This window comes from Flavobacterium artemisiae (assembly GCF_042678225.1).
Classification (GTDB): Bacteria; Bacteroidota; Bacteroidia; order Flavobacteriales; family Flavobacteriaceae; genus Flavobacterium; species Flavobacterium artemisiae.
Window position 1 is genome coordinate 403700 of record NZ_JBHUDZ010000016.1, and the last position, 57671, is coordinate 461370.

43 protein-coding genes (2 of these 43 running past the window's edge) are annotated in these 57671 nt (G+C 33.7%); 14 read left to right on the plus strand and 29 right to left on the minus strand.

Annotation, left to right across the window (positions count from 1 at the left end):
- The 4 genes from ACFSC2_RS18065 to ACFSC2_RS18080 form a co-directional block, all read right to left on the minus strand.
- Positions 1 to 768, minus strand: partial view of a rhamnogalacturonidase gene (locus ACFSC2_RS18065; RefSeq protein WP_379815738.1) — the 5' portion only. The gene continues 555 nt to the left of window position 1, outside the view; the window shows 768 of its 1323 coding nt (coding positions 1-768); the start codon lies at positions 766 to 768; the stop codon falls past the left edge of the window.
- Between the two features lie 7 nt (positions 769 to 775).
- Positions 776 to 2065 carry a DUF4861 domain-containing protein gene (locus ACFSC2_RS18070; protein WP_379815739.1) on the minus strand — a complete coding sequence of 430 codons (1290 nt, stop codon included), beginning with the start codon at positions 2063 to 2065 and terminating at the stop codon, positions 776 to 778.
- Positions 2066 to 2237: 172 nt separating this feature from the next.
- Positions 2238 to 2636, minus strand: coding sequence for a hypothetical protein (locus tag ACFSC2_RS18075; RefSeq protein ID WP_379818682.1), 399 nt, complete (start codon positions 2634 to 2636; stop codon positions 2238 to 2240).
- A gap of 224 nt (positions 2637 to 2860) precedes the next feature.
- Complete coding sequence (locus ACFSC2_RS18080) at positions 2861 to 3403, minus strand: YcxB family protein (RefSeq protein ID WP_379815741.1); 543 nt, start codon at positions 3401 to 3403, stop codon at positions 2861 to 2863.
- A gap of 425 nt (positions 3404 to 3828) precedes the next feature.
- Here ACFSC2_RS18080 and ACFSC2_RS18085 point away from each other — a divergent pair, with 425 nt between their 5' ends.
- The 4 genes from ACFSC2_RS18085 (at position 3829) to ACFSC2_RS18100 (ending at position 8990) form a co-directional block, all read left to right on the plus strand.
- Complete coding sequence (locus tag ACFSC2_RS18085; RefSeq protein ID WP_379815742.1) at positions 3829 to 4920, plus strand: sensor histidine kinase; 1092 nt, start codon at positions 3829 to 3831, stop codon at positions 4918 to 4920.
- 6 nt (positions 4921 to 4926) lie between these two features.
- Positions 4927 to 6258, plus strand: a complete 1332-nt coding sequence (locus ACFSC2_RS18090; protein ID WP_379815743.1) for a sigma-54-dependent transcriptional regulator — start codon at positions 4927 to 4929, stop codon at positions 6256 to 6258.
- 638 nt (positions 6259 to 6896) lie between these two features.
- The gene (locus tag ACFSC2_RS18095; RefSeq protein WP_379815744.1) at positions 6897 to 7877 is read left to right on the plus strand and encodes a helix-turn-helix transcriptional regulator; all 981 of its coding nucleotides are present in this window, start codon (positions 6897 to 6899) and stop codon (positions 7875 to 7877) included.
- Between the two features lie 36 nt (positions 7878 to 7913).
- Positions 7914 to 8990 carry a helix-turn-helix transcriptional regulator gene (locus ACFSC2_RS18100; protein WP_379815745.1) on the plus strand — a complete coding sequence of 359 codons (1077 nt, stop codon included), beginning with the start codon at positions 7914 to 7916 and terminating at the stop codon, positions 8988 to 8990.
- 74 nt (positions 8991 to 9064) lie between these two features.
- Here the strand turns inward: ACFSC2_RS18100 and ACFSC2_RS18105 are convergent, their stop codons facing one another.
- The 14 genes from ACFSC2_RS18105 to ACFSC2_RS18170 form a co-directional block, all read right to left on the minus strand.
- Positions 9065 to 11035, minus strand: coding sequence for an OmpA family protein (locus ACFSC2_RS18105; RefSeq protein ID WP_379815746.1), 1971 nt, complete (start codon positions 11033 to 11035; stop codon positions 9065 to 9067).
- 23 nt (positions 11036 to 11058) lie between these two features.
- A complete protein-coding gene (locus ACFSC2_RS18110; RefSeq protein ID WP_379815747.1) occupies positions 11059 to 11979 on the minus strand; it encodes a PorP/SprF family type IX secretion system membrane protein in 921 nt (306 codons plus the stop codon).
- Between the two features lie 660 nt (positions 11980 to 12639).
- Positions 12640 to 13383, minus strand: a complete 744-nt coding sequence (locus tag ACFSC2_RS18115) for a rhamnogalacturonan acetylesterase (RefSeq protein WP_379815748.1) — start codon at positions 13381 to 13383, stop codon at positions 12640 to 12642.
- Positions 13384 to 14374: 991 nt separating this feature from the next.
- On the minus strand, positions 14375 to 15730 hold the full coding sequence (locus tag ACFSC2_RS18120) for a glycoside hydrolase family 28 protein (RefSeq protein ID WP_379815749.1): 1356 nt from the start codon (positions 15728 to 15730) through the stop codon (positions 14375 to 14377).
- A gap of 58 nt (positions 15731 to 15788) precedes the next feature.
- On the minus strand, positions 15789 to 17789 hold the full coding sequence (pelA, locus tag ACFSC2_RS18125; RefSeq protein WP_379815750.1) for a pectate lyase: 2001 nt from the start codon (positions 17787 to 17789) through the stop codon (positions 15789 to 15791).
- A gap of 6 nt (positions 17790 to 17795) precedes the next feature.
- Complete coding sequence (locus ACFSC2_RS18130; protein WP_379815751.1) at positions 17796 to 19385, minus strand: glycoside hydrolase family 43 protein; 1590 nt, start codon at positions 19383 to 19385, stop codon at positions 17796 to 17798.
- 59 nt (positions 19386 to 19444) lie between these two features.
- A complete protein-coding gene (locus ACFSC2_RS18135) occupies positions 19445 to 20665 on the minus strand; it encodes a glycoside hydrolase family 88/105 protein (RefSeq protein ID WP_379815752.1) in 1221 nt (406 codons plus the stop codon).
- A gap of 95 nt (positions 20666 to 20760) precedes the next feature.
- The gene (locus tag ACFSC2_RS18140; RefSeq protein ID WP_379815753.1) at positions 20761 to 21975 is read right to left on the minus strand and encodes a glycoside hydrolase family 88/105 protein; all 1215 of its coding nucleotides are present in this window, start codon (positions 21973 to 21975) and stop codon (positions 20761 to 20763) included.
- A gap of 10 nt (positions 21976 to 21985) precedes the next feature.
- A complete protein-coding gene (locus ACFSC2_RS18145; protein ID WP_379815754.1) occupies positions 21986 to 23179 on the minus strand; it encodes a glycoside hydrolase family 88/105 protein in 1194 nt (397 codons plus the stop codon).
- A 111-nt stretch (positions 23180 to 23290) separates the two neighbouring features.
- Entirely contained in the window at positions 23291 to 24256 is a 966-nt protein-coding gene (locus ACFSC2_RS18150; RefSeq protein WP_379815755.1) for a DUF4861 family protein, read from the minus strand.
- 10 nt (positions 24257 to 24266) lie between these two features.
- Positions 24267 to 25205: an alpha/beta hydrolase fold domain-containing protein gene (locus ACFSC2_RS18155; protein WP_379815756.1), complete on the minus strand. Its 939-nt coding sequence runs from the start codon at positions 25203 to 25205 to the stop codon at positions 24267 to 24269.
- Between the two features lie 99 nt (positions 25206 to 25304).
- Positions 25305 to 26978, minus strand: a complete 1674-nt coding sequence (locus tag ACFSC2_RS18160) for a RagB/SusD family nutrient uptake outer membrane protein (RefSeq protein ID WP_379815757.1) — start codon at positions 26976 to 26978, stop codon at positions 25305 to 25307.
- A 12-nt stretch (positions 26979 to 26990) separates the two neighbouring features.
- Positions 26991 to 30122 carry a SusC/RagA family TonB-linked outer membrane protein gene (locus tag ACFSC2_RS18165; protein WP_379815758.1) on the minus strand — a complete coding sequence of 1044 codons (3132 nt, stop codon included), beginning with the start codon at positions 30120 to 30122 and terminating at the stop codon, positions 26991 to 26993.
- Positions 30123 to 30160: 38 nt separating this feature from the next.
- Positions 30161 to 31597, minus strand: coding sequence for a glycoside hydrolase family 28 protein (locus tag ACFSC2_RS18170; protein ID WP_379815759.1), 1437 nt, complete (start codon positions 31595 to 31597; stop codon positions 30161 to 30163).
- A gap of 283 nt (positions 31598 to 31880) precedes the next feature.
- On the opposite strand from ACFSC2_RS18170, the gene ACFSC2_RS18175 reads away from it, so the two are divergent.
- A complete protein-coding gene (locus tag ACFSC2_RS18175; protein WP_379815760.1) occupies positions 31881 to 32909 on the plus strand; it encodes a LacI family DNA-binding transcriptional regulator in 1029 nt (342 codons plus the stop codon).
- A 328-nt stretch (positions 32910 to 33237) separates the two neighbouring features.
- On the opposite strand, the gene ACFSC2_RS18180 is transcribed toward ACFSC2_RS18175, so the two are convergent.
- The 8 genes from ACFSC2_RS18180 to ACFSC2_RS18215 all read right to left on the minus strand — a co-directional run bounded on the left by ACFSC2_RS18180 (position 33238) and on the right by ACFSC2_RS18215 (position 43304).
- Positions 33238 to 34860 carry a UxaA family hydrolase gene (locus ACFSC2_RS18180; protein WP_379815761.1) on the minus strand — a complete coding sequence of 541 codons (1623 nt, stop codon included), beginning with the start codon at positions 34858 to 34860 and terminating at the stop codon, positions 33238 to 33240.
- Positions 34861 to 35084: 224 nt separating this feature from the next.
- Complete coding sequence (locus tag ACFSC2_RS18185) at positions 35085 to 36530, minus strand: tagaturonate reductase (protein WP_379815762.1); 1446 nt, start codon at positions 36528 to 36530, stop codon at positions 35085 to 35087.
- A 216-nt stretch (positions 36531 to 36746) separates the two neighbouring features.
- A complete protein-coding gene (locus ACFSC2_RS18190; protein ID WP_379815763.1) occupies positions 36747 to 37415 on the minus strand; it encodes a bifunctional 4-hydroxy-2-oxoglutarate aldolase/2-dehydro-3-deoxy-phosphogluconate aldolase in 669 nt (222 codons plus the stop codon).
- 13 nt (positions 37416 to 37428) lie between these two features.
- Positions 37429 to 38451, minus strand: a complete 1023-nt coding sequence (locus ACFSC2_RS18195; protein WP_379815764.1) for a PfkB family carbohydrate kinase — start codon at positions 38449 to 38451, stop codon at positions 37429 to 37431.
- Between the two features lie 97 nt (positions 38452 to 38548).
- Positions 38549 to 39949: a glucuronate isomerase gene (gene uxaC / locus ACFSC2_RS18200; RefSeq protein WP_379815765.1), complete on the minus strand. Its 1401-nt coding sequence runs from the start codon at positions 39947 to 39949 to the stop codon at positions 38549 to 38551.
- 24 nt (positions 39950 to 39973) lie between these two features.
- Positions 39974 to 40765, minus strand: a complete 792-nt coding sequence (locus tag ACFSC2_RS18205) for a gluconate 5-dehydrogenase (protein ID WP_379815766.1) — start codon at positions 40763 to 40765, stop codon at positions 39974 to 39976.
- A 4-nt stretch (positions 40766 to 40769) separates the two neighbouring features.
- Positions 40770 to 41609, minus strand: coding sequence for a 5-dehydro-4-deoxy-D-glucuronate isomerase (kduI, locus tag ACFSC2_RS18210; protein WP_379815767.1), 840 nt, complete (start codon positions 41607 to 41609; stop codon positions 40770 to 40772).
- Positions 41610 to 41708: 99 nt separating this feature from the next.
- Positions 41709 to 43304, minus strand: coding sequence for an MFS transporter (locus tag ACFSC2_RS18215; RefSeq protein WP_379815769.1), 1596 nt, complete (start codon positions 43302 to 43304; stop codon positions 41709 to 41711).
- Positions 43305 to 43710: 406 nt separating this feature from the next.
- On the opposite strand from ACFSC2_RS18215, the gene ACFSC2_RS18220 reads away from it, so the two are divergent.
- From ACFSC2_RS18220 to ACFSC2_RS18245, 6 genes are all read left to right on the plus strand, one after another.
- Complete coding sequence (locus tag ACFSC2_RS18220) at positions 43711 to 44649, plus strand: alpha/beta hydrolase (RefSeq protein ID WP_379815770.1); 939 nt, start codon at positions 43711 to 43713, stop codon at positions 44647 to 44649.
- 631 nt (positions 44650 to 45280) lie between these two features.
- Positions 45281 to 45595 (plus strand): hypothetical protein, encoded by a 315-nt coding sequence (locus tag ACFSC2_RS18225; RefSeq protein WP_379815772.1) that lies wholly within the window; start codon positions 45281 to 45283, stop codon positions 45593 to 45595.
- Between the two features lie 86 nt (positions 45596 to 45681).
- A complete protein-coding gene (locus ACFSC2_RS18230) occupies positions 45682 to 46179 on the plus strand; it encodes a 2'-5' RNA ligase family protein (protein WP_379815773.1) in 498 nt (165 codons plus the stop codon).
- Between the two features lie 247 nt (positions 46180 to 46426).
- The gene (locus tag ACFSC2_RS18235) at positions 46427 to 47350 is read left to right on the plus strand and encodes a helix-turn-helix domain-containing protein (RefSeq protein ID WP_379815774.1); all 924 of its coding nucleotides are present in this window, start codon (positions 46427 to 46429) and stop codon (positions 47348 to 47350) included.
- Between the two features lie 322 nt (positions 47351 to 47672).
- Positions 47673 to 48395 (plus strand): SDR family oxidoreductase, encoded by a 723-nt coding sequence (locus tag ACFSC2_RS18240; RefSeq protein WP_379815775.1) that lies wholly within the window; start codon positions 47673 to 47675, stop codon positions 48393 to 48395.
- A gap of 402 nt (positions 48396 to 48797) precedes the next feature.
- A complete protein-coding gene (locus ACFSC2_RS18245) occupies positions 48798 to 49562 on the plus strand; it encodes an SDR family oxidoreductase (RefSeq protein WP_379815776.1) in 765 nt (254 codons plus the stop codon).
- 189 nt (positions 49563 to 49751) lie between these two features.
- Here ACFSC2_RS18245 and ACFSC2_RS18250 read toward each other — a convergent pair whose 3' ends face one another.
- The 3 genes from ACFSC2_RS18250 to ACFSC2_RS18260 all read right to left on the minus strand — a co-directional run bounded on the left by ACFSC2_RS18250 (position 49752) and on the right by ACFSC2_RS18260 (position 52119).
- Positions 49752 to 50225, minus strand: a complete 474-nt coding sequence (locus ACFSC2_RS18250) for a hypothetical protein (protein ID WP_379815777.1) — start codon at positions 50223 to 50225, stop codon at positions 49752 to 49754.
- 162 nt (positions 50226 to 50387) lie between these two features.
- The gene (locus ACFSC2_RS18255) at positions 50388 to 51083 is read right to left on the minus strand and encodes a LytR/AlgR family response regulator transcription factor (RefSeq protein ID WP_379815778.1); all 696 of its coding nucleotides are present in this window, start codon (positions 51081 to 51083) and stop codon (positions 50388 to 50390) included.
- A gap of 1 nt (position 51084) precedes the next feature.
- Positions 51085 to 52119: a sensor histidine kinase gene (locus ACFSC2_RS18260; protein ID WP_379815779.1), complete on the minus strand. Its 1035-nt coding sequence runs from the start codon at positions 52117 to 52119 to the stop codon at positions 51085 to 51087.
- Between the two features lie 175 nt (positions 52120 to 52294).
- Here ACFSC2_RS18260 and ACFSC2_RS18265 point away from each other — a divergent pair, with 175 nt between their 5' ends.
- From ACFSC2_RS18265 to ACFSC2_RS18275, 3 genes are all read left to right on the plus strand, one after another.
- Positions 52295 to 53680, plus strand: a complete 1386-nt coding sequence (locus ACFSC2_RS18265) for a TolC family protein (RefSeq protein ID WP_379815780.1) — start codon at positions 52295 to 52297, stop codon at positions 53678 to 53680.
- A 12-nt stretch (positions 53681 to 53692) separates the two neighbouring features.
- Positions 53693 to 56980, plus strand: a complete 3288-nt coding sequence (locus tag ACFSC2_RS18270; RefSeq protein WP_379815781.1) for an efflux RND transporter permease subunit — start codon at positions 53693 to 53695, stop codon at positions 56978 to 56980.
- A 225-nt stretch (positions 56981 to 57205) separates the two neighbouring features.
- Positions 57206 to 57671, plus strand: partial view of an efflux RND transporter periplasmic adaptor subunit gene (locus tag ACFSC2_RS18275; RefSeq protein ID WP_379815782.1) — the start only. The gene runs 620 nt beyond the window's last position; only the first 466 of its 1086 coding nucleotides appear in the window; its start codon is at positions 57206 to 57208; its stop codon lies beyond the right edge, outside the window.

Below are 57671 nucleotides of genomic sequence, written 5' to 3' on the forward strand. Positions count from 1 at the left end.
ATAACAGTCTTTTATGAGAACATTTTCACAAACATCTAAATCTACGGCATCAGTACTTGGCGCTTTTATACCAATATGCGGCGAAAAAATATAAAGTCCAAGCAGTTTGATATTCTTACACTTATAAAAATGATTCGTCCAAAAACCAGAATTAATTAATTTTACATCCTGAAACTGCACATTGTTTGAATTCTGAACGAAAATCAATCTCGGACGAGAAACTTCCAGATTTGTACATTCTGGGTTTTCACTACGTCTTTTCCAAAAAGCTTCCCAAAACTTTCTTCCGTTTCCATTTATAGTTCCATTGCCAGAAATTGAAAAACCATCAACTCCATACGCATTCACCAGCGCTGGAAAATAATCCAAATTCTGACCTTCGATTCTTGAAGGCATTTTAGGATAATCATCTATATTATCTGATCCTTTTAAAACGCCGTGTTTTTTAATATAAAGACAAGTTTTTGCTCTAAAAAATAATGCACCGCTCAGAAAAATGCCTTTTGGAATTACAATTACTCCTCCTCCACTCTTTGATGCTTTATCAATTACTGACTGAATTTCTTTCGTCTGAACTTTTGTACTATCTAATAATACTCCAAAATCGGTAATTACATATTGTTTTCCCTGATTTTGCAATTCTAACTTTTCAAAATTGCCAAACCATTCTGAAACAGGCGTTCCATCAGGAAAAGTTTCTTTTGCTTTTTGCGAAAAAGAATCATTTATAAAACCTATCAAACATAAAATCAAGAAAAATCGACGCATTTGATTTTTATTTAATGTCTACTTTAATTTTAGCCGAAAGCTGTTTTGCTAAATCTGTAACATATTGTGTAAAAAAAGCACTGTCATTAAAGCCCTTATCTGCACTAAGTTCCCAAGCTGCAACTGCATAATAACTTATTTCTTTGTTATTTTCTATTTTCAGTTTTGCTAAATAAGAGTCTGTTAATTGTCCCGTTTTTGGAGCTTCAATATAACCTTCGTAACTGCTTTTAGGAACCAAAATTGCTGTTCCCAAAATCCATTGACGTTCGTATGTTAAATAATCATGCTGAATAAGACAAACCCAATCTCCAGCCTCGATTACTTTTAGCGGGTTTTTATTGTTCAAATTTGAAATGGCAGCCAAGAAAGTTTCTTTTCCTTTAAGACCTTCAATAGAAACTGTATTTTTATAACCGTACATTCCCGGCCAGATGGAAGTTGTTTCCTGAACTTGATATACATTTCCCGAAGCCTTCCAGTTTTCGTAATGATAGCTTAAAACCGAATTTATCGGCCCTTCAGTTACAATTTTAAAAGTTGTTTTTTCTACATTATTTATAGTATCATTTCCTAAAATTCCAAGTCGGTTTATTTTATTATCAATCAACAAAGCGTAACCACCTAAACCAACGGAATTTCCAACAGGAAAAATATCTCTTCCCCAATCGTACATTACATGGTAATTGTCTTCGACAGCTCCTTTACTATTGATTCCGACATTTTCTGGAGTTATTCCAGGTAGTTTTTTACCAAAAACATCTTTAGAATTTCTACCATCCAAATAATGTCTAAAACCTACTTTATCATTTTCCCAAGTTGGGCCATCAGTTTGATATTTTTGATATCCTAGTTTTTTGTGAACTTGATTTGCCATTAAAACTTCCTGCGTATCAGCATGCACAGGCAAATCTTTCGCTTCTCTTTTCCCAAATCTTACACTGGTTTTTATTGGGAATTTAGGATCTGTATTGGAAGATTTGATCTCGATTCTTTTTTCTTCATTTGGAGAAAAATCAGCTGTAAAAAATAATTCGTCCCATTTTCCGTCACCGTTCAAATCATTAAATTGCGCGGGAATGGTATCGTTTTTAAAAATTAAAATCGGAAAAGCGTTTGTTAAATTTTCGCTGGAAAGCTTATTTCTTGTAATTGAAACTTCTTTCTGAGATAACGTTAATTCACTGGTATTCTTTACAATAATTACCTTATCAGAAGATTGTTGAGCCACTTTACATGATGCAAACAAAATAGGTACAATCAACAGCGGTGTATAAAATTTGGCTTTATTTTTCATTACTTTCTTGACTTTTATTTTTAGAACAATTTAATCATTTATTCTTCAAAATCAGTCAATTTACTTCATTTAGTAAAAAAACAAATTGAAATAAAAAAGTGCATGATAAACTATCCTGCACTTTTTAGTTGCCCTTTTATGGAGCTAGGTAAAAAAACATTTAAAAAAAATACTACATTAAAAAAAACATGGCTTTGTAATTATCCTGAAATTTGCTTTGAAGTAAAGCTGAATCTGAAATAGTCCGGCGTATTAGCTGCGAACTATCATCTGATTTTCTTTTAAAATAAGTTTTTAAATCTTTAATAATTTCCGTTCTCGTTTTTGACGAGTCTACCAGAATTAAGTTTTTAATCTCTTCAAATGAAAGTAAACTGCTGTATAATTGTTTATCGAATAAACAAACCAGAACATTTGCTTTATTTTGTTCTATTTTCAGAAATTCTAATAATTCAAATTTATCATGTAAAACATAAATATAGCGATCAAACTTAGTTGTTTCATATTTGAACTTACTAAAGAGCGGGTTTTCAGAGAAATCGAATTGATCTTTAAATCTTCTTTTAAACATTTTAAGAAAAATACCTTTGTTATCCCTTACCAGCACTTGTTCCTTTTTAATAACCATTTCTTTAGAATTTTTCAATTAATAAAATTTAACCTAATCTAAAATCAACTGTTTTCCAGCATTTTTATATTTCAAATGCTTGACAGAGTACAAATTTCCATTTATCTTATAGTATCAAAAGCTCCTAAAAGACATAAAACAATCAAAATAAGACATTTAAAATATTTCTATGTTTTGATGACATGAGTTACATTATTTTCAATAAACTCCAATAATTTTTCAATATCCCTTCCTTTTGTATTTTTAGTTGAAATCGAAATAATATAGGCATTGCGTTCTTTTATATAGAGAAAGAAAAAATCTTTGGTAAGTATAGCTTTTTCTATTGTATTCCACTTATGTTTAATCTCTCCAAGGGGCGAATGCACACAAATCAGAGAATTTGTAAAATTGAATTTGTACTTACTTATAAACTTATCCGACCTTAAAAGCTTTTGGGATGCTTTAAAAATGATATTACAAATGGTTTCTACAAAAGAATACTGAATCAATAAAAAGCACACAATTATAATCAGGCTTTTTATAACCCATTGAAAAAAATCATTGTTATCATCTATTTCTAAAAAATCAAATAGAATAAGGCTAAATAACATTATTGTAGAAAAAATCAACACACGTTGTTTATATAAATTTTCGAAATACATTTTGTTAAGTTTCCTGATTTCGGAAACATTCAATTCAAATTCCATCGAAAAATTAGTGGTATTCATGATATTGTTTTTAACCTCTTTATTCAGCCCGAATAATCAAATTAGGTTTGGCAAAATTATTTAGATAAAAAAGGAATTACTCGCCCGATAAGCCATTAAAATATCAGAATAAGATTTAATACTTGCGAAAAACTTTTTATAAAAAGAAAATACATTTATAGTAATAAAACCATGATGAAAAATGTAAGATTTTTTAAAAAATATTTATTGAAAATCATTTCATTATTTTCACGCAAAACTATAACCCATTCGGTTTTCAAAAATCGTCTCTAAAAGTCAAAAAAGTACTAAAATAAGACATATTAAACTTCACTATTTATTTTGTTTTCAAATAGTTAAATAAAAATACATCTTTGTATTTTGAATTCAAATATTTATCTATTTTTGAAAATTATCTAAAACGATTATAAATAATTTCCTACGCAATGAAGTTTACTCCTATCGAAGAAAAATTGAAAGAAAAAATCAAGGAATTAACCTGTCTTTACGAAATATCAAAAACTATTTCTCAAGCTAATTGTGTTAACAGCGAAATACTAAATAATATCATTTTTAGCGTAAAAAATGCTTGGCGCTATGAGAGTGATGCTGTTGTCGAAATTCATGTTCTTGATTATAAAATTAATACTGAAAATAACGTAGAAGATACTTACTTTCAAGTAAGTCCAATTTACATCGCAAAAAAAGAGTCAGGATATATTAAAGTGCATTATCCGACAAATAAATATACTCCAGATGATTTTTCTGAAGATGAACAAACATTATTAGAAACTATTGCTCTTGAAATTGGAAATTTTATTGAAAAATATCAAACTCTTGAACGAAAAGCTCTTTTAAGAAGAACTCTCGAAAGAATGGATCGACTAACGCTGCTTGGAGAAATGACGGCAGGAATCGCTCATGAATTAAATACTCCTTTGGGAAATATTCTTGGTTTAGCAGAACTTATAAAAGACCAAAATACAGATCCAGATATAGATTCGGATATTTCTACTATAATTAATTCTGTCATCTACTCACGAGAAATCGTAAAAAAGCTGATGTATTTTTCTTGTGAAATGCCTCAACAATTGCAAATACAAGAACTTAAGCCTATTGTATCCTTTGCATTATCATTTTTAAAAGCCAACTTTCAAAAAAAAGAAATCAAAACTCAAGTTCATTTTGCAGATGATAGACAAACTGCCAAAATAGACTCTGTACAGCTTACGCAGGTTTTGTTTAATTTATTAATTAATGCAATTTACGCGTCTCCAGAAAAAAGCACCATAAAAATAGATGTCAAAAACGATCTTGAACATATCTATCTTTCTATAACAGACGAAGGCACAGGTGTTCCAGAAGAAATTAAACCAAAAATATTTGATCCTTTCTTTACCACGAAACCTACTTCAGACGGATGCGGTCTAGGACTCAGCGTAGTGCACGGTATTGTAAAAAATCATAACGGAGAAATTACCATAAAAGACAATAAGCCTAAGGGAACTATCTTCAAAATAAAGTTACCTATAAGTTAAAACAAAATGAATTTAAAGAAAGAAAATATACTTATCGTAGATGACAACTACGATATGCTTGCCTTGTTACAGCGTCATTTAAAAAAGCTCAAATACCACACCTACAAAGCTTCATCTGTAAACGAAGCGATTGAAGTTTTAAAATACACCACTATAGACTTACTGATTACTGATCTTAATATGCCGAATATAAATGGTATTGAACTGATTCGTTACTCTGAAGAGCATTATCCTGCTATGCTAAAACTTGTTATTACTGGTATGCCTAGTATTGACAACGCAGTAAAAGCAATTAAATCTGGTGCTCTCGATTATCTCACAAAGCCTTTTACTGCTGATGAACTTTATAAAGCGATACAAACCTCGTTTGAAAGAATAAAAAACACTTTAGAAGTGTCTGAAATATCCATTTTTTCTAACAATGAGAATGAAAACGACAGCCTTATTATTGGACGATCAGATTCGTTTAGAGATATTTTAGAAACAATAAATCGTGTTAAGAATAACAAAGTCAATATTTTAATTGAAGGAGAAAGCGGAACTGGAAAAGAACTCATTGCGAGAGCTATTCACGAAAAAGGCCTTTTAGCAAAAATGCCTTTTATAGCGATAAACTGTGGTGGTATTGCAGAAGGATTAATAGAGTCTGAATTATTTGGACATGTTAAAGGTGCTTTTACTGGAGCAAACGAATCAAGGGTCGGGCTGTTTCAGGCAGCTTCGGGAGGTACTATTTTTCTAGACGAAATCGGAAATGCTCCTATGTCTTTTCAAACTAAATTATTACGAGTACTGCAAGAAAAAGAGATTACAAAGATTGGAGCCGTTCATCCTGAAAAATTAAATGTACGCATTATTGCGGCTACAAATAATGATCTGCAGCAAATGGTTGTTGATGGTACTTTTAGAGAAGATCTTTTTTACCGCATTAATGTTGTTAATATAAAAACAACACCCCTTCGAGAACGAAAAGAAGACATTCTGCCTTTAGTCCAAAATTTTCTCGAAAAATATTCTGTTGAGTTTAATAAACCTCAAATTAGAATCGACGAAAAAGTTAACGAAATTTTACTTCGTTACAGCTGGCCTGGCAATATCAGAGAACTTGAAAATATTATGCAGCGCTTGATTATTATGAGTGACGAATTAATCGAGATAAAACATGTTCCAGAACAATTAAAATATCATATTCATGAACAGTATGAAAATTTTAAATCTTTAAAAGAATACGAAAAAGATCAAATTTTAAGAGTATTAGCTGCTGTAGACTACAATAAAACCAAAGCTGCAAAAATTCTTCAGATTGACCGTAAAACATTAAACCTAAAAATTAATTAAGCAAAATGCGGAATTATTCCTCGCTCTGTTCTTTTTTTTACCGTTCAATATTTCTTAAAACAAAACTAATAAAAAATTAAGATACTGTCTGACAACAACTTAATTCTTTTAAGAAACGTTAGGCACATCTTTTGCCTCTAAAAGTCAAATAAGTGTCAAAATAAAGTAAATCTTACAAAAATTACACGAAAAACTTTTAAAGGTAAAAAAATATATAATGAAAAAATACTGCCAATTCGTAAGAGAAAAAAAATCGACCACAAAGGAGATTTTAATTTTTAGACATCTTCAAAAGATCATTCAAAAGAAACCTTGAAATATATTTAAAGACTTCGCTTTAGTCAAAAACAATTTAGAATAAAGCTATTAGCAACCTAACAATATAGCTTTATCAAATTATAACCGCTTAAAATAAACTCCAAATCTTAATTATTTGTATTCTTAAACCCACTTTATAAAAGAATGGCATTTGGAATACGAAAATAAACCTGCAAGCTGATATCGTTAACTTGAGTCGTATTGGTGTACCATAAAGATAAAGAATAGAAATATCTATTTTATTTATCCTCAACAGCAAATGCACTGACAATCAAATAATTAACAAAAAAAATATTAACTTTATAATAAAATTCATCTTAATGAAAATAATCGAACATTATTATAGTGCAGATTTGAAATGGCCAGAGCATTATGCCAAGCAATTTGACGGTAAGATAGACGGCAACTTTATCATTCTTCCTGAAGATGCTCAGAGAGGAGTACGCTATTTTCTTGATTGTGGAGAAGGCATAATTGCTTACTATATAAATGTTGAATATCTGAGGAATTTTCAATTAATACAAAAAAATGAAAATCCAGATTTTGTTGGTTTTTATTACAACTTAACCGATGGTGAGGCTACTGTAAGCAGCGATCAATTTATGTTTAATGTCAGCAGGTGGCATTATAATTTATCCGTTATTGACGGATCTCTGGATTCTGTGTATAATGTCAAGGCTGGCAGTAAGACTTTTGCATTGTGCATTTTTATCAAAAAAAGCATGATAAAAGCTTATACTAAAAAAAATCATATCGAAATCCAAAATATTGATTCTGTTGTCAATTCGAAAAAAAATACCATTGTACGATTTGATCGTATGAGCAGTGAGAGCTTTCATTTACTAAATGATTTACGAAAGTTAGAAGTCGGAGGTGCTGTATTTGATTTAAATCTTAGGGGGACTGTGCAATTATTGATTTCAAATTATCTAAAAAAAATAGCAACAAAAAGGATTATTATTCAGACAGTAAATGAAGTTGATCTTGCTAATATTATAAACACTCAAATGTATTTAATCAGTCATATTAAAGATCATTTCCCTAGTATTGAGTTCATGGCAAAAAGAGCCAATATGTCTGAATCTAAATTTAAAAGTTTATTTAAAAAAATAACAGGTAATACCGCAAATGTTTTTTTTATGGACAACAAACTATTATACGCTAAAGAGCTTTTAGAAAAAAAACAATTAACAATATCTCAAATTTCTGATGAATTAAGCTTTACCAACAACTCTTATTTTGCATCTAAGTTTAAAGAACACTTTGGTCTTTCTCCAAAGGCTTTTAATAAACAACTATAATGATTCATTTTTAAGTATCATGCAACCCTCAAGTATATGAAAAAAGTAACTCATTATTACAGTCTTACTCCTGAATGGCAAAACGATCTAGCGGCGCAATTCAACACTCCGTTAATTGATAATAGGCTAATTAACATACCTAAAGATATAGGAAAGGGTTTTTGCTATTTTACACAAATCATGACCGGTATATCTGCCGTATATATTGATTTGACAGCAACAGAACCTTTAAAAATTACGAGGTTGAAATCTAACAATCAGCTCTACATTTTTCATTTCGATCTCAGCGAACATATTAATTTGATCAAAATAAACAATATTGATTATCAAATTGGATCATTTAATCAATTAGATCTGGCAATAATTGATAATGAACTTGAAAGTACTTTTAAGCCCGCTGTAAATGAGAGAACTGTTGCACTGAGAATATTATTAGATAAAAATTTACTTCGTGATTTTATCCAAAAATTATCTGTAAAGGAAGATCAATTTGAAAAAGAAAAAAACTCTAAAAAAGCAATGTATCATTATGGAAATATCGACAGCAACAGCATTTTACTTATTCAATCTCTTAAAAACAAGTCTATTGATGAGATTACATTTGATTCTTTTCTGAAAGGAGTATGTTTAAAAGTTCTAGGGAACTTTTTTAATAAATTTCACGAATCATCATCTAAAGAATCCAGTCACATAATAGAAATCGAAAGTAAAGCAATTGAAAGAACAAAAGATTATTTGATAAACAATTTACACGGTTCTTTTCCGTCTATTGTATTTTTAGCAGGTATGGCGGGAATGTCTTCTACCAAATACAAAACTCTTTTTAAAGCAAAATATAATGATACTCCTAAAAATTTATTTATAAAAGAAAAAATCTTATTGGCTCAAAAACTTTTAAAAAGCGGTAAATATGAGACCATAACCCAAGTTATTTACGAACTTAATTACAATAAGCTAAGTTTCTTTTCTGTAAAATATCGTCAATACTTAAACAGTTCAATTTCAAATGACTTCGTTAAAACCCCGAACTCAAAAAAAAGTCATCTAGAGACTAATGAAAATGAAATTAAACTTAAATCTGAAAAAAAAATTAGACGAAAAACAAAATCTTAAATATTTTGTTTTGATTCATAAAAAAACTGCTGTCAACTTAAATTGACAGCAGTTTAAAATCTCAACTATATTTATTAAAAATTCACAATAAACTCTGAACGTCTGTTTACTTCGTGTTCTTTTTCAGAACAAGGTACACCATTTGAACAATGGTTCAACAGGCGTGTCTCACCAAAACCTTCACCTTTAATTCGTTCTGGCGCAATACCTGCTTTAATGATGTAATCAACAGTTGCCTGAGCTCTATTTTGAGAAAGTTTCATATTAAAATCATCACGTCCACGGCTATCAGTATACGAATTAACTTTTAAGGTTAAGATTGGGCGGTCTTTCATTACTTGAACAACTTTATCTAATTCTTTTTTAGATGATGTTCTTATATTATACCCATTTAAATCGAAGTAAATTGGATCCAGATTCAATTTTTCATGGAGGTTCTCGCCAGGAGCAATTGTTACTATATTTCCATTTACCACTACTTCCATTTCTTTTACTAATTCAAAAGATATTTCCTTTTTTTCTAAAGCTTTTAGCGGACTAACATCTATGGTTCTATTTGCTAAACCAATCTTATGATAAACCGCTTTATAAGATAAAAACGGATCTAATGGTATACTATATTTTCCGTCGGCATCAGTTTTAGAAGCAGCAACAACTTCATTTTTACTATTAAAAATTTCAATTGTTAAATCAGCTACCGGTTTACCGCTTTCAGAAATTGTACCATAAACTAATGCACGGATATCAAAATCAAATGTAACCGGTTTGTTTTCTACAAACCCATAAATATCATCGTTTCCTGATCTGTCAGAAGAAAAGAAACCTTTCATATCGCTGTTGATTGTATAAGCAAAATCATCAAAAGTGGTGTTTACTCCATCTCCTAAATTAACTACATGGTAATTTCCCGATAAATCTTTTATTGCTGCAAATACATCAAGACCTCCTAATCCTGGATGTCCGTCTGATGCGAAGTATAAAATTCCTTTTTCATCCATAAAAGGATAGGTCTCTCTCCCTGGAGTATTTATTTCATCTGGCAGTTTTGTAACATCATTTCCAATAATACCACCTTTCTTTAAACTTACAACATACAAGTCAGAATTACCAAATTTATTATTTCTGTCTGAAACAAAATATAATTGTGATTCATCTGGACTTAACGCTGGATGGGCAGAAGAGAAGCCATCACTATTGATCGGATAAGGCAGCTCTTTTACGTTTTTCCACTCTCCGTTTACATTCTCAGCAACATAAATTTTCAAGAAATTTGTTCCATTCCTATCAGCTCCTAATTTACCGTCTGAATAGTTATTTCTTGTAAAAAACATATACTTTCCATCTTTGGTAACCGCTGCCGTGCTCTGGTGATATCTCGTATTAACATCTCCTTTTACTTTCACTGGATTTGTTAGTCCTCCATCAGAAGTAATATCAGCTGTATATAACTTTAAAAATGATTTGTCATTCCAGCTGTGTTTTCGTTTTATTATCACACCTGTATCTTTTGCAGAAGTATAAACTACTTTATCTTTACCCAAAAATGAAGTTCCGAAATCAGAAAAAGGACTGTTTATATCTATGTTTTTTAAGCTATAACGCCCCGACTGTTTTTGAATTGCTGCCATTAGCTTTTTTTCATCCCAGTTTTCACCTTCTTTTATTTTCCCGATCTTTTCGTAATATTTTTTTATAACTCCATAAGATTCCTCGTATTTTTGAAGATTGTTTAACGATTGTGCATATCTAAAATAATAAACGGGGTCAACATTATTGTTTAGATCCAAAACTTTAGAATAAGCCATTGCTGCTTCTCCATAGTTAGCATTGAAGTAATAACAATTTCCAAGTTTGGTAAAAACATCTATAGAAGTATTTCCTTTATCAACCAGCTCTTGGTACAATTTACCTGCTTCTAAAAAAGCAAATTTTCCATAAACTTCGTTTGCTTTCTCCAACTTTTTGTTTTGTGCTTCTACTTTTCCTATCTGAGCAAAACAAATAAAAAGCAACATATACAATATACTTAATTTCCTGATCATCATCTTGTTATTTCGTTTTGTTTTAATTAAAAGAATCTTGGCGTTACTAATCGGTATTTAGTTTCTGTAAACAAATCGAATCGTAAGAAAATCTCGTGTGATCCCGAACTATAATTTCTAATTTTCGTAGTTTCGAAATCATACGCATATCCAATGTTCATTCCCGGAGTTATCTGAAAACCAGCCATTGCACTTACAGCAGCATCCCATCTGTAAGCTGCTCCAAGGGTTAGTTTTTCGTAAAATAAAAAATTAGCAGAAAGGTCTACTGCTAATGGAGCACCTTGCACCATTTTAATCATTGCTGCCGGCTTAAATTTTAAGTTATCATTTAAATCAAATACATAACCTCCCATAGCATAAAAGTGCATTCTTTTAGAAGCCATAGAAGTTTGGATATCATCATAAAATTTAGTTTCTAAAATCATCGGTACAGACAAACCTGCATACCATTTTTCACTATGGAAATAAACTCCTGCTCCAAAATTTGGTGATATTTGAGATAGCTGGCCGTTCAAATAGGGATCATTTGGATTAAGTGTTCTCAATTTAGTATAGTCTATATTCATAAAGTTACCTGATGCACTGATCCCTAGTGACATAGTCAAGTCTGCAGAAAGTTGAACTGGATAAGAATAATTAGCAGAAATTGTAGTTTCATTTGACGGTCCAATCTGATCATTTATTGCTGAAAATCCCAAACCTTGTCCATTTTTTGAAACTGGCATTTCAAAAGAAAAGTTGGCTGTTTTTGGAGCTCCTTCAAGCCCTACCCATTGTGTTCTGTATAATCCAAATATACTAGGTACACCTCGTGTTCCAGTATAAGCGGGATTTATTGTCATCGTATTATACATGTATTGCGTATATTGAGAATCTTGCTGTGCCCGCGCATCAAACATTCCTAAAAGCAATATTGCAAATAAACAATAGAAATTCTTTTTCATTAGTTCTACTTAAATTAATTTTTACTTGTTATTTCGTTTATTAACAACATGAATAAAAGTTCACATTAGGTACACTTTTAATGCTACTAATTTTTCGATGCAAATTTCTAATCAAAATACTTTTATGAAGTCCCCTAAAAGTTTTTATACTTACAGAATAAGACAAACTACACTGTAAATAGCTAAAAATGAAACAGTTTAAAATTTATTGATTAGCCAATAACTATAAATGGAAAAATTATGGAGGAAACAAAAGTGTATTTAAAATAGCTAACAAAACTCTTTATATTGAAATACAATACATTGCAAGAATATAGTGTTAGTACATTAATAACTTTCAGATTTTTAGATAAAGAAAAAAGAGTGAATAAATCCGCTCTTTTAATGATAAGTGATGTAAAAAAAAAGTAAATAGTACGAAGTAAAATTTTAACTTATATATATAAATTAAAAAAGAGAAAGTAGTGACTCTTTCTCTCTTTCAAAAAACTAATTTTATAATAATTGCATGTGGAAAATCCAAAATCCATAAATAGTTTCAACTTCTATGTTTAATTGAATTATCTAAAACAAAATTCTCTTATTATCAATTGAAATATTACCCTTAAAAGTTTAAAAAGTAACATTTTAAGACATTTGCGTTGTCCTTTCTTCTTAAATTTATTTTATTGACTTTTTAAGTTTATCTAATGAAGAATCATTTGACATTTTGATTTGATAAACAACGATCTGTGCTATTTCTGTTGCGCCTTTTAAGGATAAATGTGTATCGTCGGCTTTATCTTTATCATAAAAAGCATTCTCCCCTGCTTTAAAATGTAAATGCAGCTGCTTTGATTTTTCTGGTCCGTAAGATTGTTCTAGAAGTTCGGTGTAATATTCTAAATCAATAAACGGAACTTTGTATTCTTGTGCCACCAATCTAGTTTCTAACAGATAATCGCCATGTGTCGGCACTAACACTCCTTTTTCATTAAAATTACGACGGCTGATTGAAGTCAGTAAAATCGGAATGGCTCCTTTTTCTCTGCTTTCTTTTACAAACTTAATTAGGTTGTAACGGTACGCTGTATGCGGATTTGTGTAACGCGCCGAGTCTTCGATTTTTTGATCGTTATGTCCGAATTCAATAAAGACATAATCGCCTTTTTTTAGTTTTTTATAAATGGAATCCCAACGTTTTTCGTTGATAAAACTTCTGGTGCTTCTGCCGTTTACTGCTTTATTTACTACTGCTATATTTTCTGTAAAAAAAGGTTGTAAAACCTGCGCCCAGCCATGCTCTGGATTTTTTTTTGGGTCTTTTTTATTCGCCATTGTAGAGTCGCCAATGCAGTATAATGTTGTTTTTTGAGCGAAACTTGCTGTGGTGATTAAGAGGGCTAGAAGAATGTATTTTTTCATTTTAATTTGTTTTGTTTTTTAACCGTCAAGTGCGCGAAGGATGATAGGTTATTTTTCTTTATTTTTCTTTATTTTCTTTGGCTCTTTTTCTTGTTTCACGCAGATTCCGCAGATTTTAGCTGATTTGCGCAGATTAAATTTATATCTGTATAATCTGCTTTAATCTTTTAAATCTGCGTGAAAAATTACTCTCGCAGATTCCGCAGATTAAGGAGATTTTTTTCTTTGATGCTGAAATTTTCTCGCAAAGACGCAGAGGCGTTAAGTTTTTTTCTTATTTCACACAGATTAAATTTATAATCTGTATAATCTGCTTTAATCTTTTTCAAATCTGCGTGAAAAATTTACTCGCAGATTCCCCAGATTAAGGAGATTTTTTTCTTTGGTGCTGAAATTTTCTCGCAAAGACGCAGAGGCGCTAAGCTTTTTTCTTATTTCAAGCAGATTAAATTTATAATCTGTATAATCAGTTTTAATCTTTTTAAATCTGCATCAGTTTTAATCTTTTTAAATCTGCATGAAAAATTTACTCTCGCAGATTCCCCAGATTAAGGAGATTTTTTTCTTTGGTGCTGAAATTTTCTCGCAAAGACGCAGAGGCGCTAAGTTTTTTTCTTATTTCAAGCAGATTAAATTTATAATCTGTATAATCTGCTTTAATCTTTTTAAATCTGCGTGAAAAATTTACTCTCGCAGATTCCGCAGATTAAGGAGATTTTTTCTTTGATGCCGAAATTTTCTCGCAAAGACGCAAAGGCGCTAAGTTTTTTTCTTATTTCACACAGATTAAATTTATAATCTGTATAATCTGCTTTGATCTTTTTCAAATCTGTGTGAAATAAAATCTCTACGCCTTCGCGTCTTCGCAAGATTAAAAATACATCAAATACTTTGCGATATTCTTTGCGTAGACGCACTGCAGTGCGCCTCTACGTAAAAACCTTTGTCTCTTTGTTACTTTGTTACTTTGTCCCTTTTGTTACTTTAAAAATCACTGCTTAGAAACCGCTGTAGGCACACTTGCTTTTTTTCCTATAAAGACATCTGTCATCAAAACATTTTCTGCGTTTTCGTTAGATAGTGCATTTTTAGTCTCTTTAATCTCTATGTTCGTTAAGGTTATATTTTTAATTTTTTTCTCTGGAAATCCTTGAATGACAATTCCTGATTCTGATGCTTTATTACAAGTTATGTTAGAAAAATGTACGTTGGATATATCAGACTGATAGCCTTTTCCTTCTCCATGATAATTTGCTGTGATATAAAGACAATCTTCAACTTGGTCTAATTGAATATTATGCACAAATATATTTTTAATATACCCGCCACGATCAGCATTGGTTTTTAGATAAATACCTCTTTTCAAATATCCGATCGTTTTACAATTTTCTACAAATACATTTTGAACTCCAGCTGACATTTCACTGCCAATTACTACTCCGTGAAGGCCTTTAAAATTACAGTTTCGTATCACAATGTTCTGGCTTGGTGTTGCCGCATTCATTCTTCCTTCGTGATCTCTGCCGGCTTTTATGGCTACATTATCGTCGCCATTATCAAAGTTTACATTTTCTATTAAAACGTCTTTAGCATATTCTGGATCGATTCCGTCGTTATTGTGATTTAATGATTTATAACTAATGCCTCGAACGGTTATACTTTGCGATTTTAATAAATGCAGACACCAAAATGGTGAGTTTTCAATTCTAACATTTTCAACCAAAATGTTTTTACAATTTAGAAACTGAATCATCTGTGGTCTCAAAAAGTAATTTTCTCCAAATTTTCTGTCTTCTACAGGAACATTGGTATGGTTCATTTCACGGCTTAATTCTTTGCCTTTACCTTCTTTTGCTTTAAAGGTTTTCCAAGTTTTCCCTCCTTCTCCATCTATCGTTCCTTCTCCAGAAATGGCGATATTTGTGCAATTATTAGCATAAATAAGCGGGCTGTAATTGTAGAGCATCGTTCCTTCCCAACTCGTTAAGACCAATGGAAGATAATCTTTTGGATTGTCACTGAATTTAATTTTGGCGCCTTTTTCAATCTTAAGATTAACATTACTTACAAAATGAATCGGTCCGTTTATCTTATAAATTCCTTTTGGGACAATAATGGTTCCGCCATTTTTCTTTTGGCACAATGCCATTGCTTTGTCAAAGATCTTTTTATTATCGGTTATCGAATCGCCTTTTGCTCCTAGTTTTAGAATGTTTATTTGATACGAAGAAAATACAGGAAGCTGAATATTCTTTACAATAGAATCCACTTTTGCAACAGGAAATGTACCATTTTGCGCAAAGGTTATACTCGAAATTAAAACTAAAAAAAGGTATCTAAGATTCATTTTGTTTCTTATTTAATACTGCATTACTAAAACATAATTTATACTTCAAAAATTCAAATTATCTTAAAAACCAATTTGCTGTTTTGTCTTTTAGAATATTTGATGCAGTGAATGATGCTGCTTCTTTTTTTGAAAGTTGATAGGACCACTTTACTCTTTTTGAAAAAGCGGCGCCTTCTCCTGTATTATTATATTCTGCGTAAAACGATTTTTTTTCTGCTTCTGTTTTTGACCAGTTTTCCCATCCTTCAGGTTTAATTTGTTTTCCCAATTCGCAGTTTAAGAAAACTGTTTTAGCATAAATACGCCAAGGTCTGCCTAGATAAACATCTTTTGCTTCTGTGTTTGCAGTAATTTTACAATCTTTAAAAACAAAACCAAAAGCAGTTCCTTCTGGAGTTGAAGCTGCAGTAATGTAAGAGCTTTTGATACTGTGAATAATACAGTTTTCAAACAATGCCGTTGCACTTCCAAATATAAAATCGGTTGTTCCTTCTATATAACAATCTTTAAAATACTGTTTTGTTTCTTTGCCAGACACATACAAAGTATCCTGATTTCCTAGCAGCTTGCAATTCGAAATTTTAACTCTATTCCCTGTAACAGATAAGGCAATTGCCTGTCCGCGGTCTCCTGAAGCATTTTTAATGGTTAAATTAGAAACGACGCAATCATCTCCTTCTATAGAAAGTGTATAGGTATAAAAAGTACTGTTTCTGCCTAAACCGATTTTAGAAAAATTATCATCAAAAGTAATTATCGTATTCTCTTTACTTTCGCCTTTTAAAACGACATTAGTATTCCATTCTGGAAGTCTAACTTTTTCGTTATAAGTTCCATTTTTTACAAATATTGTTACGGTCTCATAGGGAAATGCAGGACAAGCATAAATAGCATCCTGAATTTTTGTAAAATCTCCTGAGCCATCTTGTGCCACAGTAATTAGAGATACATTCTTTTTTTCTGCTGCTCCTACTCTTGTTCCGTTTTTTATTGCCCAGTCGGGAAATTTCTTTAATACTTCTTTCGCAGCATCAGAATACCAAGAATAGCCATTTCGTCTCTCTGAACCAATTTGATCCAAAGATTTTTTTCTGATTCCGTCACGGTCACAGAAAAATGGTTCATTGGTTTCTAAATCCATAAATCTTGCCCAGATTGGTGAAGCATTTTCTACCAGAATCATCTTTTTATCTATGATTTTTCCAGCATCATTTAAAACTCTTTTCTCTTCTAGATTGGTAATTTTTGTTTTTTCAAACCACGCTACAGCACTTTTTACTGCGGTTACAATTTCTGGAGACGGCTTTTCAATAGACATTAAAAGCAATGTTATCTTTACCGACTCGTAACCACTAAGTGAAATTAATTCGAAAGCTCTTGCATTTGCCGGCAATAAAGTAACTTCATCATGTTGTGCGCACCAAGCTGTTAAAATGCCATTTTGTTTGTATTGCGTTTTTAAGATACAATCTATTCCTTTTTCAAAAGATTTTTTACATTTTTCTACTGTAACATTGTCTGGTTTTATGCTGTAATAATCCGTTTGATCTGCTACATTTCTAATGACATTTAAGATGTTAACCATAGAATCATCATTATAGGTAATATGTGTATAATATCCCTTTTTCAATGGATAAAACTGAGGCCAGCCTCCGTTGGCATATTGGGCTTCTAATAGATAATTTAATCCTTTTAGAAATGATTCTTTGTAACGCTCGTCTTTTGTCTGTGCATACATTTTAGACATAAAAAGCATTTCCTGCGTTGTTGCGCCATTGTCAGTAGTGGTTTCAACCGCAGTCTTTTTAAGTGCCAATAAATCTTTCTGCTGTTTTTCTGTCAATTCCTGCTGCATTTGGATATTCTTTGGCCAGCCGCCAATATCTCTTTGGTATAACAAAACGTTATCGGCTGCTTTTTTTGCTTCTTCAGTTCCGAACCAAGCAGGATCGCTTTTGCGAATAATATCCGACCAGTTTTTGTACTTGTTCTGCGCCTGCAAACTCAAACTTAAACTGCAGAAAAGGAATAGAATATATTGTTGAATGCTTTTCATTGTCTTTTATTTTGTAATTCTAAACCAGTCTACAGCCACATTTCCAGAATCGTTAGTTACTTTTTCGCCTAAAGCAAAAAGTCCGACTTTAGCGCCAATCCATTTTCCTTCTTTAGCTGTAAAATCATTTCCGATAGCTTGGTAATTTTTATCGTCTAAGCTGTAAAAAAAGCTGCAGATTCCGTCTTTTTTAATTGTAACTCTCAAATAGATAGTGTTATTTGAAATTGCAATAGGTTTAGATTCTGATTCTGAAACTGATTTATTAAAAGTTCCCGTTTTTTGACTTAGAAATAATTTTCCGTTTTCATTTTTAAAACATAAATAACTATAATCTAATCCCATAATAATCAAACCCGTAGATTCTCCATTTATTCTGGTATTAAAAGTTAGTTTTGTAGTTGCCGTAAACTCTTCAGCCGGAAACTTCTGCAATAGTAAGTTGGGAGCATTAAAAATATTGCTTGCTGTTGTATTACAAAACAAATTAAGGTATCCTAAACTCGTCGGCATTCCCCAATTAATTTGCTTATTGGCCTGCCATTGCCATTGTAGTCCTAATTTAGGCGAATTAAATTCGTCTGATTCTGCTGGAGTTTCAATTGGATATTTTTTTCCAATATTTGGTTTTTTGAAAGTCGTAACGGGTTCTCCGACTCCATTTTTATCAAAATCCTGTCCCATTTCCGGCCAGTCATTTACCCATTTCATAGGCTGCAGATGTACGATACGTCCGTAAGCTTCTTTATCTTGAAAATGAAAAAACCAATCTTCTCCGGTTTGTGTTGTCACCCAAGCGCCTTGATGCGGACCATTTATTTTTGTAGAACCTTGTTCGAGAACTTTTTTCTTTTCATAAGGACCAAAAACATTTTTAGATCTTAAAACTGTCTGCCATCCAGTCGGAACACCTCCAGCTGGTGCAAAAATATAGTAGTAATTATTTCGTTTGTAGAATTTTGGACCTTCAATAGTTCCTTCACTTTCATGTCCGTCAATTACCATTACTTCATCATTATTTACAATTGTTCCGTCTGGTTTCATGGTGCAAACCACCAATAAACTCTTAATCTGTGCGCGACTCCCTGCAAAGGCATGCACTAAATAAGCTTTCCCGTCAGTATCCCAAAGCGGACTCGGATCTATCAGTCCTTTTCCTGCTTTTACTAATAATGGCTCAGACCAAGGTCCTTCGGCTTTTTTGGCTTTTATCATATAAATGCCGAAATCGGGATCTGGATAGTAAATGTAGAATTCGTTATTATGAAAATTAATACTTGGCGCCCAGACACCGTTTCCGTGCTGCACACTATCATAAGTTTCAAAAGGCGGCTGTTTTGCCAATGCATAACCAATTATTTTCCAGTTCACTAGATCTTTAGAATGTAAAATAGGTAATCCTGGAATACAATTAAAAGAAGATGCTGTCATATAATAATCATCGCCTACGCGAACGACATCCGGATCTGAATAATCGGCATGAAGAATAGGATTCGTGTAGGTTCCGTCTCCGTTATCAGATACCCAGACTTGTGCTTGATTTTTCTGAAAATAAATTATCGACAGAAACAAAAAGATGACTTTTATATTTTTCATTTAAAGTGATTATTTTATTATACCTCACAGGTTTTAAAACCTGTGAGGATGCAGCTTAATTATCTATTTAACTCCAAAGCAGCTAAAATAAAAGGTCCAGTTGCTTTTGGATCGTTGTCTTTTTTTCTTTCGTTTACGTAATATTCGTAAGAACCATCACGATAAGGAGTTCCGCCTAAACCTGCAACTTGACAGCAGTTTGTTAAAGTAATACCGCCGTCTTCGTCTACTTTTTTAATTAAAACTGTTGTTAATCCGTCGAAAGCTTTGTTGGCTAGTTTTTTATATTTTGCTGGCAAATAACCTTTGTTTGCTCCTTTTGCAAAAGCATACGCAAACATAGAAGATCCAGATGCTTCCAGATAATTGTCTTTGCCTCCTGCTCTGTCGGTAACCTGATACCACAATCCCGATTTATCTTGGTATTTAGCCAAAGCTTCAGATGCATTGTTTAAATATTTTACTAATTCTTTTTGTTTTGGATGGTCTTTTGGGAAATAATCTAAAACATCAACCAAAGCCATTACATACCACCCCAAAGCTCTAGACCAAAAATTTGGTGAGTTTCCAGTTTCTTTATTTGCCCAAGGCATTTGTTTACTTTCGTCCCATCCGTGGTATAATAATCCTGTTTTTGGATCTGTTGCATGAAGCTGAATCAATTCGAATTGTTTTGCGATATCATCTAAGCTTTTTCCGTTTTCAAATGTCACGGTGTATTGTGTATAAAAAGGTTCTCCCATATACAACCCGTCTAACCACATTTGGTTTGGATAAATCTGTTTGTGCCAGAAACCACCGCTTGCCGTTCTTGGCTGTTCTGCCAATTGCTTGCGAATCTGCTGTAAAGCTTTTAAATATTTATCTTGTTTTGTTTCTGCGTAAATATCAAACAAAAGACGTCCAGGAACCACCAAATCAATATTGTATTTATCAAATTCGTAGGTTTTGATTTCTCCATCGGCTTGAACCAATTCATCAACGTATCCTCTTACATAAGCTTTGTATCTCGGATCTGGATTTTTTTTGTATAATTCTTCAATCGAATGTAAAACCAAAGCGTGTACATAATCCCATTTTGGCTTTTTAGCATCATCCAGCATATAAGCTTCTGGATGGCGTTTCATTAAAGTTAAAGCCATTTTATCAGACCATTTTAAATTCTTTCCGATTACGATGTCCTTTTTTGGCTCTTGCGAGGTTACTTTACAACTTGTAATTGTCATCACACAAATCAGTAAAACTGACATTAGGTAACTTTGCTTTCTACTATTCTTCATTTCAAAATATATTTAAATTCTACTATTTTTTATTTTTTTACTAATTATATCTCTTCCAACATTCCCATCATCCAATTATCCAATTATCTAATTGACTAATTATCTAATTCTAATGCTGCCAAAATAAAAGGGCCAAGTCCATGTGAATTATCCACTTTTATTTTTTCGTTTATGTAATATTCGTACGAACCATCTCTATACGGATTTCCTCCTAATCCCGCACTCGCGCATACTTGAGTTATATGAAGTTCGCCACTAGGATCAATGGTAATTAATTTGTTTACGATTGCTTCAAAACCTTTTAATGCGGCGTTTGTATAACTCGAAGATAAATAGCCTTTGTTTGCTCCTTTCGCGAAAGCGTAAACAAACATTTCAGATCCCGACGCTTCCAGATAATTTCCTTTTTTATTTCCTGCATCGGTTACCTGATACCATAATCCTGATTTATCTTGATATTTTAAAACGGCTTTTGAAATAGCATTCAAATACTTGATTAATTCTTTTCTTTTTGGATGTTCTTTTGGCATATAATCCAAAACATCTACCAGAGCCATCATGTACCAGCCAATGGATCTTGACCAAAAGTTAGGTGAAGTTCCTGTTGTTTTGTTTGCCCAAGCCATTTGTTTACTTTCATCCCAAGCGTGAAAAAGTAATCCTGTTTTTGGGTCTAAAGTGTGTTTGTGAATTTCTTCAAACTGCTTTGCGATATCATCAAAGGCTTTATTGTTTTCGAATTCAGCAGTGTAACGAGCATAAAATGGCTCGCCCATGTACAAACCATCGAGCCACATTTGGTACGGATAAATCTTTTTGTGCCAAAACCCTCCTGAATTGGTTCTAGGATGCGTTTCTAACTGTTTTCTCAAAGTCTGCAAAGCGGTAAGATAACGTTTGTCTTTGGTCGAATCGTAAAGATCGAAAAGTATTTTTCCGGCGTTAATATTGTCAATATTGTAATCTTCTAACTTATAATTCAAGATTTCACCAGATTCATTTATTGTTGATTCTGCGTATCCTTTTGCATATTCAAAATAAACTGGATTATTTGTCTTTTGATACAATTTTTGAAAAGACAACATGGCTAAACCTATTTTATAATCCCATTTTGGTTTTTCGTTATTATCAATCTGCCAGGCTTTTGGAGCGCGTTTCATAATCGAAAGCGCCATTCTTTCTGACCATTTTAAATCTTTAGAAATTATAGATGAATTGTTTTTTTCTTGTGCAGAAACCGTCGCAGATATAAAAAGAATTATACCCGTCATTGCCGCTAAAACCGATTTTATGTTATTTCTGCAATTCATTTTATTCTTATTATTTATTTAATTCAATAGCACTTAATAAAAATGCACCGTATGCAATCGCACCGTTTTCTTTTGGTTTTGCTGTTAGATAATAATCATTGGTGCCGTCACGAAAAGGTTTTCCGCCCAATCCAACATTCGAAGAACTGTTTAGAATATTTATTTCTCCTTTTTTATCGACTTTTACAAACTCTTTTACAAAACTGTCAAAAGATTTCTTTGCTGTTGTTTTGTAACTTGAAGGTAAATATCCTTTGTCTGCACCTTTTGCAAAAGCATAAATAATCATTCCAGAAGCAGAAGATTCTACATAATTTCCGAATTTTTCAGGTTTATCTGCAACTTGGTACCATAAACCAGATTCACTCTTAAACTGATTTACATTCTTTGCAATGTCATTCAAATACCCAACCAAAACTTTATATTTTGGATGCGATTTCGGAAAATAATCGAGCGTTTCTACCAATGCAATCATGTACCAGCCGATACCGCGTCCCCAGATTGTCGGCGATGTTCCCGTTTGTTTGTCTGCCCAGGCAATTTCTTTGCTTTCATCCCATGCCTGATAAACCAATCCTGTTTTTTTATCTATAATATGATTTTGAACCAGCTCAAATTGTTTAGCGATATCGTCAAGATTTTTACCTTTTTCGTATTTTACCGTAAACTGCGTGTAAAATGGTTCTGCCATATACAAACCATCAATCCACATTTGATTCGGATAAATCTGTTTGTGCCAAAAGCCGCCGCTTGCCGTTCTTGGCTGTGTTTCTAACTGATTTCTAACTTTCCCGATAATCTGAAAATAGCGCGAATCTTTAGTAACATCATAAAGATTAAAAAGCAATTTTGTCGGATTGAGATAATCGATATTGTATTCTTTGAGATCGTATTTTTTTATATTTCCCGTGCTGTCAATCATTTCATCAACATACTCTTTGGTATAATTGAAATACTTTTTGTTGTTTGTTTTCTGATATAATTTTTCGAAACCAGACAACACAAAACCCATTTTATAATCCCATTTTGGTTTCTCATTTCCATCGAGCTGCCATGCTTTTGGATATTTATTCATAATGGTAACTGCTGTTCTTTCGGACCATTTTAATTGATCTGAAATAACTTCCTGATTTTGTGAAATGCCTTTTATACTAAAAAGCATCACAAACACAACTACAAAAAATTGAGAATTAATTTTAGGCATAGGCTTTATTGTTTTCAGTTTTTTTGTTTCAAGTTTCAGGTTTCAAGTTTAACGTTGATTCTTTGTTCAAGCAAACTTGAAACTTGAAACCTGAAACTTAAAAACTTCTCTTTACATTTTCCCTTTTTTATTCAATACTTCTAATTTTTCATTTAAGTATTTTTCGAATTCCTCTTTCGATTTGATTCCGTTAACTTCTTGTTCCCAAGCTCCCAAAAGATAAAAAGTTACCGCTTTGGTTGTTGGTTTAAAAACTAAAAGATAATCTAAATCAGTATCTTGTGTACTTTCGATAGTACTAATTTCATAAAAAATTGCCATTCCTAACTTATCTGGAACCAAAGATTGTTCGCCGTAAGTTGCTAAATATGCCCATTTTTTGTTTTTACTTTCTTTTTTAAGCAAATCTGTATTTTTTTGTTTTACAATTCCTGTACAGATTCCTTTAATTTCTTTTGACGCTTTAATGGTGTGCTGCGTGTAAAGATTATTTGGTTTGATAGTTAATTCTGAAACGAAATCAATATTGTCCGAAGCCGTTTTCCATCCATAATAGTTCACTTTCACAACCGACTCATTTGCTTTATTAGAAACTACTGCAATCGTAGAATCTACTTCACGGAAGTGCAGTTTTTCGTTGTTTAAATAACGATCAATAGAACCAATTCCGATTCCTTTTCCAGCTTTCAAGATATCAGCTCCCCAATCGCTCATTTCGTGATACGAATCAAAACCATCCTGACCTACTTTTGGAAGAATATTTTCTGAAGTTTTCTTTCCAAAAATATCAATTGCATTTCTCCAGTCTAAATACAAGCGGTAACCAATTCTGTTATTTTCCCATCCTGGTCCTTCGTAACGAATATCAAACGAATGATCAGTATGCTCTGGAGCTAGTTTTAATCGATCCACATTTTTAAAAACCGTTCCTCCTTTGTATTTTCTTCCTTCCCATTTTCCGTCTGTTTTGGCAGAGATTTCAGCGTACGTTTTATTGGTTTTGATATCGTATTTCTGAGCATTGATGGCAGTTAAACCTGCAAAAAATAAAACGGCTGTGGTGATTTTTGTTTTCATTATATTCTAATTATTTAAAAATTCTGTCTAAAAATTGTGTTGTATATGTAATTGTCTGAGTGAACCAAGGTTCAAAAAACCAAAAGGAATGCGGTGAATCTTCTATAGTTTTTACTTCATTATATATTTTATGCTGCTTCAAAATCGCAATCATATCATCTCGTCCTGCATGAAACCTCGGAATACTGCTGCAGATAAAAAGTGTCGGTGGTGTATTTTTATCGGTGTGTGTTAAGGCTGAAGCCATTTTCCAATTCTCTGGAATTTCGTCCGATTTTCCACCTAACCAAAAAGCGGCCATATCGCCCTCAGATGATTCAGGATGTTTGAATGCTAATACGCCGTCTACATCGATTATTGCATTTACTTTTGAAGTAGATTTACTTTTAAAAGCTTTATCTTCAAAAATCGGATTGTTATTTGTTGTACCAATCAAAGCTGCCATCTGACCGCCCGAAGAACAGCCTAAAACCGCAATTTTGTTTGGATCTACATTAAATTTTCCTGCATTATCTTTTATAAACCGAATCGCATTTTTGACATCAATAACGCCTGTTGGATATTTTGCTTCTAATGACAATCTGTATTCTATTGTAAAACAAGAGTAACCTTTTGATGCCATTTCTCTGGCCAAAAACTGCATCTGATCTTTATTTCCAGATCTCCATCCGCCGCCATGAATCATAACAACCGCTGGATTTCTTTTTTTCTTTTTATTGATGAAAGCATCCAAATGCAAAACTCTCTCCTGATCTTTATTGTAAACCAAGTCCAATTGTTCCTGAACATCTATATTTGGTTTAAGTTCTGGAATGGTAATAAACGGGTATTTCTTAATTAATTTGGCATACGTGCTTTTTATAGTATAAGAAGTATCAACCTTATACTGCTGACTTTGAGCTCTTACACTACTTAAAAGTATTAAAAAAATTACGCCTATTTTTCGCATTTCAATCTTTAATTTTTTAGTTAAGAAAGGAGTTCAACCAAAGTCAAACTCCTTTTTAACTTTCTTCAAAAAACAAATAGTCTCTAAACTATTATCTTATTAATAACCTGGATTCTGTGGAAAATCTTTGTTTTGATTTAAATCTAAAACACTCTGTGGTATTGGTCTTAAAATCTTAAGTTTTCCATCGATACCCACAAAATTGGCTGCCTTAATTTTATAATTATGAGCCGATGCTCTTGCTACCAAAGTTCCTGTGCGTTTTAAGTCAAACCATCTTTTATATTCTCCTAATAATTCTCTTCCTCTTTCATCTAAAATATAATCAATATTAAACTGAGCTGCTGTTGCGTTTGCTACGCCTGCTCTTCTTCTTACTTCGTTCAAACGGTCTAAACCTGTTGCAGGCACGCCAGCTTTAAAATAAGCTTCGGCAGCAATTAAATAGGTTTCAGCTAATCTTGAAACAATCACATCTCTTGTACTAACCGGTCCCGTACTTGATGGCGTTGTTGGATCTGGATCGTCAAATTTCTTAACTGGAATAGTATAGCAGTCTAAGTTTTTAATTAACGTATGTGCTGCAGAATATTCTCCCCAAGGATGGTAAACAAATGTTGCCGATAATCTAGAAGCATTTGTTGTCATCCAAGTTGTTTTGTCTGCTGGTGTAAACCATTTTGGCTCATAAAAATGTCTCACTTTTAATGAAGCAGGATTTGAGCTTCTGTAATATGGATAATACAAAATTGTTTTAGTAACTCCGTTTGTAGTTTCAGGACCTTCAAGAATCTCTGTCATAAAAGTAGCGTCCCATCTTTTATCTCCTTTTTCATATAATCCTAAAGCATAATCTGTTGGACATAAGTTATAACTTCTTAACGGCGCTCCTGTTTCTGCTCCTCCTAAATAAGAACTGAAATAGTAGAATTGATTGTTTCCTAATTTAGTCGGATCTGTGCTTGTTGAAGCTTTATCGTATTGTACAGAAAAAATAGTTTCTGCATTTAGATCGTTTCCTGGTTTGAATACATCTGCTGTTGCAACGTTCAAAGCTTGTCCAGCGATTGCGGCATCTGCATAAGCTGCCGCTTTTGAGAAATCATCTGCTTTACCAAAAGTTTCATATCCTCTTGTTAAGTAAACTTTTGCCAATAAATCGTTGACCGCTCTTTTGTTTACTTTTCCAGATGTGCTGTACGCAGTCGTACCAACATTCGCTAAAGCAAAATCTAAGTCTCCAATAATTTGTGCATAAACTTCTTCTGCCGTATTTCTGGTAAAAGATAAAACTGGTGTGGTAATATGCTCATTTACAACAGGAACTCCACCATAAGTCTGCACTAATAAAAAGTACGCCTGCGCTCTTAAAAATCGTGCTTCTCCTACCTGAGAATTTAAAATTGTGGTCTGTTCCGTTACTGTTGAATAATAAATAGTTTTATTAACTGATTGAATCAACTGATAACATGGATTGTACAAATCTGCCACATTATCTGATGATGGAATTAAAAGCGTGTACTGACTCAAACCTGCAGGTTCTGGAGTTCTACCCTCTGCATACATATCGGTTCCTGATTCAAACAACCACGGATTTCCTCCATAAATGCCTTTAAGCCAAGCGTAATTTGTATTAACTAATAACTGAAATCCAGATGCTGTTTTATAAGTTGCATCTGCGGGTACATAAGAACGGCTGTCTTCTTCAATATAATCACTGCATGAACTTACAGAAACAGCAATTATTCCTAACATTATTATTATTTTTTTCATTTGATATCTTTATTAAAATTTAACACTTAACCCTAATTGCGTTGTTACAGATGCCGGGCGGTTTACACCAAATGGCGAAGCTGCCCATTCTGGATCATATCCATCAAATTTTGTAAACACAAATGGGTCTAGAACATTCACATAGATTCTAAAATTGCTGATTTTAAGTTTCTTCAACAATTCAGAATTTAATGTGTAACCTAAAGATATATTTTTGATTTTTACGTAAGAAGCGTCTCTGTAATATCCAAACAAAGATGTCCAATAAGCTCCAGCTCCAGTTGCAACCGGTCCTGGTCTTGGGTTGGTATTATTTGCATTTGCTTCGATTCCTGTTCCGTTAGTCGGAATAAAGTAGTCCATTGCCAATTTTTGACGACCTCTATCACTTACGTCTGCAAAGTTTTGGTGAAATGTACTCAAAACAGTCTGTCCTTGACTTGTGATTACAGAGAAATTAAAGTCAAACTGACCAACGTTTAATTTAGAATAAAAACTTCCCTGCCATTCTGGATTCGGGTTTCCAATTACCGTTCTATCATCTTGATTAAATTTACCATCACCATTTAAATCTTTTGGTCGCGCCTGTCCTGGAGCCATTCCGTAAGATGCTGCTGCCGCTGCTTCACTTTCCTGCCAAACACCATCATAAACATAATTGTAATTTGGATTTAATGGCGCACCAAGAATCAGTTTGTTACCAATATCACTTACTTTGTCTTGATTGTAAATAGACTCTAATTTGTTTACGTTTTTAGTAAAAGTAAAAGTCGTTTCCCAAGTTACCAGACGAGATTTGATGTTTTTAGTCGTTAATAAAACCTCTACTCCTTTATTACTTACAGAACCAACGTTGGCAAAAGTGTTTTTCCATCCTGTTTCTGCTGGCAATTGTTGTTTGTAAATCAAATCTTCTGATAATCTGTCGTATACGTCAACAGAACCTGAAATTCTATTTTTTAAGAATCCGAAATCAAGACCTAAATTGTACTCTCTTGTTTTTTCCCAAGTAAGATCTGGATTTGCCAAATTTTCTGACTGCCATCCTGAAACTACGTTTGCACCAGCAGCATAAAAAGTCTGCTGATTTAATAACGCTTGAGAAGTATAAGGCGCTACGTTATCGTTTCCTGTATATCCGATACTTGCACGAAGTTTTAAATCAGAAACAACCGAACTATTTTCTAAAAACGATTCTTTGCTTAATTTCCATCCTAAAGCTAAAGATGGGAAACTCTGCCATTTATTTCCTTTAGATAAAACAGAAGAACCGTCCCATCTTGTTGAAGCTGTTACTAGATATTTATCTTTAAAAGCATAATTCAAACGAACAGCGTATGAGTTTAGAGTGTTTTTTGCGAAAGAAGATTTGACAACATAACTTGTCTGAACTCCAGAACCCATATTATCTGTTCCAACATCAAAAGGTTGATTGTTAGAATACAATGAAGAAAATTCATCTGTATTCGAATACAAACTCTGCAATAATAACAAACTAAAATCGTGAGACTGATTAAAAGTATGTTTGATATCAATTTGATTGTCCCAAGTATAATTGAAGTTATTAAAATTCTCAAGAGTTGCCGAATTTTTTCCGACTAAAGTTACCCCCGCATTTGTTTGTGCAGTATAAGCTTTTGAATTTTTTGTATCCATAACTCCCGCGGCAAAAGTGGTTTTGAACGAAAGCCATTTTAAAGCCTGATACTGGAAATAAGCATTTCCAACAGTCTGCCATGTTTTTTCTGTTTGCGAAGAATTATCAATTTCCATTAAGGGGTTAACCGTTGATGTTTTGTTGATTGCCCAAGAACCATCAGGATAGGTTAATTTTCCAGGAAGGAAAAACAAAGTTCCTACCTTTTCATTTCCTGCGGCATCAATAGCCCAGGGAGACATTAAAGGACTTAACCTAAAAGCGTCCTGCATCGCTAAATCACTTCCTAATTGGTTATCTAATCTCGCAATTGTAACGTTTACACCAGTAGAAAATTTGTCATTTATTTTGTGATTTAATCCTAATTTGAAAGAGTATTTATCTGTTGAGTCATTATCAATTAGACCTCTGTCACTTTGAATACCAAAACCTAAGTTGTAGCTCATACCAGACTCTGAACGACCAGAAATATTTAAATAATTATTCTCTGTCATTCCAGATTTTAAAACAGCATCGTACCAGTCAAAGTTGTAACCGCTGTTGGCACGAGATACTAATAACGGACTTTGATTTCCTGCTAAAGTAGCTAATTGTGCTGGAGTTTGTGTCTGAGGCGTTGCGCTCATGTAAGCCACTTGGTGAAACTTCCACCATTCTTCTCCCGTCATCATTTTTGGTAATCTCGTTGCTGATTTATTACCGTATGAAGTATCAAAAGTTACACTGATACCAGCTTTAGCACTTGTACCACTTTTTGTAGTTACTATAATAACTCCGTTAGATCCTCTAGAACCATAAATTGCTGCAGAAGAAGCGTCTTTTAAAACGTCCATTCTGGCAATGTCCTGCGGGTTTAAAAAGTCAATTCCGTCCATCGGAACACCATCTACAACATACAACGGTGATGAACCTACCTGACTTGGGTTACTAGAATCGGCAATTAAAGAGTTATTTCCTCTAATTACGACTTTAAATCCGTCTCCTGCTCGTCCAGAAGAAGATGAAATCTGAACCCCTGGTGTACTTCCCTGAATAGCTTCAAGCGGATTAATTGTATTTCTTTCCGTAATCGTTACAGCACTGATTGTACTTACAGATCCTGTTAAATCTGTCTTTTTTACAGAACCGTACCCCACAACCACAACTTCTGTCAAAGCGTTTGATTGTTCGGCTAAACTTACATTTATTTTTGATTTTCCGGCAACACTAATTTCTTGTGTTTGAAATCCTAAATAGCTGATTACTAAAACAGCCTTTGGATTGTTTACATTAATCTTAAAACTTCCTTCAAAATCTGTTGAAGTTCCGTTTTTAGTTCCCTTTTCATTAATATTTACCCCCGGCAGCGATAATCCGGCTGCGTCGGTAATTTTCCCTTCTATTGTTGTAGACTGTGCGCTAGTGGTATTACACAACAGTAAATTCAGGAAAAACAAAAATACAATACTGTACTTCTCTTTTTTCTTAGATAGTTTTTTAAAGTTCATAATTTGGTTTAATGGTTTAAGTGGTTAATTGATAGTTACTAATTAATTGATTCTACTTTTTTGTCATTGATATAAGTATTTATAAAGTTTATGTTTTTTACGTTTTTTAATAAATAGATCGAATCTACTTTCTCTATTTTTACATTTTTAAGTGTAATATTTTCTACTGGAGATTCTTTGTAACCTTCAGCCCATACACTGTATTTTCCACCGTTTTTTACTGTTACATTTTCTAAACTGACATTTCTTATGGTCGGAATAAAGTTTCCTGTTTGTGAGCCGTATACATTGTAAAACATGTTCAGTTTTAAAACACATTCTTTTACAACTCCTACTTCCAGATTTCTAACATAAATATCTTCTATTACGCCTCCTCTTTTTGAATTGGTTTTGATACGAATAGCGCGATCCAGATTCGGACTGTCCATTACACAATTCTCGACAAAAACATTGTTTACGCCCGCAGAAATTTCACTTCCAATTACAACACCACCGTGACCGTCAATCATTTTGCAGTTTTGTACAATGATATTTTTACTCGGAATCGCCACTCTTCTTCCGTCAGCATCGCGTCCGGCTTTAATAGCGATACAATCGTCACCGGTATTAAAAGTGCAGTTTTTAATTAAAATATTTTGAGAATATTCCGGATCACAACCGTCATTATTTGGTCCGTGGCTGTTTACCGTTACACCATCAATAATCATATTGTTGGTTTTAATTGGATGTAAAATCCAAAAAGGAGAATTTATTACCGTTATGTCTTTTATTAAAACAGTATTACATTCAAAAAATTCGATAAAATTAGGACGCAGATATCTTCCTTCTCCAAAAACTCTTTCAGAAACTGGAATGTTTTTCTCCGCCATATCAACTAAAACTTCACGATTTGACGGGTCATTTTGAGACGGAATTCCTTTTTTCCATCCGTATCCTTTTCCTCCAGACCAGATCCACCAGTTGGTGCTGTCTGCCTGTCCGTTTAAAGTTCCTTTTCCAGTTATGGCAACATTCGTTTTTCCTTTCGCATAAATAAGCGGCGAATAATTCATTACCTCCGTTCCTTCCCAAGAAGTATGTACAATTGGATAGTTTTTTGGATTTAAGCTGAAAAGAATTTCTGCCTGATCTTCTAAATGAAGGTTTACATTGCTTTCTAAATGAATAGCACCTGTCAAATATCTTCCGTTTGGCACTAAAACTATTCCTCCGCCTTTAGAAGCACATTCTTTTATAGCTTTTTCAAACGCAAGGGTGTTTAATGTTTTTCCATCGGCTATGGCACCAAAATCATTAATGTTATACGTTTTTGCAGTAAATTTTGTTTGTGGAATGCTTTTAATAACCAATTCCATTTTCTTCCAAGGATCATTTGAAGAAACAGACGCTGTCTTTTCTGCACAAGAGATAAGCACCACAAGACCAGCAGTTAAAAATACAATCCATTTACAAATTTGAGTTTTACGTGTAATCATTATGAAGTATTTTTCTTATTGGGCATCAAAAACACATATTTTATGTAATCGATTACACGAAAATAGAAAAATTGTTCTTACACACCAAATTTATTTAGAAAAAAAATGTATATTTAATTTTTATTGTAAAAAATAATTACATTTAATGCAAAAAATCATATAATTTATTATCATTGTATAACTGAAAACGTTTTAGTTATTTATTTAGGTAATCGATAACAATTTCAATTTGATAATAAAAAAATGTATTTTTGTCTAATAATAATCTGATAAACTTTTTTTCATGAGTGAAAAAGTAACTATTTACGATATTGCCGAAAAGCTGAATATCACTGCTGCTACCGTTTCTAGAGCGTTAAATAACAATCCAAAAATTAAAGAAGCAACACGTGAATTAGTTTTAAAAACTGCCGCTGCAATGAACTACAAGCAAAATAAACTTGCTTTGGCACTTAAAAGCGGCCGTAGTAATAACATCGGAGTTATTGTACCACGTATAGACAGTAATTTTTTCGCCTCGGTAATTAGAGGTATCGAAGAAGAGCTTTACCCCCACGGTTACCAAGTCATTATCTGCCAGACTCATGAAAGTATCAAAAGAGAAAACGAAAACCTGCATACGCTTGTAGATGCACAGGTTGACGGAATTATGATGTCTGTTACGGGTATTTCTGATGAAAATGATAGTGCTTTTAGATATGTTTTAGAGAAAAATGTACCCTTGATATTCTTTGACCGTAGCAAACACATTGATGGTGTAAGTTCTGTTACTATTAATGACTTTAAAGGCGGTTACTTAACTACCAAACATTTGATTGATGAAGGCTGTAAATCTATCGCTCATTTCTCTGGAGATCAGTCACTAGATATTTTCAAAAACAGGTTTTTAGGTTATAAACAAGCTTTAATTGATAACGGCCTTGAGTTTAAAGAAGAATATGTTATTTATACAAAAAGTAGCGTGGATGCAGGAAAAGAGGCTGTTGACAATTTACTTAAATTAAAAACACCGCCTGACGCTATATTTTCTTCGAGTGATTTTGCTGCTTTGGGCGCTATTCAGGAACTTCAATCTAGAAATATCAGCATTCCGAAAGAATTTTGTGTAGCTGGTTTTAGTAACGAACCATTTACAAAGTTTATGGAGCTTTCTATAACTTCTGTAGATCAATCTCCGCTTGAAATGGGCAAAATGTCTGCTCGTGTTTTCTTAGAACAAGTAGACAAAACTGATACTATTAAAATCGAGAAAAAAGTGGTCTTGGCACCAGAATTATACATTCGTAAATCTTCAACAAGAACTAATTCTTAATTTTTTTTTTCACCATATAAGTTATATAAGCTCATTTTAGAATGGGCTTTTTTTATTCAATATTCGGAGAAGTGAAATATTTATAACAAAAGATAAATTGTTACAGCATAAAGCTCCGGAAGAGCGACATATTTTCTGCAACTTAAATATGTCGCTCCTCCGGAGCTTTTGTTTGTCTGTCTTATTGCAATTCTATAAATATTTTGCTCCTCCGGAGCTTTCTCAAAAAAAAAAAAAAAAAAAGACGCACTACTGTGCGTCTCTATATATAACCTTTGCTCCTTTGTCTCTTTGAAACTTTGTCGCTGTGAAACTTTGAATCTAAAAATTAAAGCGACACCCCTCTTTTCCAAGGAATAAAATCGTTTTGATTTAAAATCGCAGCTTTTGTTTTTACCGTACCACTAGCAATATCGATAATAGTTTCAAGCATTTCATCAGCCATTTCTTCGATCGATTTTTCACCTTTGATGATTCCACCAGTGTCAATATCGATGATATCAGACATTTTTGCTGCTAACTCTGAGTTAGAAGATATTTTTACAACCGGTGCAATTGGGTTTCCTGTTGGAGTTCCTAAACCTGTTGTAAATAATACCATATTAGCTCCTGAACCTACCATTGCAGTTGTACATTCCACATCATTTCCTGGCGTACATAGTAATGTTAATCCTGGCTCGTTAATATACTCCCCATAATCATAAACACCAGCAATTGGAGATGTTCCACCTTTTTTAGCCGCTCCTGCCGATTTCATAGCATCAGTAATCAAACCGTCTTTGATGTTCCCTGGAGAAGGATTCATATCAAATCCTGAACCTGCGTCTACAACTGTTTTTTCATACCATTTCATTAAATCTAAGAAACGTTTTCCGTCTTCGTCATCAACACAACGGTTTACTAATTCTTGCTCTACACCACACAATTCTGGAAACTCAGAAAGAATTGTCGTTCCTCCTAATGCTGCCAATTTATCAGACAATACTCCTAATGTTGGATTTGCAGAAATTCCAGAGAATCCATCAGATCCACCGCACTCTAAACCAATTCTTAATTTAGATAATGGCGCTGGTTCTCTTTTAATCTCATTTGCTTTTTTGATTGCTTCAAAAGTATCTTTTACAACACTGCTCAACATCGTTTCAATTGTTCCGATAGACTGCTGATCGTAGATTAAAACCGGCTTTTTACTGTTTGGATTAATAGCATCTAAAGCATCTTTGAAAATAGAAATTTGAAGATTCTGGCATCCTAAACTCAATACAGTCGCTCCAGCAACGTTTGGATTGTTTACATAACCTGCCAAAAGCTTAGCCAAACTGTGAGAATCCTGACGAATTCCACCACAGCCACCTTGATGCGTAATGAATTTAACCTCAATATTGTTGAATAAGTTAGCGTCGTTTGAAGCTTCTTGATTTCCTGCTCCACCAGTTTCTGATTTTACTAAAGAACGAAGTAACAATTGATAATCGTTCTCTTTAGGTTTCATCAACTCTTTTTCGAAAATATCTTTTAAGATTTCAATATTTCTGTTTTCACAAAAAACCAACGGAAAAAACAACCAAACATTCTCAGTTCCAACCTGTCCGTCTTCTCTGTGATAGCCCTGCCACGTTCTATCTTTCCATTTATCAACATTTGGAGCATTCCAGCCAATCGTTTCTGTTTTTCCAGTTACTTTATCACTTTCGTGTTTTACGTTTGCAGTAGAAAGCAATCCGCCCTTTTCAATTCGAGCACTTGCTTTTCCGACCAAAACACCATACATAATGATTCTGTCTCCTACATTAAAAGGAACCATTGCAATCTTATGTTTCATTTTTACATCAGACTCAACAGAAATTGATTCTCCTTCAAAATCAATAACTTCGCCTGCAGTAAGATTCACCAAAGCTACCGCAACATTGTCGGTAGGGTGAACTTTTATTAGTTTTTTCTGCGTTGCCATAATTAACCTTTGTTCTTTGTTCTTTTTGTTTTTCTTTTATTTTAAACAATTGAGTAAAATTGTATTTTCTCAATTTTACTCAACCTTGAGATTTAAATCTGTGTAAATCTGCTTTAATCTGCGTGAAAAAATCGATACGCAAAAAATATTTCACGCTCCCATAGCTATCGGGATTAAAAAAGATTTCAGCAGATCAAATTAGATTTTCTTTATTCAAATCAGATCTATTTTATTCTCTCTTGAAACTTAGCAAAGCCAGTTTCAACACCATTTGCATCAATTTCTTCTAATGCAATTGTTATCGCTTTTGTTAATCCAGGAATCTCTGTTAAATCTTCTCCCCAGAAACCTTTATTTTGTAATGTTAAACGAGCAATTTTCTCGTAATCATCCGACTTCCAAAGTCCGCTAAAGAACGTTATAATATCTTCACCATCTTTAACAGGTAATTCTTCTCCATTCCATGTTCCTTTGTAGAAACGAATTAAACTCGCGAATGAAAAAGTCAAATTAACAGGCAATTTTTTGTTCGTATTATAATACCCTAATAAACTAGGCAAAACTCTTACTTTGAATTTCGATACAGAATTTAATGCAATATCAGCAAGTGCATGTTTGATAAATGGATTTTTAAATCGGTCCATCACTTCCTCACAATATGCAGTGATTTCATTTTTATCCATATCAAGAGTTTCACTAATTTCACTAATAACGCTATTTACAAATTTTCCAGTAAAATCTCCGTTAACAGTTTCCATCACTAATTTGTTACCATACAAAAGCGAAAAAGGAACCATTGCCGTGTGAGAACCGTTTAAAATACGAACTTTAATCATTTTAAAAGGACGTATATCATCAACAATTTTTACATTCAAATCCGTTTTATGAAAAGGCAATTTTGCTTTTAAAGCATCTCCACCTTCAATAGCCCAAAGGAAAAAAGGCTCAGCAGCAACAATTAAATTATCCTGATAATCTAATTTATTATTGTATTCTTCAATTTCAGCTCTTGGATATCCAGGAACAATTCTGTCCACCAAAGTACTGTGATATGTACAAGCATCTGATACCCAAGTTTTAAATGCATCTTCTAATTTCCATAAATCAACATATTGTAAAATATATTTTTTAAGTGTCTCTGAGTTATAATCAATCAATTCACAAGGAATGATTGTTACTCCTTTCGAAGCATCACCATTAAAATGTTTAAATCTTTCATATAATAAAACCGTCAGCTTTGCAGGAAATGACACTGGCGGCTGCATGTCTGGAGTATCACTTTCAATGAATTCAATTCCAGCTTCAGTAGTATTAGAAACAATAAACTGAAGCTCTTCTTCTTTGGCTAAAGCCAAATAATTTGCAAATTCAGTATATGGGTTTACAGTTTTTACAATATTATTAATTAACTCAATATTTTGTATTTTTTCGCCTTTTTTAATTCCGTTCATAAACAAAGTATACAAACCGTCCTGATCATTGATCATGTTTACCATACCATCTTTCAAAGGCTGAACTATTGCAATACCGGCATTAAAATCTACTTCGTTATTTAGTTTGTGAAAAGCGTAATCTACAAAAGCTCTTAAAAAGTTACCTTCTCCAAACTGAACTACCTTAATTGGCTGTAACTTTTCTAATCCTGTATTTATTCTATTTAATTTTTTCATTTTAAAATTTCTTTAAAGTGTTTTAAATAACCACTATAAACCTTATTTCTTTTGTCTTTTTTAAATTGTAAATGAAACATTACACCCGTTTTGAGTAAAACTAAACCTGCTGTGAGGAGTGACAGATTAAATTTTGCAAGTATAATGTTCAATTACAATCTCTAAAAATCTAAAAAAAACTTATAAAATAAGGAGTTGGCATGATTACTCCTTAGTCTATTTTCTAATGTCTTTTATAATGTTAAGTACTTCACTGACTTTTGCAGTCAAACCGTCGAAGTCTTTGTTTTCTAATATATCTTTTGAAATAAGCTGTGAACCCAAACCAACACAAGTTGCTCCGGCATTCAGCCAAGAACTTAAACTTTCTTTTGTCGGATAAACACCGCCAGTCGGCATAATGTTTGTCCAAGGACATGGACCTTTTATCGCTTTAATAAATTCTGGTCCGTAAATATCTGCTGGAAATAATTTTACGATTTCACAACCCAATTCTTCCGCTCTCGCAATTTCAGTTAGAGTACCACAGCCTGGTGACCATAATACTTTTCTGCGATTACACGCAATTGCGATGTCTTCTCTAAAAACCGGAGTTACAATAAAATTTGCTCCTAAACTCATATACAATGAAGCCGACGCTGCATCTGTAATAGAACCAACTCCTAAAATCATTCCTGGAAGTTCTGCCAAAGCGTATTTGTTTAAAGCTCCAAAAACTTCATGTGCAAAATCGCCTCTGCTTGTAAATTCCATTAATCGGGAACCTCCATCATAACAGGCTTTTAAAACTTTTTTACTTAATTCGATATCCGAATGAAAAAACAACGGAACCATTCCGTTCTCTTTCATTTGAGATGCTACTTCAATTCTTGAATATTTTGCCATTTTTATTTTAAAATTATCTTGATACTAATGCAGAACCATCACCATCAATCATATTCTCAACTTCTTTTAAAGTAACCAAGTTGTAATCTCCTGCAATTGTATGTTTTAAACAACAAGCTGCAACTGCAAAATCCAAGGCTCTCTGGTTATTATTAGTGTATTGTAATAGTCCGTAGATTAAACCGCCCATAAAAGCATCACCGCTTCCAACACGGTCTACCACAGGTGTAACTTCTTTAACTGCCGCGCTGTGAATTGCTTTTCCATCATACAAAATACCGCCGATTCTTTGGTGAGATGCACTTACAGAATAACGAAGCGTTGTTGCCGCAATCTGCAGATTCGGGATCAGTTGAAACAATTTATCGTATACAGCCGGAAGCGATTTTTCATCCTGATAATTCGGATTTACTTTCGGAATTCCCAACATGAAATACGCCGTGTCAATATCTCCTAAGATCACATTGCTGTATTGCAGCATTTCCGGCATTACGTCGCTTGGTGTTTTACCGTACTGCCATAATTTTGATCTATAATTTAAATCGCAGGAAATTTTTATTCCTTTTTTATGAGCCACTTTAATAGCTTCTAAACAAGCTTCTCCAGCACTTTGTGAAATCGCCGGAGTAATACCGCTCCAATGAAACCATTCTGCACCTTCCAGAACTTTGTCCCAGTCAATCTGACCTTTTTGAATAGTTGCCATCGAACTGTGGGCACGATCATACACTACATTACTGCCGCGAGTTCCTGCACCAGTCTCTAAGAAATAAATTCCTAAACGCTCTCCTCCAAAAACAATATTTTTAGATTCAACATTCATTTTTCTAATTTCTTTTAGTGCTGAAAAAGCAATTTCGTTTTCTGGTAATCTGGTTACAAACTCAGCATTTACGCCATAATTTGCTAAAGAAACACAAACATTAAATTCGCCGCCGCCGTAAGTAGCACCAAATGCTGATGATTGTGAAAAACGTAAATGTCTCTCTGTCGAAAGACGAAGCATGATTTCTCCAAATGCAACTACTCTACTCATGTTATATTTATTTTGCCACAGATTACAAAGATTAGAAGGATTTAAAAACTTAGCGAACCTTGCGTAAATCTTTGCGAACTTTGCGGTTAAACTTTAATTAAAATTTGAAATACTCTTTTGCGTTGTTGTATGAAATATCAGAAACTAATTTTCCAATCCATTCTATATCATTTGGCAATTCTCCTCTTTTGATTTCGTCACCCAAAAGATTACATAAAATACGTCTGAAATATTCGTGTCTTGGAAATGACAAGAAACTTCTTGAATCTGTCAACATTCCCACAAAACAGCTGATTAATCCCATGTTTGACAATGCATTTAACTGTTTTGTCATTCCGTCTTTTTGATCCAAGAACCACCATCCAGAACCAAATTGTACTTTTCCGCGAACACTTCCGTCGTTGAAATTTCCAATCATCGTTGCCATAACTTCGTTATCAGCTGGATTTAAGTTATAAATGATTGTTTTAGTCAATTTATCTTTGCTGTCTAAAGCATTTAAGAAAGCCGATAATTTTTGTGCCTGCGGATAATCTCCGATAGAATCCCATCCTGTATCTGGACCTAAGATTCTGTGCATACGAGCATTATTGTTTCTTAACGCTCCTAAGTGAAACTGCTGCACCCATCCAAACTCATGGTATGTTTCTGACAAGAAAACCAAAATAGCACTATGAAATTTCAATACTTCTTCTGGAGATAATTCGCCATTTTCTCTTTTCTTTGTGAAAATAGCATTTACTTCACTTTCTGTAAAGTTTTCGAAATCAATTTGGTTTAAACCGTGATCACTTAACTTACATCCGTTTGCATTAAAGAATTCAATTCTTTTTCTTAAAGCAGACTGCAAATCAGCAAAAGTGTTAATTGCAATTCCGGACACATCCCCTAATGTGTCCAGATATGCATTATAACCATCGTTAGCAATTAAGATGGCTTTATCAGGTCTGAAAGCCGTACTCATTTTAATTCCAGTCGAATTATTAGCGAATTTTTGGTGAAACTCTAAAGTATCAATAGGATCTTCTGTAGTACAAACTAATTCAGCGTTTACTTTTTTAAGAAGGTTTTGCGTGCTGTACGCTTGAGAATTTATTTTTTCTGAAGTTTCTAAATAAATTTTCTCAGCTGACTTTTCATTCAATAAATCATAAATATCAAAATAACGAGCCAATTCTAAGTGCGTCCAATGGTATAATGGATTACGCATTGTGTACGGAACTGTTTTTCCCCAGTTTAAGAATTTATCTTTATCTGAACCATTTCCAGTTACAAACTGCTCGTTGATTCCTAATGTACGCATTGCACGCCACTTGTAGTGATCTCCGTTAATCCAAACCTGAGTGATATTTTCAAAGATTTTATCTTCGGCAATAAACTGTGGATTTAAGTGATTATGGTAGTCAATAATTGGCTGATTTTTAGAGTAATTGTGATATAACTCTTCAGCATATTTATTTTCTAATAAAAAATTATCGTTGATGAAAGTCTGGCTCATGTCTTTTAAAATATAATTTGAAAATTATTCTTCGTTTGAAGGTTTTCCGATTGTCGCAAGGATACCACCGTCAACATATAAAATGTGACCGTTTACAAAATCACTTGCTTTTGATGATAAAAATATTGCAGCTCCTGCTAAATCGCTTGGATCTCCCCATTTAGCAGCCGGCGTTCTGCTGATGATAAAATCGTTAAACGGATGTCCGTCAACTCTAATTGGTTTTGTCTGTTCTGTTGCAAAATATCCAGGCCCAATTCCGTTAATTTGAACATTGTATTTTGCCCATTCCGTTGCCATGTTTTTAGTCAGCATTTTTAAGCCTCCTTTTGCAGCAGCGTAAGCCGAAACAGTATTTCTTCCCAACTCACTCATCATTGAGCAAATGTTGATGATTTTTCCTTGTCTTCTTGCAATCATTCCTTTCGCAACATGCTTAGAAACGATAAACGGACTTACTAAATCAATATCAACCACTTCTCTGAAATCTGATACTTCCATATCTAACAATGGAATTCTTTTGATAATCCCAGCATTATTGATCAATATATCGATGGGTCCAACTTCAGTTTCAATTTTAGCAACAGCTTCTTTTACTTCTTGCTCTTCAGTTACATTAAATTTGTAACCAACAGCATTAATACCTTCGCTTTTTAACTCTGCTACAGCATTATCAATTTTTTCCTGAGAAGAATTTCCGTTTACTACAATTGTAGCACCCGCCTGACCTAATCCTTTTGCCATTGCCATTCCCAGTCCGTGTGTACTTCCTGTGATAAGGGCAACTTTTCCTTTTATATCAAATAAATTTGTCATTTTCTTATCTTAAATCAGTGATTTTACAAACATCCATATCTCCGTAGTCTAAGTTCTCTCCAGCCATTCCCCAGATAAAAGTATAGTTGCTGGTTCCTGAACCTGAGTGAATCGACCAAGGCGGTGAAATTACAGCCTGATGATTGTTCATCCAGATATGTCTTGTTTCTTGCGGTTGTCCCATAAAGTGACAAACGGCCTGATCTTGTGGAATATCCAAATAGAAATAAACTTCCATTCTACGATCGTGAACGTGCGCCGGCATGGTATTCCAAACACTTCCTGGTTTCAATTCCGTCATTCCCATCTGCAATTGGCAAGTTGTAACCACACTTCCAATAATCATTTGGTTTACGGTACGGTGGTTTGCCGTTTCCATTGTTCCCAATTGTAATTTATTCGCTTCTTCTAAACTTACTTTTTTAGTTGGATAAGTTGTGTGCGCTGGAGCAGAGTTTAAATAGAACTTTGCAGGATTGCTCTTGTCGTCACTTTTAAAAACCACTTCTTTATTTCCAGCTCCGATGTACAAAGCATCTTTAAAACCTAACTCATAAACAGTTCCTTCAACAACTACAGAACCGCTTCCGCCAACATTGATAATTCCTAATTCTCTTCTTTCTAAGAAATAAGGCGCCTTTAACGGATCAATAGTTTCTAATGATAAATCACCTTTTACCGGAACTGCAGAACCTGCAATGTATCGATCGTAATGTGAATAAACCAGAACTACTTCATCTTCCTGCATTAAGTCATCAATTAAGAATTCTTCTCTCAATTGCTGTGTATCATATTTTTTAACTGCTTCTGGGCTTGACGCGTATCTTGAACTATATTTTGTCATAATTTTAAATTAATGTAATCGATTGCACAAAATTATATTTTTAAATTTAAATAGCATAATTCAAATCAAAAAAAATCTACTTTTTTATTGAAAAAGCTATTAAAGATCGGTAATTGGACGGTATTTTGGAACTAAGGTTTTCATTACGATCCATCCTGTTAAGTAACAAACTGCACAGATAGAAAAAATAATCATGTAACCTGAATTAATACCATTTGCAACAGTCTCTCCTGCAGTGGTTAGCGACTTTAAAAACTCTTCTAAATTTGCTACACCTCTTTCTGCCAGAAAAGCTTTTTCTGTTGCTGCATTTTGAAGCTGCGGATATTTTTCTAATAATGGCTGACCGTTAATAGTACTCCAATTTCTTTGTGTAAAGTCAAACAATACACCAGAACCTTTGTTGATAAGTGTAGAACCTATTCCTCCAGCTAATCCGCCGATACCTGTAATCGTTGCGATTGCTTTCTTAGGAAACATATCTCCTACTGTAGTAAAAATATTGGCAGACCAAGATTGGTGAGCTGCGCCCGCAATACCAATAATAATTACCGGAACCCAGTAACTGATATACCCTAATGGCTGCGCTGCTAAAGCTAATAGAGGAAAAAATGCAAAAATCAACATAGAACGCATTCTACCTTCATACGGATTCATGCCTTTTTTATCAACAAAATAAGTTGGCAGCCATCCTCCGATAATTGACAGTAAAGTAATCATATAAAGCACAAATAATGGGAATGCAGCTTGTGTAGAATCCATTCCGTAAACAGAGCTTAAATATGCTGGCGTCCAGAACAAAAAGAACCACCAAACTCCGTCGGTCATAAATTTACCAAATGCAAAGGCCCAAGTTTGTTTGTATTTAAAACAGTCTTTAAGTGCCACTTTAGAACTTGTATCTTTTACAAATCCTGCTATTTTACTATCTGCAATATCATCTTGCTGAATATATGCTAATTCCTCTGGAGAAACTTTAGAATGTCTTTCTGGTTTATCATACATAAACATCCAGAATCCCATCCATACAAATCCCAAAGCACCAATGATAATAAATGACATTTCCCAGCCAAAAGATTTTGCAATAAACGGAATACTCACTGGAGCCGCTAAAGCTCCAACAGTTGCACCAGCATTAAAAATACTAGTTGCAAAAGCCCTGTCTTTTTTAGGAAAATATTCGGCTGTTGTTTTGATCGCTGCAGGAAAGTTTCCAGCTTCACCAACTGCCAAAACAAAACGCGCAAAGATGAACAATGCCACACTCACATTAATCACTAAAGCCGTATCCTGTACAGTACTTATTACTTCTTTTGAGCCGTGAAAGCCTACAAACCAATCTCCTGTAATGATTCCAGAAGTTGCAATACCGCAAAAAGCATGAAGACAAGCTCCTATAGACCAGATTCCAATTGCCCAAAGAAATCCTCTTTTGGTATCTAACCAATCTACAAATCGTCCAGCAAACAATAATGAAACTGCGTAAAATATAGAAAATAAAGCTGTTATATCGCCATAATCACTATTTGTCCAATGAAATTCTGGAGCGATAAAATCTTTCCAAGTCAACGAAAGTACTTGTCTGTCTAAATAATTGATGGTTGTTGCAAAAAACAACAGTGCGCAAATACTCCAGCGGTATTTTCCTGATGCTTGTACGCTTTGGTTCGTTGTAACAGCTTCGGTTTGATTCATAGTAAGTCGGTATTATAGTTTTGTAAATCTTGGTATTTTTTCGATTAAATTTATCTTCGTTTAAAAAGATTAAAATCAATCTCTTACTTCTAAAAAGTCAAATTAATGTAATCGATTGCACAAATATAGTTTTTAATCTGTATATACCAAATAAATTATATATAAAATTATTTTAGCACACAAAATAAACATATCATTTAAAAAAAACTATCCAAAATTACACATTAAATAATATATTTGTTAAAAGCTACAAGGTGAAATTTATCCGAATTTGGGGGTAAAAATGTCCCTAAAACATTCCTTTTTGAAAGATATTTTTGCTTAATTTTCAAATTCTGAAAAGAATTTAAATACACTTTTTAGTCAGCATACTTAATTCATTATAAAACAATTAATTACAACCAAATTGAAAACTATAAAAAAACACTTTTTAAAAAAAATAGCACTAAGTTTTTTGCTGTATTCGGCGGTTACAATCGATTTAAATGCTCAGAATCAAACTATTCCTTTGTGGAATAAAATTCCAGACGAAATAAAAGCTCCAGATTACAAAGAGAAACCAGATCTAAAAGATGGAAATCTGCAAAGTACAAGCCTTGTTTCGATCCCAACATTGAGCATTCATGTTCCGAAAGAAGGAAATAAAACTGCAGTAATTATTTGCCCAGGCGGCGGTTACACACATTTGGCTTTTGATAAAGAAGGAACCAAAATTGCACAATGGCTGAATAGTTTAGGAATAACCGCTTTTGTTTTAAAATACAGACTGCCAAGCGATTTGATTATGAAAAACAAAAATATTGGTCCGTTACAAGACGCGCAGGAAGCCATTCGTTATGTGAGACAAAACGCAGCAAAATGGAATTTAGATCCGAATAAAATCGGAATTATGGGATTTTCTGCTGGCGGACATCTTGCTTCAACAGCATCAACACATTATGAAGATAAGGTTTATGAAAGCACCTATAAAGTAAGTGCAAGACCAGACTTTTCACTTTTAATTTATCCTGTAATTTCAATGCAGAATGACATTACGCATAAAGGTTCACAAATCAATCTTTTAGGAGAAAAACCATCTCAGGAATTGCTTGATTTCTATTCTAATGAAAAACAAGTGAATGCAAAAACGCCTCCAGCATTCTTAATTCACGCAACAGATGATACGGTAGTTATTCCAGAAAACAGCATCAATTATTATTTGGCTTTAAAGAAAAACGGTGTGGGTGCCGAAATGCATATTTACGAAAAAGGCGGCCACGGTTTTGGTTTAGGCGTAAAAGATACCAGCCAATTCTGGACAAAACATTGCCAAGAATGGCTAAAAACACATAATTATATTCATTAAACAAAAGGCGAAACGGTATTGGTTTCGCCTTTTTTGTTTAGATAAAAATCTATTTATATTTTATTTCAATGAAAAAAGGGTTTTTAAATTCAGTCCGTCGACCAAATATAAAAACCCTTAAAAATTAGACATTCTTGTAAATTTTGCAAATTCACACTATTTATCCACGATCAAATGAATTATGTCAAACTTCAAATTAAAAAAATTGTTTCTCCAAAAACAGTTAACATCAAAAATAAAAACGCACCATTATAAAAAGGTAAAAAATGGTGTTTCTTTCAACTTTCGAGAGCAAAATTAAATTGCCAGCCCTTGATTTCCTTACGGTTTTCCTCATTTGAAATGGAAAAAATGCTATTTTAACAATTTCGAAAAAACAAAACATTGTTTTCCATTAAGTTAGTTTTTGGACTTTAACATTTGCTTTTTCAAAAAAGAAATAAAACGTAAAAAAACTCTTCTTTTCTTATCCTAGATTAAGTCGTATTTCGTTTAATTACGGATATATTTGTAAAACAATTTCAGCATTCAATGAAATGTTTTTAACGTCAAAAAATAAAAATCATTTCTTGTTCTAGATTAAGTTGAAAACAGCTTTATTAAAATAATTTTGTCCTATAAATTAATAATCATGAAAACATTTGAATTCTTAATACTCGGAAAAAACCAGCCTATTTTAGAAATTCTGACGCGTCTTGTAAATGCGTATGAGGAATGGAATGCAATACCTTTTAGTGATGAAAATTTAGCGCAGGAATATTTTCTTAAAAACAAAATTGACATTGTTCTTTTGAGTTCTGGAATCGAAGATCAAATTGAAAAACAATTTACTTCTTTCTGTATAAAAACACAGCCAGACGTAGAAGTAATCGAGCATTTTGGAGGCGGCAGCGGATTGCTTCGATCTGAAATATTACATCGACTACATTTGAAAGGAAAACTTTAAATTTGTAAAATATAAAGCCCTAAAAAATGGTAAAAACGTATTCAGTTGTATTTTATTCTAAAACATTGGTGGAGCCTGTCAAAAAAATGAAAGACATTTTAAGAAGCAAAATCAAATGGTATAACAGCTGTAATTCTGAAGCACATATTACGATTTGTGAATTTGAAATTGAAGAATCTGAGTTGGATGCAATCAAACAAAAGCTTATTAAAATTTCAGATACTTTCACCCCATTTCACGTTTCTTTAAATCATTTCAATTCTTTTCCACAAAGCGGTGCTTTTTTCATCGGCGTAACCGAAGAATCAAAGAAGAATCTCGTGCCAATCATGAAAAAAACTCATGAAGCCTTCAAGTCTTTAAAGCATAAAAGTGATACTCCACACCTATCAATCGGACGCCGATTAGCTCCGGAAAACCTTAAAATAGCTTCTGAACTTTTCACCACAATTGATTTGGATTTTCTATGCAATGAAATTGTTCTAAGAGAATTTGATCCTATAGTAAAACAGTTTTTTGTAATTGATGCTTTTCGTTTTGGAAGCAATCCTGAGCCGGAGTTTGTTCAGGGAAGTTTGTTTTAATTTTCTTAACCGCAAAGTTCGTTAAGAATTACGCAAAGCACGCAAAGATTGTATTATAAGATTATAAACCTTTGCGTCTTCGCGCCTTTGCGAGCCAATTCAAAAAAACTTTGCTCCCGATAGCTATCGGGATTGCGAAGAACCTCGCGCCATTGCGGTTAAAAACAACTTGAAACTTTAAACCTGAAACAAACAAAAACCAATCTTTATAATTTTCGTATATTTGAATTTTACAATTCATCACAATATGAAATCCCTAGATTCATTTTATAAAGATATTACCGAAGGCTCAACAGTTGAACCCAATTCATTACTGCCAAACGACATTCAAAAAGAAATTGGTCATTTTAATGTTTTTGATATAAAAGAGCTTTTGGAACGCATGAAAGGAAAACCTGGAATGCCTTATGACAGAAGGGCTTATTATAAAATAAGTTTAATTAGAGGACACAATAAAGCCGAATACGCCGACAAAGTAATCGAAATCGAAAAACAGGGATTGTTATTTGCAACTCCAAAAATTCCGTACAATTATTTACCGCAAGACACCAACCAAGGCGGGCAGTTTTGTGTTTTTACAAGCGAATTTCTATCTAAAAGTAAAAGCGGTATTGACTTAGACGAACTCCCTATTTTTGCTTCAGATGGTTATCCCATTTTTCAGTTATCAGATGAGGAAGTTGATGAAGTTGCTTTGATTTTCAATAAAATACAAAAAGAAATCAACTCCGATTATATCTATAAGTATGATTTAATCCGAAATTATGTGGCGGAGTTAATTCATTTTGGACAAAAATTGCAACCCATAACCGCCTTATATTCTAAACATAATTCTGCGGCAAGAGTTTCTTCATTATTTGCCGAATTACTAGAAAGACAATTCCCTATAGAATCTCCAAATCAACGACTTGAATTAAGAACCGCAAAAGATTTTGCCGAAAGATTATCGGTTCACGTAAACCATTTAAATAAGGTCTTAAAAGAAAATACTGGAAAAACCACCACCGAATTAATTAGTAACCGACTAACAAACGAAGCCAAAATACTTTTGAAACAAACAGACTGGAATATTTCTGAAATTGCCTATTCACTTGGTTTTGAAGAGTTGGCGCATTTTTCTAATTTTTTTAAAAAACAAACTACTTATACGCCGCTGGCTTTTAGAAGTTAATTTTTGTTTCAGGTTTCAAGTTTCAAGTTTTAGGCTTCAAGTTTCAAGTTTTAGGTTTCAGGTTTCAGGTTGTACAAACTGTAACCATACCGTTTGTCATCCCGAGGAACGAGGGATCTTCGCAAGAAGCTCCACAAAGTTTTTCATCAAAGGTTTGGAATTTGGAATTTTAAAAACTGGAATTTAATCGTGGAATTTGGAATTTTAAAAAATTGGAATTTTACTACGTGATTTGAATTTCGCAAACATCGGTTTGATATTTACAATTCCCCGCATCTGCTTTGCCTCTACCTTTGTCTTATCAATTTAAAAGATTAAAAAGATGAATTTAGCAAACAACAAAATTTTAATAACCGGTGGTGCAAGCGGTATCGGACTTGGACTTGCCGAACGATTTATTCAAGAAAATAATACCGTAATTATCTGCGGAAGAAGAGCTTCACTTTTAGAAGAAGTAAAAGCAAAATTTCCTTCCATTATCACGAAAGTATGCGATTTGTCTGTAGAAACAGAACGTGTTGCTCTTTACGAATGGATCAAAGAAAATCATTCAGACTTAAATGTTCTGGTAAATAATGCTGGAATTCAAAACTGGATGACAATAACGGATGCTGATTTTTATGCAAACATGAAAAATGAGCTTACGACTAATATCGAAGCGCCTCTACATTTAACTTCATTATTCGTTCAATTACCATCACTTAAAACGGTAATGAATACCACTTCTGGATTGGCATTTTCACCATTTGCAAAAGTTCCTGTTTATTCGGCTACAAAAGCATTTTTCCGTTCGTTTACACTTTCGCTTCGTCATTTATTAAAAGAAAAAAACATTGAAGTAATTGAGATTATTCCACCAGCACTAAATACCGATTTAGGCGGAATTGGTCTTCATGACGCGCATCCAAGTGTAAGCAGTTTTATTGAATCTATTTTTGAACAATTAAAAGAAGGAAGACAAGAACTTACTTTCGGAACCAGCGAAACGAGATTAAACGCAAGCGCAGAAGATTTGAAAAATCATTTTAATGCAATGCATCCGTAATGATTAATTAAACACATAGAAACATAGTTTTTAAAAACTTAAGAAAGGCGTTTCACTTTGCATAAATACACATAGCTATGTGTGAGAAACTAGTTTCTTTTAGCCGTCTTTTAAAATCAAAAGAAAACCTATGTTTCTATGTGTTTAAAATGTTCATACCCTTAAGGTCTTGGACTTCGTTCAATCTAACTAAAGGATCAAAAAATAATTTAAACACATAGAAACATAGTCTTAAAAACTTAAAAAAGGCGTTTCACTTTGCATAAATACACATAGCTATGTGTGAGAAACTAGTTTCTTTTAGCCGTCTTTTAAAATCAAAAGAAAACCCTATGTTTCTATGTGTTTAAAATATTCGCTTAGAGTAATAACAATAAACAACAAACTATAAACATTAAAAAAATGGCAGTAAATACAAAAATAGCTCTGATTACAGGCGGAAGCAGAGGTTTAGGAAAAAACATGGCAATTGCGATTGCAAAAAAAGGATTAGACGTAATAATCACGTACAACAGCAAAAAAGAAGAAGCAGATGCTGTTGTGGCAGAAATAGAAAGTTTAGGTCAAAAAGCAGCTTCATTACAATTAAATGTTGGCGAATCTGGAACTTTTGATGCTTTTTTTGAAGAAGTAAAAACAGTTTTAAAAAATACTTTTAAAACAGATAAATTCGATTTTATTATAAACAATGCCGGAATCGGAATTCATAATTCATTTGAAGGAACAACAGAAGAAGAATTTGACTTGTTAACTAAAATTCAATTTAAAGGACCTTTTTTCTTGACACAGAAAGCATTGAACGTTATGAATGACAACGGCGGAATTGTAAATATTTCAACTGGTTTAGCAAGATTTTCAACACCAGGTTATGTAGCTTATGCTTCTATGAAAGGTGCGATCGAAACTTTGACTAAATATCAGGCAAAAGAATTAGGTGCAAGAGGCATTAAAGCAAATGTTGTGGCTCCGGGTGCCATTGAAACCGATTTTGGAGGCGGTGTTGTTCGCGATAATGAGCAGTTAAACAAAATGCTTTCTTCAATAACAGCTTTAGGCAGAGTTGGACTTCCTGATGATATTGGCGGTGTAGTTGCCTTTTTATGTACAGAAGATGCACGCTGGGTAAACGCACAACGCATTGAAGTTTCTGGCGGTATGAATTTATAAAATTTTAAAATCTCAAAATTTTAAATTCCAAATTGGAACAGTTAAACCTGACAGGTTTTAAAAACCTGTCAGGTTTAAACATTTCAACTTCAAACCTGAAACCTGAAACTAAACTAAAAAAAACAAAACCCGATATGTTTGAAACGTATCGGGTTTTTCATTTAGATATAATTGAATTAGTAAGTAATCTTAATTTTTTTCAATCGTTACATTAAAATCTCCATCTTTATCAAACACAACATCATAAAATTTACCATCTTTCTGTATACCAACTTCATAGGTTGTCGTTTTTTTGTAATCAACCACTAAGGCTATTTCTTTAACTGCTTTTGCGGCGTAATTTTTCTTCAAATATATTTGTGCAGACTGAGGCAGTTTACTTAATGGAATTTGAAGCTCATAAGCTTTTAAAACTCCTAAATTGTCATAAATCGCAGTTGCTTTTGTTTTTTGGTCTACATTGTATTTGGCTTCATAACGTATCTCATCATTATCATCTCCTACATATTCTTCTGACCATACAGGGGTTTTACCCGGATATTCTTTTTCAAAAGCAAACTTTACCTTTTCTGGCGGCGTTACCACTTTCTTCATATTGGTTCCTTCCTGTGCCATTAAAAAACTGCTGCATAAAAAAACAGCAATAAAGAATACGTTTTTCATGATTTCAACTTTTTTAATTCGACTTGAATAACGTATTAAAAGTACTACTTATTTATTAAGAATAGATGAATTAATTCTAAAAATTAAAAGCCTGCAAAAAAATAATTCTTTGCAGGATTTTTTGAAAATAATTGAATTAGTAAGCAATCTTTATTCTCGGCATTATTTTTTTAATCGATCGGTTAATTCCCGTTTGTAAGTAATTCCGATTGGTAATTTTTCATTTTTGATGATCACAAAATCTTTTTCGGTCGAATCTATTTTGTCCAACGCGATGATATAAGATTTATGTATTCGCATAAAATTCTTTTCTGGAAGGCATTTTTCTAGTTCTGTTGTCGTTATAGACGCCAAATATGTTCTTTTAATGGTATGCAGCTTTACATAATTTCCAAAACTTTGTGCAAATAAAAGTTGGTCTAATTCTATTTCAATAAAATAACCATCGACTTTTACGCTTACAGAATTTATAATTTCTTCTGTTTTAGGTTTCTGGTTTTCTGTGGCGAAAAAGCGGTCAATTGCCTTTAAAAATCTCGGGAAATAAATAGGTTTCAGCAGATAATCAATTACGCCGTAATCATAACTTTCTAAGGCAAATTCAGAATATGCAGTCGTTAAAATTGTTTTAGGATGTGTCGGCAGAATCTTAAGCAGTTCCATTCCTGAAATTTCTGGCATATTAATATCCAGAAACATTAAATCGACTGTATTTTCGCGAAGGTAATTCATGGCTTCAATGCCATTATAACCTTGAAAAACCAATTCTAACTGCGGATTTTGTTTTATATAATTGGCTAAAACATAATGCGCTGCGGGTTCGTCGTCTACGATAATACACTTTTTGGCTTCTTTCATCCTACAAAAACTTTTTAAGTTGTATTTCTAAATCAACAATATAAGTTTCTTTATCATCATTGATATCCAATTTATAGTCTTTTCCATAAATTAAATTCAGACGTTCGATTGTATTTTTCAATCCGATTTTAGTCGAAATCACATCGTTTTTCTTCGGAATTGAATTGATTACATGAAGCTTTAATAATCCGTTTTCAACCTTAATATCGATTTTTACAAAACAATTTTCGATAGCACAGGTTCCGTGTTTAAAGGCATTTTCAATAAATGCAATCAACAGCATCGGCGATATTTTATACGTATATTCTTTGTCTACTTTACTTTCAATAGCAATATCGCAGCGATAACCAACACGTTCTTTTTCTAACTGCACGTAACTGTTTATAAACTCCAATTCTTCTTCTAAAGACACGCATTGTTTGCTGTTGCTTTCTAATTGATAACGCATTAACTGCGACACTTTCATAATCAAATCGGGCGTTCGGTCTGGAAATTCTAAACTGATTCCGTAAAGCGTATTAAAAGTATTAAATAAAAAATGCGGATTTAATTGCCCTTTCAATGAGTTTAACTGCATTTGATTGAACAATAAAGCCGCATCAGTTTGTTTTCTATGAATACGATAAAATTTAAACACAATAATCGGACTCAAAATGCAGACCAAAGTTCCTAAAACGCTCGCTAATTGATAAGCGTAACTTCTTTGATGTGAGTTTTGATACAAATGACATTTGGCAAACATATCCAACATTGTGATTTCGTACAAAATGACCGAAAAGACAAAAACTCCAAAAAGCGTTAGAATAATATAAGTAACAGGTTTGTTTGCTTTGAATAAAATCGGCAGTAAAAAGAATCGGTTAAATTGGGCGTGTATGTACAAAATGCAATAGAAAAATATACCCATCATAATCGAAATGAAGGAGCTGAAAAGCATCCAATCATTTTTTAAGGTATAAATCGTAAAGGAAAAAAGGACAACGGCCACCTCCTGCCACCATTTGTTATCCAGTATGTTATCAATTCTTTTGTTCATTCTTAATTCTGAAATAGTTTACAAAGTACGAACAAATATTTAATAATTATTTCCATTAAATGACAAATTCAATTCGTCATTTACTAGTGCAGTACATCACTAAACCTGACTTTTATCAGCGTAAGAGAAATAAATTTGTGTCATCAAAAAATATTCTATATCACACCTTGAGTTTATGTATTTCAAAAAAATTACCTTATTATTTTTATTGATTTTTGCCTCAATCGGTTATGCTCAAACCCTGTCTTTAAAAGAAGCTGTAAAGATAGGTCTTGAAAACTACGGTTCTATCCGAGCAAAAAACAATTACACCAATGCATCAAAAGAGACTCTAAAACAATCCCGCCGTGATTATCTGCCAAACCTTAATTTATCGGCACAGCAGGATTACGGAACTGTAAACGGACAAAACGGACCGCTTTACGGATTTGGAGGTTTAGGAGTAGCTTCGTCAGGTTTACCTCTTCCTGAACAAAACTGGAATTCGGCGTTTGGAGCGCTTTATTTAGTTAACATGAACTGGGATTTTTTCACTTTCGGAAAAGCAAAGGAAAAAATCAATTTGTCTAAAATCGATGTTCAGGCTAAAGAAAAAGATTTACAGCAGGAAAAATTCCAGCAGGAAATCAAAATTTCGGCTGCTTATCTGAATTTATTGGCAAGCCAAAGATTGTTGATTTCACAGCAAAAAAATCTTTCACGCGCAGAAGTTTTCAAAAAGACCGCTGCAGCAAGAGTTAAAAACGGATTATTGGCCGGAGTCGATTCTACATTGGCTACAGCCGAAGTTTCTAAAGCTAAAATCGCTTTAAATCTAGCTCGAAACTTCGTTAAAGAACAAAACAATAAATTAGTAGATTTAATGGGTGTTGCGCCTCAGGATTTTGTTGCAGATACTTTATTTGTAACACAGATTCCAAAAGAACTGGTAACAAAAGAAACTGCAACAGACAGCCTTCACCCATTATTACAATTATACAAAACTAGAATCGATTACAGCAATCAGCAGGTTAAATTGTATAAAAGATTCTATTATCCAACAATGACCGCTTTTGGAGTTTTACAAACCAGAGCTTCTGGATTTGATTCGTCTTATGCGACCAATCAAAATGCTTTTACGAGAAACTATTGGGACGGCGTAAATCCTGATCGTACTAACTATTTAGTTGGAGTTGGAATTACGTGGAATTTAACGACACCTTTCCGTTCAAGCAAACAAGTAAGCGCTCAGAAATTTGTTTCTCAGGCCATTCAGGAAGAATACAATCAGGCGGATAGAGAATTAAAATCGCAGTTGAATTTTGCCGAAGACAAGATCAGAATTACTTTGGAAAATTATGCCGAAGCGCCAATTCAGGTAGACGCTGCAAAAAGAGCTTACATCCAAAAATCGACTTTATACAAAAACGGTTTAACCGATTTGACCGATTTAACACAAACGATGTATGTTTTAAACCGTGCCGAAATCGATCGTGATATTGTCAATAATAATGTGTGGCAGTCGTACTTATTGAAAGTCGCAGCAACAGGAAATTTTGACTTATTTATAAATGAATTTTAATTATAAATCCTAATGAATTTAATACGTTTTGCACTCCGCAAACCCATTTCCATTTTAGTATTGGTTGCGGGTCTATTTTTCTTCGGAATTGGTGCCATCAAAGACATTAAGGTAGATATTTTACCAAAAATGAATTTGCCGGTTATCTACATTGCGCATCCGTTTGGAGGTTATACGCCCGACCAGATGGAAGCTTATTTTGCCAAAAACTACGTAAACGTTTTACCCTTTTCGAATGGTATCAAATCAGTAGAAACCAAAAATATTCAGGGATTAATGATTATGAAATTAACCTATTATGAAGGAACAAACATGGCTCAGGCTGCTGCCGAGTTAAGTGCGCTTTCGAACAGGATTCAGGCGGTTTTTCCTCCGGGAACACAACCTCCGTTTATCATTCGTTTTGATGCTTCTTCATTGCCGATCGGGCAATTGGTTTTGAGTTCTAAAATTAGATCAAACAACGAATTACAAGATTTAGCCAACGTTTATGTTCGTGCTTCGTTTACTTCGATTCCTGGTTTATTGTCTCCGGCTCCCTTTGGCGGAAGCCCAAGAACTATTGAGGTTAACGTAGATCCAGATTTACTGCGTTCGCACAATATGACGCCGGATCAGATTGTTGAAGCGATTCGTTTGAACAACCAAACTGCTCCTTCAGGAAACGTTCGTATGGGCGACAAAAACTATATTACACCAACCAATAATACAATTAAAGAAGTTAAAGATTTTGAACAGATTCCGATCTTCAAAGGCGGTGTTCAAAACTTAAAATTAGGCGATGTGGCATCTGTAAAAGACGGTGCCGATATTACAGCCGGTTACGCTTTAGTAAACGGAAAACGTTCGGTTTACATTAGTATTGCAAAAGCGGGAGACGCTTCGACTTGGGATGTGGTTCAGAAATTAAAATCAGAATTGCCTAAAATTCAGAGTACACTTCCAGAAGACGTAAAATTATCATACGAATTTGACCAGTCGGTTTATGTAATCAACTCGGTAAAAAGTTTGATTACAGAGGGAATTATCGGTGCGGTTTTAACGGGATTAATGGTAATGCTGTTCCTTGGCGACCGTCGTGCGGCTTTGATCGTAATTATGACGATTCCGATTTCGATTATTTCTGGGGTTTTATTCCTGAAATTATTCGGACAGACGATCAACTTAATGTCTTTATCAGGATTGGCTTTGGCGATTGGGATTTTGGTGGATGAAAGTACGGTTACGATCGAAAATATTCACCAGCATCTCGACATGGGAAAACCAAAAGCACTCGCCATTTGGGATGCCTGTCAGGAAATCGCTTTGCCTAAATTATTGATCTTACTTTGTATTCTTGCCGTATTTGCGCCAGCGTTTACAATGGTTGGTATTCCTGGAGCGTTGTTCTTACCTTTGGCATTGGCAATTGGTTTTTCAATGGTGATTTCGTTCTTATTGTCTCAGACTTTTGTTCCTGTAATGGCGAACTGGATGATGAGACACGAAAAACACGAACACGGGCCAGAAATTACAGATGATGAAGCGGAATTTAACGACTGCGGTTTAACACCGGAATCGGAACAAAACCTGATCACGCAGAAAAAAGGTTATGTAGAAAGAGAAGACACTGACAACAACGGAAAAATAAGTGCTTTTGAACGTTTTAGAATTCGTTTCATGCGAACGCTTGACCGCTTGTTTGTACATAAAAAAGCAACGAGTATTGTTTACTTAATTTCGGCAACTGTTTTGGCTGTAGTGTTGATTACTTTTATCGGGAAAGACGTTTTCCCAAAAACCAATTCAAGTCAGTTTCAGTTGAGAATGCGTGCTCCTGAGGGAACGCGTTTGGAAAGAACTGAAGAACAAGCCCGAACTATTTTAAAAGAAATTGAAAATAAAGTCGGAAAAGAACATATCGGAATTTCATCTGTCTATGTAGGTCAGCACCCTTCCCTATTCTCGATTAACCCGATTTATTTGTTCATGGCAGGTTCTCACGAAGCGGTTTTCCAAGTGAGTTTGAAAGATTATCACGCCGATATGGACGAATTTAAAGATGACTTACGTGCGAGAATTAAAAAAGTCTTACCTGATACGAAAGTTTCTTTTGAGCCAATCGAATTGACAGACAAAGTTTTAAGTCAGGGTTCGCCTACTCCAATTGAAATTCGTGTGGCTGGAAAAGACAAAAAGAAAAATGAATTATACGCTACTCAAATTGTAGAAAAACTAAAAGCGATTTCGTATTTCAGAGACGTACAAATTGGTCAGCCAATTCACTATCCGGCTATGAATATCGATATTGACAGAACTCGTGCTGCCGAATTAGGCGTTGATATGAGTGATATTTCTCGTTCGCTTGTGGCTTCGACCTCATCTTCTCGTTATACCGAAAAAAATAACTGGGTTGATGAAAAAGCAGGATTATCGTATTCTGTTCAGGTTCAAGTTCCTTTAAACAAAATGAAAAGCAAAACCGATATTGGAGAAATTCCGGTATTGAGAAACTCGCTTCGTCCTGTTTTAAGTGACGTTGCCAAAATTACACCCGGTTATGTAAGTGGTGAAAATGACAATTTAGGGGCCATGCCATACATTACCGTTACGGCCAACATCAACCAGACCGACTTAGGAACGGCTACAAAAGATGTTAGCAAAACAATTAGTTCTCTTGGCGATTTGCCTCGTGGTTTGTTTATAACGCCAATTGGACTAAGTACTGTATTGACCGAAACATTAAGCAGTTTACAAACGGGGTTATTGGTTGCCGTTTTCGTAATCTTCTTAATGTTGGCCGCTAATTTCCAGTCGTTCAAAGTTTCGTTGGTAATCTTAACGACAGTTCCTGCGGTAGTTTTAGGCGCTTTGTTAATGCTGACGATTACAGGTTCTACATTGAATTTACAATCGTATATGGGAATCATCATGTCGGTTGGGGTTTCTATTGCCAACGCCGTACTTTTGGTGACCAATGCCGAACAGCTGCGTAAAATAAACGGAAACGCCTTAGAATCGGCTCGTGAAGCGGCTGCGTTGCGTCTTCGTCCAATTATCATGACTTCGGTTGCGATGATTGCGGGTATGTTGCCAATGGCAATTGGACACGGCGAAGGAGGCGATCAGGTTTCTCCGTTAGGAAGAGCGGTTATTGGTGGATTATTATTTTCTACTTTTGCCGTTTTATTGATCCTGCCGCAGATATTTGCGTGGGCACAGGAAAAAACATCGACACAATCTGTTTCTTTAGATCCTGAAGACGAAGAAAGCATCCATTATATTTCATCAATCAGTAAATCGAAAGTTGGAAAGTCATAAAGTTGAAAGTCATATCGTCGTGTAACTAAAAAAATTAAACACATAGAAACATAGAATTTTATGTCACAAAAAAAGAGAGAAGAAGAAACAAGTTTCCACACATAGCCAACTATGTGAATTTAAATTAGTGAAACGCCTTTTTAAAGCTTCAACAACTATGTTTCTATGTGTTTAAAAAAATTACACACAACGGATTAAAACATATTCATTATATAAAACCAAAAAATGAAAAGTAACATTATAAAATCTACAGCACTATTATTTACGGCTTTAGCTGTACTAAGCTGTGAAAAGAAAAAAGAAGAAACGGCAACGCCAGAGATCGAACCTAAAGTAGAAACTTTCCTTTTGGCGAAAGAAAAACTGACTACAGAATTGCGTTTACCAGCAGAATTAACGGGTTTTCAACAAGTTGATTTGTACGCCAAAGTGAGCAGTTTTGTAAAAACCTTAAAAGTTGATATTGGTTCTAAAGTAAAAAAAGGACAGCTTTTGATTGTTTTAGAAGCGCCGGAAATCAGTTCGCAATTGGCTGCAGCCGAATCGAGATTAAAATCGATGGAAGCGATTTACGCCACCAGCAAAAGCACTTACAACCGTTTGTACGAAACGAGCAAGGTGGAAGGAACGATTTCTAAAAACGATTTAGAAATGGCAAGCGGTAAAAAGAATTCTGATTACGCACAATATC

Coding starts and splice junctions, on each gene's coding strand:
- ACFSC2_RS18255 (WP_379815778.1), bottom strand. CDS start 51,083: ATGAAAGAAGCCAAAAAGTGTATTATCGTAGACGACGAACCCGCAGCG.
- ACFSC2_RS18145 (WP_379815754.1), bottom strand. CDS start 23,179: ATGCCTAAAATTAATTCTCAATTTTTTGTAGTTGTGTTTGTGATGCTT.
- ACFSC2_RS18245 (WP_379815776.1), top strand. CDS start 48,798: ATGGCAGTAAATACAAAAATAGCTCTGATTACAGGCGGAAGCAGAGGT.
- ACFSC2_RS18070 (WP_379815739.1), bottom strand. CDS start 2,065: ATGAAAAATAAAGCCAAATTTTATACACCGCTGTTGATTGTACCTATT.
- ACFSC2_RS18140 (WP_379815753.1), bottom strand. CDS start 21,975: ATGAATTGCAGAAATAACATAAAATCGGTTTTAGCGGCAATGACGGGT.
- ACFSC2_RS18085 (WP_379815742.1), top strand. CDS start 3,829: ATGAAGTTTACTCCTATCGAAGAAAAATTGAAAGAAAAAATCAAGGAA.
- ACFSC2_RS18250 (WP_379815777.1), bottom strand. CDS start 50,225: ATGAAAAACGTATTCTTTATTGCTGTTTTTTTATGCAGCAGTTTTTTA.
- ACFSC2_RS18110 (WP_379815747.1), bottom strand. CDS start 11,979: ATGAAAAAGAATTTCTATTGTTTATTTGCAATATTGCTTTTAGGAATG.
- ACFSC2_RS18135 (WP_379815752.1), bottom strand. CDS start 20,665: ATGAAGAATAGTAGAAAGCAAAGTTACCTAATGTCAGTTTTACTGATT.
- ACFSC2_RS18130 (WP_379815751.1), bottom strand. CDS start 19,385: ATGAAAAATATAAAAGTCATCTTTTTGTTTCTGTCGATAATTTATTTT.
- ACFSC2_RS18150 (WP_379815755.1), bottom strand. CDS start 24,256: ATGAAAACAAAAATCACCACAGCCGTTTTATTTTTTGCAGGTTTAACT.
- ACFSC2_RS18160 (WP_379815757.1), bottom strand. CDS start 26,978: ATGAAAAAAATAATAATAATGTTAGGAATAATTGCTGTTTCTGTAAGT.
- ACFSC2_RS18190 (WP_379815763.1), bottom strand. CDS start 37,415: ATGGCAAAATATTCAAGAATTGAAGTAGCATCTCAAATGAAAGAGAAC.
- ACFSC2_RS18195 (WP_379815764.1), bottom strand. CDS start 38,451: ATGAGTAGAGTAGTTGCATTTGGAGAAATCATGCTTCGTCTTTCGACA.
- ACFSC2_RS18205 (WP_379815766.1), bottom strand. CDS start 40,765: ATGACAAATTTATTTGATATAAAAGGAAAAGTTGCCCTTATCACAGGA.
- ACFSC2_RS18100 (WP_379815745.1), top strand. CDS start 7,914: ATGAAAAAAGTAACTCATTATTACAGTCTTACTCCTGAATGGCAAAAC.
- ACFSC2_RS18270 (WP_379815781.1), top strand. CDS start 53,693: ATGAATTTAATACGTTTTGCACTCCGCAAACCCATTTCCATTTTAGTA.
- ACFSC2_RS18075 (WP_379818682.1), bottom strand. CDS start 2,636: ATGTTTAAAAGAAGATTTAAAGATCAATTCGATTTCTCTGAAAACCCG.
- pelA (WP_379815750.1), bottom strand. CDS start 17,789: ATGAAAAGCATTCAACAATATATTCTATTCCTTTTCTGCAGTTTAAGT.
- ACFSC2_RS18080 (WP_379815741.1), bottom strand. CDS start 3,403: ATGAATACCACTAATTTTTCGATGGAATTTGAATTGAATGTTTCCGAA.
- ACFSC2_RS18105 (WP_379815746.1), bottom strand. CDS start 11,035: ATGATGATCAGGAAATTAAGTATATTGTATATGTTGCTTTTTATTTGT.
- ACFSC2_RS18095 (WP_379815744.1), top strand. CDS start 6,897: ATGAAAATAATCGAACATTATTATAGTGCAGATTTGAAATGGCCAGAG.
- ACFSC2_RS18090 (WP_379815743.1), top strand. CDS start 4,927: ATGAATTTAAAGAAAGAAAATATACTTATCGTAGATGACAACTACGAT.
- ACFSC2_RS18115 (WP_379815748.1), bottom strand. CDS start 13,383: ATGAAAAAATACATTCTTCTAGCCCTCTTAATCACCACAGCAAGTTTC.
- ACFSC2_RS18225 (WP_379815772.1), top strand. CDS start 45,281: ATGAAAACATTTGAATTCTTAATACTCGGAAAAAACCAGCCTATTTTA.
- ACFSC2_RS18235 (WP_379815774.1), top strand. CDS start 46,427: ATGAAATCCCTAGATTCATTTTATAAAGATATTACCGAAGGCTCAACA.
- ACFSC2_RS18165 (WP_379815758.1), bottom strand. CDS start 30,122: ATGAACTTTAAAAAACTATCTAAGAAAAAAGAGAAGTACAGTATTGTA.
- ACFSC2_RS18215 (WP_379815769.1), bottom strand. CDS start 43,304: ATGAATCAAACCGAAGCTGTTACAACGAACCAAAGCGTACAAGCATCA.
- ACFSC2_RS18260 (WP_379815779.1), bottom strand. CDS start 52,119: ATGAACAAAAGAATTGATAACATACTGGATAACAAATGGTGGCAGGAG.
- ACFSC2_RS18185 (WP_379815762.1), bottom strand. CDS start 36,530: ATGAAAAAATTAAATAGAATAAATACAGGATTAGAAAAGTTACAGCCA.
- ACFSC2_RS18155 (WP_379815756.1), bottom strand. CDS start 25,205: ATGCGAAAAATAGGCGTAATTTTTTTAATACTTTTAAGTAGTGTAAGA.
- ACFSC2_RS18120 (WP_379815749.1), bottom strand. CDS start 15,730: ATGAATCTTAGATACCTTTTTTTAGTTTTAATTTCGAGTATAACCTTT.
- uxaC (WP_379815765.1), bottom strand. CDS start 39,949: ATGAGCCAGACTTTCATCAACGATAATTTTTTATTAGAAAATAAATAT.
- ACFSC2_RS18175 (WP_379815760.1), top strand. CDS start 31,881: ATGAGTGAAAAAGTAACTATTTACGATATTGCCGAAAAGCTGAATATC.
- ACFSC2_RS18180 (WP_379815761.1), bottom strand. CDS start 34,860: ATGGCAACGCAGAAAAAACTAATAAAAGTTCACCCTACCGACAATGTT.
- ACFSC2_RS18230 (WP_379815773.1), top strand. CDS start 45,682: ATGAAAGACATTTTAAGAAGCAAAATCAAATGGTATAACAGCTGTAAT.
- kduI (WP_379815767.1), bottom strand. CDS start 41,609: ATGACAAAATATAGTTCAAGATACGCGTCAAGCCCAGAAGCAGTTAAA.
- ACFSC2_RS18240 (WP_379815775.1), top strand. CDS start 47,673: ATGAATTTAGCAAACAACAAAATTTTAATAACCGGTGGTGCAAGCGGT.
- ACFSC2_RS18265 (WP_379815780.1), top strand. CDS start 52,295: ATGTATTTCAAAAAAATTACCTTATTATTTTTATTGATTTTTGCCTCA.
- ACFSC2_RS18170 (WP_379815759.1), bottom strand. CDS start 31,597: ATGATTACACGTAAAACTCAAATTTGTAAATGGATTGTATTTTTAACT.